This window comes from Rhodococcus sp. MH15, from assembly GCF_019266045.1.
Classification (GTDB): Bacteria; Actinomycetota; Actinomycetes; order Mycobacteriales; family Mycobacteriaceae; genus Rhodococcus_F; species Rhodococcus_F qingshengii.
In genome coordinates this window covers 115689-173359 of record NZ_LPNP01000069.1, presented here as the reverse complement: position 1 = coordinate 173359, position 57671 = coordinate 115689, and the positions used below count along the sequence as shown (strand labels likewise).

General features: G+C 63.5%; 52 protein-coding genes and 1 pseudogene (2 of these 53 cut by a window edge). 16 read left to right on the top strand and 37 right to left on the bottom strand.

Going from position 1 to position 57671, the window contains the following annotated elements:
* Positions 1–342, top strand: the 3' portion of a protein-coding gene (locus ATN37_RS19030) for a universal stress protein (protein WP_064689230.1). It extends 555 nt beyond the left edge of the window; the window shows 342 of its 897 coding nt (coding positions 556–897); the start codon falls outside the window, past its left edge; its stop codon occupies positions 340–342.
* A gap of 125 nt (positions 343–467) precedes the next feature.
* On the opposite strand, the gene ATN37_RS19025 is transcribed toward ATN37_RS19030, so the two are convergent.
* The 6 genes from ATN37_RS19025 to ATN37_RS19005 all read right to left on the bottom strand — a co-directional run bounded on the left by ATN37_RS19025 (position 468) and on the right by ATN37_RS19005 (position 4820).
* Positions 468–1517 carry a sulfate/molybdate ABC transporter ATP-binding protein gene (locus tag ATN37_RS19025; RefSeq protein ID WP_165638855.1) on the bottom strand — a complete coding sequence of 350 codons (1050 nt, stop codon included), beginning with the start codon at positions 1515–1517 and terminating at the stop codon, positions 468–470.
* Positions 1514–2320, bottom strand: coding sequence for a sulfate ABC transporter permease subunit CysW (gene cysW / locus ATN37_RS19020; protein ID WP_003944503.1), 807 nt, complete (start codon positions 2318–2320; stop codon positions 1514–1516). The genes ATN37_RS19025 and cysW overlap by 4 nt, the downstream gene beginning before the upstream one ends.
* Entirely contained in the window at positions 2317–3165 is an 849-nt protein-coding gene (cysT, locus tag ATN37_RS19015; RefSeq protein ID WP_003944556.1) for a sulfate ABC transporter permease subunit CysT, read from the bottom strand. Before cysT ends, cysW begins: the two co-directional genes overlap by 4 nt.
* Before the next feature lie 7 nt (positions 3166–3172).
* A complete protein-coding gene (locus tag ATN37_RS19010; RefSeq protein WP_003944569.1) occupies positions 3173–4204 on the bottom strand; it encodes a sulfate ABC transporter substrate-binding protein in 1032 nt (343 codons plus the stop codon).
* Between the two features lie 196 nt (positions 4205–4400).
* Positions 4401–4490 carry an Ms4533A family Cys-rich leader peptide gene (locus tag ATN37_RS33165; protein ID WP_309599318.1) on the bottom strand — a complete coding sequence of 30 codons (90 nt, stop codon included), beginning with the start codon at positions 4488–4490 and terminating at the stop codon, positions 4401–4403.
* A gap of 123 nt (positions 4491–4613) precedes the next feature.
* Positions 4614–4820, bottom strand: a complete 207-nt coding sequence (locus ATN37_RS19005; RefSeq protein WP_003944489.1) for a hypothetical protein — start codon at positions 4818–4820, stop codon at positions 4614–4616.
* Between the two features lie 82 nt (positions 4821–4902).
* On the opposite strand from ATN37_RS19005, the gene ATN37_RS19000 reads away from it, so the two are divergent.
* A complete protein-coding gene (locus ATN37_RS19000) occupies positions 4903–6861 on the top strand; it encodes a glycoside hydrolase family 15 protein (protein WP_218695497.1) in 1959 nt (652 codons plus the stop codon).
* A gap of 57 nt (positions 6862–6918) precedes the next feature.
* On the opposite strand, the gene ATN37_RS18995 is transcribed toward ATN37_RS19000, so the two are convergent.
* The 3 genes from ATN37_RS18995 to lepA all read right to left on the bottom strand — a co-directional run bounded on the left by ATN37_RS18995 (position 6919) and on the right by lepA (position 10808).
* Positions 6919–7899, bottom strand: a complete 981-nt coding sequence (locus ATN37_RS18995) for an ABC transporter substrate-binding protein (protein WP_207624322.1) — start codon at positions 7897–7899, stop codon at positions 6919–6921.
* 80 nt (positions 7900–7979) lie between these two features.
* Positions 7980–8909, bottom strand: coding sequence for a nitronate monooxygenase family protein (locus ATN37_RS18990; protein ID WP_030536619.1), 930 nt, complete (start codon positions 8907–8909; stop codon positions 7980–7982).
* Positions 8910–8915: 6 nt separating this feature from the next.
* A complete protein-coding gene (lepA, locus tag ATN37_RS18985; RefSeq protein ID WP_003944564.1) occupies positions 8916–10808 on the bottom strand; it encodes a translation elongation factor 4 in 1893 nt (630 codons plus the stop codon).
* 72 nt (positions 10809–10880) lie between these two features.
* On the opposite strand from lepA, the gene ATN37_RS18980 reads away from it, so the two are divergent.
* Positions 10881–11414, top strand: coding sequence for a type II toxin-antitoxin system PemK/MazF family toxin (locus tag ATN37_RS18980; RefSeq protein ID WP_064689233.1), 534 nt, complete (start codon positions 10881–10883; stop codon positions 11412–11414).
* A gap of 30 nt (positions 11415–11444) precedes the next feature.
* Here the strand turns inward: ATN37_RS18980 and ATN37_RS18975 are convergent, their stop codons facing one another.
* From ATN37_RS18975 to ATN37_RS18960, 4 genes are read right to left on the bottom strand one after another with little or no spacing between them, the layout of a single operon-like run.
* On the bottom strand, positions 11445–12218 hold the full coding sequence (locus tag ATN37_RS18975) for an aquaporin (protein ID WP_019749045.1): 774 nt from the start codon (positions 12216–12218) through the stop codon (positions 11445–11447).
* Positions 12219–12277: 59 nt separating this feature from the next.
* Positions 12278–13108 (bottom strand): transglutaminase family protein, encoded by an 831-nt coding sequence (locus tag ATN37_RS18970; RefSeq protein WP_007731033.1) that lies wholly within the window; start codon positions 13106–13108, stop codon positions 12278–12280.
* 8 nt (positions 13109–13116) lie between these two features.
* On the bottom strand, positions 13117–14088 hold the full coding sequence (locus tag ATN37_RS18965; protein ID WP_003944483.1) for an alpha-E domain-containing protein: 972 nt from the start codon (positions 14086–14088) through the stop codon (positions 13117–13119).
* A 56-nt stretch (positions 14089–14144) separates the two neighbouring features.
* Positions 14145–15770 carry a circularly permuted type 2 ATP-grasp protein gene (locus ATN37_RS18960; protein WP_047270788.1) on the bottom strand — a complete coding sequence of 542 codons (1626 nt, stop codon included), beginning with the start codon at positions 15768–15770 and terminating at the stop codon, positions 14145–14147.
* Positions 15771–15967: 197 nt separating this feature from the next.
* Between ATN37_RS18960 and rpsT the strand changes: the two genes are divergently transcribed.
* Positions 15968–16228 carry a 30S ribosomal protein S20 gene (gene rpsT, locus ATN37_RS18955; protein WP_003944567.1) on the top strand — a complete coding sequence of 87 codons (261 nt, stop codon included), beginning with the start codon at positions 15968–15970 and terminating at the stop codon, positions 16226–16228.
* Positions 16229–16900: 672 nt separating this feature from the next.
* On the opposite strand, the gene holA is transcribed toward rpsT, so the two are convergent.
* The 11 genes from holA to ATN37_RS18900 form a co-directional block, all read right to left on the bottom strand.
* Positions 16901–17878 (bottom strand): DNA polymerase III subunit delta, encoded by a 978-nt coding sequence (holA, locus tag ATN37_RS18950; protein ID WP_003944476.1) that lies wholly within the window; start codon positions 17876–17878, stop codon positions 16901–16903.
* Positions 17875–20235, bottom strand: coding sequence for a ComEC/Rec2 family competence protein (locus ATN37_RS18945; RefSeq protein WP_218695496.1), 2361 nt, complete (start codon positions 20233–20235; stop codon positions 17875–17877). The genes holA and ATN37_RS18945 overlap by 4 nt, the downstream gene beginning before the upstream one ends.
* A complete protein-coding gene (locus ATN37_RS18940) occupies positions 20232–21113 on the bottom strand; it encodes a ComEA family DNA-binding protein (RefSeq protein ID WP_116056537.1) in 882 nt (293 codons plus the stop codon). The genes ATN37_RS18945 and ATN37_RS18940 overlap by 4 nt, the downstream gene beginning before the upstream one ends.
* An 81-nt stretch (positions 21114–21194) precedes the next feature.
* Positions 21195–22037, bottom strand: coding sequence for a DegV family protein (locus ATN37_RS18935; protein WP_003944515.1), 843 nt, complete (start codon positions 22035–22037; stop codon positions 21195–21197).
* Positions 22038–22041: 4 nt separating this feature from the next.
* Positions 22042–22824: a diglucosylglycerate octanoyltransferase gene (octT, locus tag ATN37_RS18930; RefSeq protein WP_019749052.1), complete on the bottom strand. Its 783-nt coding sequence runs from the start codon at positions 22822–22824 to the stop codon at positions 22042–22044.
* Positions 22811–23485, bottom strand: coding sequence for a histidine phosphatase family protein (locus tag ATN37_RS18925; protein WP_058039398.1), 675 nt, complete (start codon positions 23483–23485; stop codon positions 22811–22813). Before ATN37_RS18925 ends, octT begins: the two co-directional genes overlap by 14 nt.
* Entirely contained in the window at positions 23482–23928 is a 447-nt protein-coding gene (rsfS, locus tag ATN37_RS18920) for a ribosome silencing factor (protein WP_003944502.1), read from the bottom strand. The genes ATN37_RS18925 and rsfS overlap by 4 nt, the downstream gene beginning before the upstream one ends.
* A 46-nt stretch (positions 23929–23974) precedes the next feature.
* Positions 23975–24691, bottom strand: a complete 717-nt coding sequence (gene nadD / locus ATN37_RS18915) for a nicotinate-nucleotide adenylyltransferase (protein ID WP_003944462.1) — start codon at positions 24689–24691, stop codon at positions 23975–23977.
* A gap of 18 nt (positions 24692–24709) precedes the next feature.
* The gene (locus tag ATN37_RS18910) at positions 24710–26173 is read right to left on the bottom strand and encodes a VWA domain-containing protein (protein ID WP_007731020.1); all 1464 of its coding nucleotides are present in this window, start codon (positions 26171–26173) and stop codon (positions 24710–24712) included.
* A gap of 8 nt (positions 26174–26181) precedes the next feature.
* Positions 26182–27093, bottom strand: a complete 912-nt coding sequence (locus tag ATN37_RS18905; RefSeq protein ID WP_003944506.1) for a MoxR family ATPase — start codon at positions 27091–27093, stop codon at positions 26182–26184.
* Between the two features lie 40 nt (positions 27094–27133).
* A complete protein-coding gene (locus tag ATN37_RS18900) occupies positions 27134–28420 on the bottom strand; it encodes a glutamate-5-semialdehyde dehydrogenase (protein ID WP_063316232.1) in 1287 nt (428 codons plus the stop codon).
* Between the two features lie 149 nt (positions 28421–28569).
* Between ATN37_RS18900 and ATN37_RS18895 the strand changes: the two genes are divergently transcribed.
* The 9 genes from ATN37_RS18895 (at position 28570) to ATN37_RS18855 (ending at position 38597) form a co-directional block, all read left to right on the top strand.
* Positions 28570–29673, top strand: coding sequence for an NADH:flavin oxidoreductase/NADH oxidase (locus tag ATN37_RS18895; protein WP_042924054.1), 1104 nt, complete (start codon positions 28570–28572; stop codon positions 29671–29673).
* Between the two features lie 243 nt (positions 29674–29916).
* The gene (locus ATN37_RS18890) at positions 29917–31359 is read left to right on the top strand and encodes an MFS transporter (RefSeq protein WP_003944479.1); all 1443 of its coding nucleotides are present in this window, start codon (positions 29917–29919) and stop codon (positions 31357–31359) included.
* Positions 31356–32240, top strand: coding sequence for a ribokinase (locus tag ATN37_RS18885; RefSeq protein WP_218695495.1), 885 nt, complete (start codon positions 31356–31358; stop codon positions 32238–32240). The genes ATN37_RS18890 and ATN37_RS18885 overlap by 4 nt, the downstream gene beginning before the upstream one ends.
* A 53-nt stretch (positions 32241–32293) precedes the next feature.
* On the top strand, positions 32294–33115 hold the full coding sequence (locus ATN37_RS18880; RefSeq protein WP_218695494.1) for a MerR family transcriptional regulator: 822 nt from the start codon (positions 32294–32296) through the stop codon (positions 33113–33115).
* Between the two features lie 39 nt (positions 33116–33154).
* Complete coding sequence (locus tag ATN37_RS18875) at positions 33155–35254, top strand: DEAD/DEAH box helicase (protein WP_218695493.1); 2100 nt, start codon at positions 33155–33157, stop codon at positions 35252–35254.
* A 160-nt stretch (positions 35255–35414) separates the two neighbouring features.
* Positions 35415–35930, top strand: coding sequence for a diaminobutyrate acetyltransferase (ectA, locus tag ATN37_RS18870; protein ID WP_003944572.1), 516 nt, complete (start codon positions 35415–35417; stop codon positions 35928–35930).
* 48 nt (positions 35931–35978) lie between these two features.
* Positions 35979–37241, top strand: coding sequence for a diaminobutyrate--2-oxoglutarate transaminase (gene ectB / locus ATN37_RS18865; RefSeq protein WP_007731008.1), 1263 nt, complete (start codon positions 35979–35981; stop codon positions 37239–37241).
* 15 nt (positions 37242–37256) lie between these two features.
* Positions 37257–37655, top strand: coding sequence for an ectoine synthase (locus tag ATN37_RS18860; RefSeq protein ID WP_003944463.1), 399 nt, complete (start codon positions 37257–37259; stop codon positions 37653–37655).
* 9 nt (positions 37656–37664) lie between these two features.
* Positions 37665–38597, top strand: a complete 933-nt coding sequence (locus ATN37_RS18855) for a D-isomer specific 2-hydroxyacid dehydrogenase family protein (RefSeq protein WP_030536631.1) — start codon at positions 37665–37667, stop codon at positions 38595–38597.
* Positions 38598–38641: 44 nt separating this feature from the next.
* On the opposite strand, the pseudogene ATN37_RS33160 reads toward ATN37_RS18855, so the two are convergent.
* Positions 38642–39121, bottom strand: a pseudogene (locus tag ATN37_RS33160) (VOC family protein).
* A gap of 92 nt (positions 39122–39213) precedes the next feature.
* Here ATN37_RS33160 and ATN37_RS18845 point away from each other — a divergent pair.
* Positions 39214–40071, top strand: a complete 858-nt coding sequence (locus ATN37_RS18845; protein WP_218695492.1) for an NAD-dependent protein deacetylase — start codon at positions 39214–39216, stop codon at positions 40069–40071.
* On the opposite strand, the gene proB is transcribed toward ATN37_RS18845, so the two are convergent.
* The 9 genes from proB to ATN37_RS18800 all read right to left on the bottom strand — a co-directional run bounded on the left by proB (position 40044) and on the right by ATN37_RS18800 (position 52504).
* Positions 40044–41147 (bottom strand): glutamate 5-kinase, encoded by a 1104-nt coding sequence (gene proB, locus ATN37_RS18840; protein WP_003944552.1) that lies wholly within the window; start codon positions 41145–41147, stop codon positions 40044–40046. The two genes, ATN37_RS18845 and proB, sit on opposite strands and share 28 nt — an antisense overlap.
* A gap of 44 nt (positions 41148–41191) precedes the next feature.
* The gene (gene obgE / locus ATN37_RS18835; RefSeq protein ID WP_003944579.1) at positions 41192–42643 is read right to left on the bottom strand and encodes a GTPase ObgE; all 1452 of its coding nucleotides are present in this window, start codon (positions 42641–42643) and stop codon (positions 41192–41194) included.
* A gap of 231 nt (positions 42644–42874) precedes the next feature.
* Positions 42875–43144 (bottom strand): 50S ribosomal protein L27, encoded by a 270-nt coding sequence (gene rpmA, locus ATN37_RS18830; protein ID WP_003944532.1) that lies wholly within the window; start codon positions 43142–43144, stop codon positions 42875–42877.
* Positions 43145–43186: 42 nt separating this feature from the next.
* Positions 43187–43498, bottom strand: coding sequence for a 50S ribosomal protein L21 (rplU, locus tag ATN37_RS18825; RefSeq protein WP_003944533.1), 312 nt, complete (start codon positions 43496–43498; stop codon positions 43187–43189).
* Positions 43499–43817: 319 nt separating this feature from the next.
* Entirely contained in the window at positions 43818–47063 is a 3246-nt protein-coding gene (locus ATN37_RS18820; protein WP_218695491.1) for a translation initiation factor IF-2 N-terminal domain-containing protein, read from the bottom strand.
* A gap of 448 nt (positions 47064–47511) precedes the next feature.
* Entirely contained in the window at positions 47512–47931 is a 420-nt protein-coding gene (ndk, locus tag ATN37_RS18815) for a nucleoside-diphosphate kinase (protein WP_003944527.1), read from the bottom strand.
* Positions 47932–47949: 18 nt separating this feature from the next.
* The gene (locus ATN37_RS18810) at positions 47950–48390 is read right to left on the bottom strand and encodes a DUF4233 domain-containing protein (RefSeq protein ID WP_003944448.1); all 441 of its coding nucleotides are present in this window, start codon (positions 48388–48390) and stop codon (positions 47950–47952) included.
* A complete protein-coding gene (locus ATN37_RS18805) occupies positions 48387–49826 on the bottom strand; it encodes a folylpolyglutamate synthase/dihydrofolate synthase family protein (protein ID WP_007730993.1) in 1440 nt (479 codons plus the stop codon). The genes ATN37_RS18810 and ATN37_RS18805 overlap by 4 nt, the downstream gene beginning before the upstream one ends.
* Positions 49823–52504 carry a valine--tRNA ligase gene (locus ATN37_RS18800; RefSeq protein ID WP_218695490.1) on the bottom strand — a complete coding sequence of 894 codons (2682 nt, stop codon included), beginning with the start codon at positions 52502–52504 and terminating at the stop codon, positions 49823–49825. Before ATN37_RS18800 ends, ATN37_RS18805 begins: the two co-directional genes overlap by 4 nt.
* Positions 52505–52676: 172 nt before the next feature.
* On the opposite strand from ATN37_RS18800, the gene ATN37_RS18795 reads away from it, so the two are divergent.
* Positions 52677–53378: a hypothetical protein gene (locus ATN37_RS18795; RefSeq protein WP_019749074.1), complete on the top strand. Its 702-nt coding sequence runs from the start codon at positions 52677–52679 to the stop codon at positions 53376–53378.
* Positions 53379–53449: 71 nt separating this feature from the next.
* Here ATN37_RS18795 and ATN37_RS18790 read toward each other — a convergent pair whose 3' ends face one another.
* The 3 genes from ATN37_RS18790 to ATN37_RS18780 all read right to left on the bottom strand — a co-directional run bounded on the left by ATN37_RS18790 (position 53450) and on the right by ATN37_RS18780 (position 57181).
* The gene (locus tag ATN37_RS18790; RefSeq protein ID WP_030536637.1) at positions 53450–55483 is read right to left on the bottom strand and encodes a S9 family peptidase; all 2034 of its coding nucleotides are present in this window, start codon (positions 55481–55483) and stop codon (positions 53450–53452) included.
* A gap of 12 nt (positions 55484–55495) precedes the next feature.
* The gene (locus ATN37_RS18785) at positions 55496–56110 is read right to left on the bottom strand and encodes a GNAT family N-acetyltransferase (protein ID WP_081558047.1); all 615 of its coding nucleotides are present in this window, start codon (positions 56108–56110) and stop codon (positions 55496–55498) included.
* Positions 56111–56173: 63 nt separating this feature from the next.
* Positions 56174–57181, bottom strand: coding sequence for an iron-siderophore ABC transporter substrate-binding protein (locus ATN37_RS18780; RefSeq protein ID WP_030536639.1), 1008 nt, complete (start codon positions 57179–57181; stop codon positions 56174–56176).
* Positions 57182–57302: 121 nt separating this feature from the next.
* Between ATN37_RS18780 and ATN37_RS18775 the strand changes: the two genes are divergently transcribed.
* A protein-coding gene (locus ATN37_RS18775; RefSeq protein WP_030536640.1) for an FdhF/YdeP family oxidoreductase crosses the window boundary here: on the top strand, positions 57303–57671 show its start. It continues 1941 nt past the right edge of the window; 369 of the gene's 2310 nt are visible here — the first part of the coding sequence; it begins with the start codon at positions 57303–57305; the stop codon falls past the right edge of the window.

Genomic DNA, 57671 nt, shown 5'->3' with positions numbered 1-57671 from the left:
GCACCTTTAGTTGCGGTCCACACGTGGAACGAGCACGCCTCGCTGGGCGGGTACTCCGAAGCCAGGCGCTTCGTCGACTGGGGACCGTACGAACAGCATGAGCATGCACTGCTGTCCGAGTGCCTCGCCGGCTGGACGGAGAAGTACCCCGATGTCGAAGTCACCCGCAGTGTCCAGCGCAGCGGACCGATGAAGGCACTGCTCGAGCACTCGGCGGAAGCGCAACTCGTAGTCGTCGGTAGCCACGGCCGCAGCCCGTTCATGGCGTCGATAGTCGGATCGACCAGTCAGAGCCTCATCCACCACGCCCAGTGCCCGGTCCTCGTCTGCCGAGAGGGCTGAACTCGTCTCGCTGTTGCCCGACCACCTGCTCTGAGCGAACGGCACTTTCGGCGCCATCAGGAGGCCGAAAGTGCCGTTCGCTCAAACAGGAGTGGGGGTACAACAGGTCAAACAGGGCGAGCGGGTCACACCTGGCCGACCACGCTCACCGTGACCGGCTCCTGCACCGGCGTCGACACCGGGGTCTCCGGCAGATCCGGCACCCGGGTAGCACGCGCGTACACCGTCTCCCCCGCCTCGAGGTGCAGCGCTGCACTGTCACCGCGCGTGACCTGAGCCGAGAAGAGCTCGCCGGTTGCCTCGTTGCGCAGGTCCACTCGAACCTCGAAGCCGAGGTACACGACGCGCTCGACTGTTGCGCGTGTGACGCCGAGCGACTCGGCCGTTCCGGATTCCTGCGCGAGAGCCATGCTCGGATCGCGGCCGAGACGGATGTCATGCGGACGGACCAACTGCCCGTTGAGGTTCGCGACGGATCCGAGGAAGGACATCACGAAGTCGTTGGACGGGCGGTCGTACAGGTCGGCAGGTTCACCGATCTGCTCGATCCGCCCCTTGTTCAGCACCGCGATGCGGTCGGCGACGTCGAGAGCCTCTTCCTGGTCGTGGGTGACCAGGACGGTGGTGACGTGCACCTCGTCGTGCAGGCGACGCAACCACGTGCGCAGGTCGGCACGCACCTTCGCGTCGAGCGCGCCGAAGGGCTCGTCGAGCAGGAGCACCTGCGGATCCACAGCCAGAGCGCGTGCCAACGCCATGCGCTGACGTTGACCGCCGGAGAGCTGCGCGGGGTACCGATGCTGAAAGCCGTCGAGACCGACGATCCCCAGTAGTTCGTTGACCTTCTTCTCGATCTCCGGCTTCGGGCGCTTGCGGATCTTGAGCCCGAACGCCACGTTGTCGCGCACGGTCATGTGCTTGAACGCCGCGTAGTGCTGGAACACGAAACCGATGTCACGCTTCTGCGGCGACACGCCGGTGACGTCCTTGCCTGCGATGGTGATGGTTCCCGAATCGAGTTCTTCGAGCCCTGCGATCGAACGCAGCAACGTCGACTTTCCCGAGCCACTGGGCCCGAGCAATGCCGTCAACGAACCCGAGGGAATGTTGACCGTCACGTCGTCGAGCGCCGCGAAATCACCGTAGTTCTTGCGGGCCCCGGTCACTGTGATCATGTGGTGCTCCTCTTACGGTCCAGCAGCGTCATCAGCAACAGGACAATGATGGCGATGCCCATCAGCAGCGTTGCCGCCGAATACGCACCAAAGGTGTTGTGGTCGTCGATGTATCGCGAGTGCACCAGCAACGTCAGTGTCTGGGATACCCCCGGGAAGCCGGAAGAGACCATGATGACTGCGCCGAATTCACCGAGCGAACGCGCCACCGTCAACACGATTCCGTATGTCAAGCCCCAACGGATCGCGGGCAAGGTGATCCGCCAGAACGTCTGCCAACCAGAGGCACCGAGCGTCGCGGCTGCTTGTTCCTGCTCGTCGCCGATCTCGTGAAGTACGGGTTCGACTTCCCGGACGACAAAGGGGAGCGTCACGAAAATCGTCGCGATCACCATGCCTGGCAAACCGAAGATGACCTTGAACCCCAACGATTCGATTCCGCCGAACCAACCGTTGGCACCCCACAGAAGAATCAAGGACACACCGACGACGACGGGCGAGACTGCGAAGGGCAGGTCGACCACCGACTGCAGAACTCCGCGGCCCGGGAACCGACCACGGACAAGAGCGAGTGCGGTGACCACACCGAACACGACGTTGATCGGGACCACGATCGCCACGATGATCAGCGAAAGATTCAGCGCGGAGATCGCTGCCGGTGTCGTGATCGATTCGAGAAACGGGCCGATTCCGTTCTCGAACGTTCGAGTCAGGATCACACCGATCGGCACGACCAACAACACGAACAGGTAGACGAGAGCGATGGTCCGTAGACCGATTTTCGATCCTCTGGACACGTTCATCGGGAACTCTCCTCACGTCGCTGTCCCCGCGAGGCGAAGATTCGCAGGACGAACAGCGTCACGAATGCGATAGCCAGCAACGCTACCGAGACGGCAGCGGCGTTGGTCGGACGATCGATCTCGATCTGCTGCTGAATGTACTGCGACGTCATCTGTGTCACGCGTGGGATGTTGCCGCCGATCAGAACGACCGAGCCGTATTCACCGATCGCTCTGGCGAACGCGAGGCCCGCACCGGAGATGACGGCAGGCGCCAACGTCGGGAGAACAACCGAGCGAAAGATCGTCCAGTTGGAAGCTCCCAACGACGCAGCGGCTTCCTCGACTTCGCGGTCGACCTCCATCAGCACCGGCTGCACGGAACGGACGACGAACGGCAAGGTCACGAAGGCCAATGCCACGATCAGTCCGGGCTGAGTTGCATTGAGGTGGATGTCGATCGGTGACTGCGGGCCGTAGAGAGACAGCAGCACGATCGACGCCACGATGGTCGGCAGTGCGAACGGCAGATCGATCATCGAGTTGACGATGCGCTTGCCCGGGAAGTCGTCCCGGACCAGCACCCACGCGATGATCGTGCCCATCACGACGTTGATCAGTGCCACGATCACCGAGACCAACAACGTCACGCGCAACGACGCCAAGGCGACGGGTGCGGTGATGGCGTCCCAGAATCCGGAGATCCCCTCGTCGAACGCGGTGGCGGTCAACGCGGCGAGCGGAAGCAGAACGATCACGGAGAGCCACAGAGTGGCCACTCCGATTCCGAGCGGCCCCACACTCCCCGTGACCCGCGCGAGTTTTCGCCGACGAGCCACGGGGGTGGGGTCAATAGTGTCAGTCACGTCAGTCTTACTTGGTCGCGTTGTCGTAGATCACTGCGATCGAACCGGTGTCCTTGGTGAACAGAGCACTGTCCACGGCCTTCCAGCCGCCGAGGTCTGCAATGGTCCACAACTTGGTCGGCTCGGGGAACTTGTCGGTGAACTTGGCAGCGACGGCGGGATCCACGGGACGGAATCCTGCTTCGGCCCAGAGCGTCTGCCCCTCGGTCGTGTACAGGTAGTCCTTGAACGCGGTCGCCTTGTCGAGGACCTTGCTGTTCGAGATCACGGCAACGGGGTTCTCGATCTTGAAGGTCGTGGGCGGGGTGACGTGCTCGACCGGGTCGCCGTTGCCTTCGATGAACAGTGCCTCGTTCTCGTAACTGATCAGAACGTCACCGCTACCCTGCAGGAAGGCTTCCGAAGCCTCGCGTCCCGACTTGGGCTGGATCTTGACGTGGTCGTTGACCAAGGCGGTGACGTAGTCGAGACCCGCCTGCGGGTTCTTGCCACCGTCGCTCTTGGCGGCGTACGGCGCCAAGAGGTTCCACTTGGCCGAGCCGGAGCTGAACGGGTTCGGCGTGACGACCTCGAGGCCGGGCTGAAGCAGGTCGTCCCAGTCTTTGATGCCCTTCGGGTTGCCCGGACGCGTCACGATGGTGACTACCGATCCGAACGGAATTCCGTTGTAGGCGTCCTGGTTCCAGTTCTGATCTACCAGACCGGCATCGACCAGGCGGGTGATGTCGGGCTCGACGGAGAAGTTGACGAAGTCTGCCTCGGCGCCGTCCTTCACCTTGCGCGACTGGTCGCCCGAGGCGCCGTAGGAAGGATTGAAGTTGACGTTCTTGCCCTCGTCGGTCGCCTGGAAGGCTGCGGTGAGCTTGTCGAAGCCAGGCTTCGGCACGGCGTAGGCGAACAAGTTGATCGTGCCGGCGCTACCGTCGCTGGCGGCGCTGTCACCACCCACGGTGTCGCTCGAGCCACCACTGCACGCTGTGAGTACCACGGCCCCCATGGTCGCGATAGCAGTGAGAAGTGTGCGGGAACGGCGTTTCATTGCAGATACCTTCCTGAAAGGACTGACAAACGAGGGTTGGTCAAACGACAAGTCCGAGACCTCTGGGGCTGATTCCATCGGGATGTTCAGACATGGAGAGCCGACGGGCGATGAGCCCTGAATCGGGGGCGCGAGTTACGCGCAGAGAAGTTCGAGTGGGGTGCGCAGCACCACCGGAGAGGTCGAACTCAGGAAATCAACAACAGGCGACGTCAGCGACGTCGAGCATGCCGACAGCAATCAACGCCAACTGGTGGCGGATTACGGGAGCTGTTGCTTCGGACACGCGGTGGACTTTAGCAGAGCACCGGCGCCCGCTCTAATCGGGAGAACTAACGGGTGAGAAGCCACGCGACGATCACGAGGAGAATCAGGGCTATCAGGGCGAGAGTGACCCGTGAGCGGGGCATCAGCTTTCCTCTACTTCTCGAGAATTCCTACGCAACCAGCCGAAGAGCGGCAGAGCGAGAACGGCGGCCAACGCGCGATCCAGACCGATGGCCACCAGGCGGCACAGCGGAACGACGACGATCAGGACCAACGCGACCTGCGGGATGAACGGGAGCCCCGCCATCCACAGCTCGAAGCTGTCCCACCAATCCGCTATCCGATCCACGCCAACACCCTATCCTTCGGACGATACGGTCCCGACAGCGTGTGGATTGGACGTGTGCCGATTCTGGCCGGATGATGGCCGAATGAGTGCTGACGACGAAGTGGTGCAGACGATTCCTCCCGCCTCCACGGGTCACCATCGAAGCAACTTTCCCCCGATCGACGACTATGCGTTTCTTTCCGATTGCGAAACCTCGTGCCTGATTGCCCGTAACGGATCTGTCGAGTGGATGTGCGTTCCCCGCCCGGACTCCCCCAGCGTGTTCGGTGCCATCCTCGACCGCAGTGCGGGCCATTTCCGTATCGGCCCCTACGGCCAGAACGTGCCGGCCGCTCGGCGCTATCTGCCGGGTGGACTCATTCTCGAAACGACCTGGCAGACCGAGACCGGCTGGCTCGTCGTACGCGACGCCCTGGTTCTCGGCCCCTGGCACAACGTCGACAAGCGATCGAACACGCACAAGCGCACACCGACCGACTGGGATGCCGAACACACCCTTCTCCGTACGGTCAAATGCGTCAGCGGCACCGTCGAACTCGAGATGAGCTGTGAGCCCGCGTTCGACTATCACCGTGGCACGGCGAATTGGGAGTACACCGGAAAGGTCTACGAGGAAGCAACGGCAACGTGTCGCTCCGCCAAGCCCGGAGACCATCCCACTCTGCGCTTGACCACCGACCTACGACTGGGTCTGGAAGGTCGTGAAGCACGAGCGCGGACGCGACTGGTCGAAGGCGACAACGTGTACGTCGCGCTCTCGTGGTCGGATCTTCCCGCGCCGCAGACGTTCGACGAGGCCGCCGACAAGATGTGGCAGACGTCCAAGTCCTGGCGTGAGTGGGTGACGATCGGCAAGTTCCCCGATCACCCGTGGCGCGGATACCTACAGCGCAGTGCGCTCACACTCAAGGGGCTCACCTACGCACCGACCGGAGCCCTACTCGCGGCTTCGACGACCTCGCTACCGGAAACACCAGGCGGAGAACGCAACTGGGACTATCGCTACGCGTGGGTTCGCGATTCCACCTTCGCACTGTGGGGCCTCTACACGCTCGGGTTGGACCGTGAGGCCAACGACTTCTTCAACTTCATCTACGACGTGTCGAGTTCGGACAACGGTCAGCCACATCCCTTGCAGGTGATGTACGGCATCGGCGGCGAGCGCACGCTCGAGGAATCCGAACTCAACCATCTGTCCGGCTACGACGGCGCCCGTCCGGTGCGTATCGGCAACGGGGCGTTCGATCAACAGCAGCACGACATCTGGGGCACCATGCTCGACTCGGTGTACCTCCACATCCGTACCCGCGAGCGCGTCCCCGAGGCGTTGTGGCCGCTACTCAAGAAGCAGGTCGAGGAAGCGATCAAGCACTGGCGTCAACCCGACCGCGGGATCTGGGAGGTGCGCGGTGAACCGCAGCATTTCACGTCGTCGAAGATCATGTGCTGGGTCGCTCTCGATCGCGGCGCCAAGCTGGCAGAGATGCAGGGCGAGAAGAGCTTTGCACAGCAATGGACGGCCATCGCGGACGAGATCAAGGCCGACATCCTCGCGCACGGTGTCGACTCGCGCGGAGTTCTGACACAGCGGTACGGCCACAATTCACTCGACGCGTCGCTCTTGTTGGCACCGCTGCTGCGCTTCCTGCCGGCCGACGATCCGCGCATCCGGGCGACGGTGCTGGCAATCGCCGACGAGCTCACCGAAGAGGGGTTGGTCCTGCGCTATCGCGTCGACACCACCGACGACGGATTGAGCGGAGAAGAGGGCACGTTCACCATCTGCTCCTTCTGGCTCGTCTCCGCCCTCGTCGAGATCGGCGAACTGGATCGGGCAAAGCATCTCTGCGAGCGTCTGCTCGGGTTCGCGAGCCCGCTCAAGCTGTACGCGGAGGAGATCGACGCGCACACCGGTCGCCATCTGGGTAACTTCCCGCAGGCGTTCACACACCTGGCGCTGATCAACGCCGTGGTCCACGTGATCCGCGCCGAGGAAGCTGCCGAAGCCGGAGCTTTCCAGCCCGCGCACAACGCAACCTAGACCCCCTGCTGTGCGCCTTTATTAACCGCCCGCGGTTAATAAAGGCGCACAGCAGGTCTAGCCGGCCACCGCTTCGAGCTGCGGCGTGATCGATTCGAGCGAGTACTTCAGCGACAGCGACGACGGAGTGTTCAGGCCGGCAACAGTCGGATAGTCGACGATGGCCAATCCGCCACCCTTGACTGCAGGCAGGTCGGCAAACCCCGGCAGCTTCATCATGTCGTCGAGCGACCCGCCGTTGGGCAGCAGCACCACGACGTCGGCGCTGAGAGCGTCGACCCGTTCCGGGCTGAGTATCAGCCGGCCACCGGTCACACCGGCCTCGTCGACCAGCTTGGGCGGCAACGACATTCCCAGACGCGTGAACAGTCCCGAAGCACCGTCCTTGGGATCAGCGACGATCACCAACTGCGACGTCGGGAAGACGTACTGCGACAAAAGAGCGGTCTTACCCTTCAGCCCCGGCAACCGCTGTGCGAGCGCATCGATCTGCCCGTTTGTCGCCTCGACGATCTCGTCGGCTCGCGACTCCTTGTCGAGAACCCGGCCGAGAATCTCCACCTGGTCCTGCCACGGATCGACCTGGACGTCGGACAGACCGGCAATGGTCGGAGCGATCTTGCTCAACTGGTCGAAATCGTCCTGATCGGCGACGGAGAACCCGCCGAGAATCAGATCGGGATCCAAGGCTGCAATTTCTTCAGCTTTGAGCGGGACACCGAACTGCTGGATCGCCGAGCGATCGAGTTCCTTCGCCGACGCGTCCACGCCACTCTCCCACGGGAACAGACCACGCTCGTCGCCCATCGGGCCGGCAGCCAGGTACCCCACCGGCTGGATTCCGAGTTCGAGCAGAGCGTCGAGCCACTGGGTGTCGGCCGCGACGATGCGCGTCGGCGTCCCGGTGATCGTGGTGGCGCCGAACTTGTGGTCGATCGTGGTGACCCGACCGCCCGCGATCTCGTCGGCGTCCGAGGACGAACATCCGCTGATACCTACGACCAGCGCTCCCAAGAGAGCCACCGCCGAAAACTTCATCGCACGCACGAAAATACTCCTCCACTAGTTAGCAGAGGCTTACCTTCTCATATGGGACCCGGTTGTGTCCGACCTTGCTTTCAGGCGAAACGAGAGAGCAGACGCTCCGCATCGGCGCCGATGCGTCGAACCACGTCGCCGGCCGGATGGGTTCCGTGTACGAGTCCGACAGCTTCTCCGGCGTAGACGACTCCGCTGTGGGGATCCGACGGGTCGTACGCCTTCGCCAGCATTTCCTCATCGGCGTCGACTCCGTGCCAGGCGGCAGTGAACTCGTTGGCCACCGCGCGGCCACCCCACCGCTGCGGCCACGGTTGACTGCGCGCTCGGTCGAACACCGAGGTGTAAATCGTGTCGGCACTTCCGGCTTCGACGACGCGGTCGCGGGCATAGTCCGGCCCGACCGTCTCCGGGCTGGCGAGCAGCGCCGTTCCGATCATCACGCCTTCCCCGCCGGCTGCCAGGACTGCGGCCAAACCGCGGCCGGTCCCGATTCCGCCGGCCGCCAGTACTGGAAGTGATGTCGTTTCGAGGATCTCCTGCAGCAGCGGCAAGGTTCCGATTCGGCCCGTGTGACCGCCTGCCTCACCGCCTTGCGCGATCACGCCGTCGACACCCGCGGCCTCGACAATGCGAAGGTCTTCGAGCGTATTGATCTGTGACACAACGGGAATGCCCGCATCGTGGATTCGTCCGACATACGAGGCGGGATCACCGAACGACAAGGTGATCATGGTCGGCTCGACGGCAATCGCGGCGTCGAGCATCAACTCGTTCTCGGGCAGCGACCACGTCATCAGGCCGACGCCGAATTTTCCGCCGATCGACCGGGCCACCTCGGCTTCGGCCTCGATCCACTCCGGTGTGTTGTACCGAGCCGCGCCGAGCAGACCCAACCCGCCGGCCGCCGATACAGCTCCGGCGAGCGCGCCGCCCGCGCGCCCACCCATGGGCGCCCCGAGAACCGGGATTTCGATTCCGAACTCTCGGGACAACCAGGTGGTGACCATGCGCTCCTACTTCTTGGGCTTCTCGCCGACCGATTCCGACGTCAGGGCCGCCACGAATGCTTCCTGCGGCACCTCGACGCGACCGATGGTCTTCATGCGCTTCTTGCCTTCCTTCTGCTTCTCGAGCAGCTTGCGCTTACGGCTGATGTCGCCGCCGTAGCACTTGGCGAGAACGTCCTTGCGGATTGCGCGAATGTTCTCGCGCGAGATGATCTTCGCGCCGATCGCGGCCTGGATCGGAACCTCGAACTGCTGGCGAGGAATCAGCTCACGAAGCTTCGACGTCATGCGTCCGCCGTAAGCGCCGGCGTTGGAACGGTGCACGATCGAGGAGAACGCGTCGACGGCCTCGCCCTGCAGCAGGATGTCGACCTTCACCAGATCGGCCTGCTGCTCACCGGCCTCCTCGTAATCGAGGCTGGCATAACCCTTGGTGCGGGACTTGAGGGCGTCGAAGAAGTCGAACATGATCTCGCCCATGGGCAGTTCGTAGCGCAGTTCGACGCGAGTCTCGGAGAGGTAGTCCATGCCGCCGAGCTCACCGCGACGGGACTGGCACAGCTCCATGATGGCGCCGACGTACTCACTCGGGGCGATGACGGTGCATTTGGCGACGGGCTCGTAGACCTCGCGAACCTTGCCTTCCGGCCAGTACGACGGGTTGGTGACGATGACCTCGGCCCCGTCCTCCATCACGACGCGGTAGACGACGTTGGGCGCGGTGGAAATCAGTTCGAGGCCGAACTCACGCTCGAGGCGGTCGCGGGTGATCTCCATGTGGAGCAGGCCGAGGAAGCCGCAGCGGAAGCCGAATCCGAGGGCAACCGACGTCTCGGGTTCATACGCCAGCGCCGCGTCGTTGAGACGGAGCTTGTCGAGGGCATCGCGCAGCACGGGGTAGTCCGAGCCGTCCATCGGGTAGAGGCCCGAGTAGACCATCGGCTTGGGATCGCGGTAGCCGACCAGCGGTTCGGTCGCGCCGTTGCGGGTGGTGGTGACGGTGTCACCGACGCGCGACTGGCGGACATCCTTCACACCCGTGATGAGGTAGCCCACCTCGCCGACGCCCAGACCGATACTGGCCTTCGGCTCGGGCGAGATGATGCCGACCTCGAGCAGTTCGTGTGTGGTGCCCGTGGACATCATCGTGATCTTCTCGCGGGGACGGATCCGACCGTCGACCACACGCACGTAGGTGACCACGCCGCGGTAGGCGTCGTAGACAGAGTCGAAGATCATCGCGCGGGCGGGACCGTCAGCATCGCCGACAGGCGCAGGTACCTGCTTGATCACCTCGTCGAGCAGTTCCTTGACACCCATACCGGTCTTACCCGAGACGCGCAGGACATCACCGGGCTCGCAGCCCGTGATGTGCGCGATCTCTTCGGCATAGCGGTCGGGATCCGCGGCCGGGAGGTCGATCTTGTTGAGGACGGGAATGATCTTGAGATCCTTCTCCATCGCCAGGTAGAGGTTCGCCAGCGTCTGAGCTTCGATGCCCTGAGCTGCGTCGACCAGCAGAATTGCACCCTCACATGCTTCGAGCGCGCGGGAGACCTCGTACGTGAAGTCGACGTGGCCGGGTGTGTCGATGAGGTGGAGGACGAACTCTTCGCCGTCGACGGTCCAGGGCAGACGAACGTTCTGGGCCTTGATGGTGATGCCGCGTTCACGCTCGATGTCCATGCGGTCCAGGTACTGCGCACGCATCGCCCGCTCTTCGACCACACCGGTGAGCTGAAGCATGCGATCTGCCAGCGTCGACTTACCGTGGTCGATGTGCGCGATGATGCAGAAGTTCCGGATCTGCGCAGGATCCGTGAACGTCTTGTCGGCGAAGCTGCTGATGGGAGACCCCTTAGTCGGACCGGCACCGGCCCGGATCCGGGCCACTGTCAACCCTCAGGATATCCAAGTCTCGGCGCCGCCGTACCAGGGGTTCCCACGGGTGGGTGATTATGCTCGAACGCTATGGCAAGCATGTGGAAGCAGATCGGCAGAACCCTCGGCGCCCTCGCGGTGGAGAAGGGCCCTGCGTTGCTGCGCCAGCTGCAGTCGTCCACGTCTCAGTCGTCTGCCTCGAAGCCGGGTCCGACCGGCCGCCCGATCGCCGCGCGAACGTCTCCGACCGCACATCGCGCCCGCAAGGTCGAGTACTCCCCCGACCTCGACGGCAAGGCCGATCCGGGCGAGATCGTCTGGACCTGGGTTGCCTACGAGGAGGATCCGACCCAGGGCAAAGACCGCCCGGTGCTGGTTGTCGGCCGCGACGGCGACACGCTGCTCGGCCTGATGTTGTCTTCGCAGAGTAAACGCCAGGGTGAGCGCGATTGGCTCGCAATCGGTTCGGGCCCGTGGGACGGCGAGGGAAGGCCCAGCTGGGTCCGGCTCGACCGGGTGCTCGACGTTCCCGAGAGCGGGATTCGGCGCGAGGGCGCCGTCATGGATCACAAGAAGTTCGACGCGGTCGCGGCAAAACTTCGGGCCGACTTCAGCTGGAGCTGAAGCCGACCCGAACGATGGAAACAGTATCGATCAGCTGTCCAGACGGTTGAACCGTCCGAAGAGTGCTCGATAGATGAGTGCACCGAGCGCACCGCCGATGAGCGGGAACACGATGAACAACCACACCTGACCGAGTGCACCGTCCTGGAACGGCGCGACAGCGAGGCTTCGAGCAGGGTTGACGGAGGTGTTGTCGATCGGGATCGAGATCAGGTGAATGACGGCCAGGGTGAAGCCGATGGACACCCCGGCGAGCGGCACGTCGGAGATCTGGTCGGTCGACGCGAGAACGACGAACACGAGCAGAGCGGTCAGGAGAATCTCGATGATCATCGCGGCACCGATGCCGTAACCGTCGGAAACCACCTGTCCGAGAAGATTCTTCTCGGCCGACGGACTGTGCGCGCCCCAACCGTTTGCACCCAAACCGTCAGCAGCACGGTTGTACGCCGGGAGACTGTTGGCCACCGTGTAGATCACGACGCCTGCGACCAAGCCGCCGATCACTTGCGCGACAACGTAAATCGCCGCATTGACGGCTGAGATTCGCCCGATCACGAATTGGCCGAGAGTCACTGCTGGGTTGACGTGGCAACCGGAAATCGGGCCGATCGCATATACGAGGAACAGCAGGGTCAGGCCGAATGCGAAGGCAACTCCGAGGTTGCCGACTTTCGCACCTGCAAAGACGGCAGTTCCGACTGCGGAGAACACGAGCACAAATGTTCCCACCGCTTCGGCCGCATACTTCTTCACATCCGAGATCGGTTCGATCTCAGTCAATTCCTGTGCAGTTGGAGACATATTCCCACCTTCTTCTCATCGAACGGTAGTAATGCTCACGCGCCTAGATTTGCCGGACTTTACGCAAGCCTGGTGATCTCCACAACAACTTCGAGATCTGTGGAGCGTCCACCGGAAAAGATTCCCTTCAAAGGCGGCACATCCGAATAGTCCCTTCCTATTCCGACCGAGACATGCTGTTCATTCACAGCTATCGCATTGGTCGGGTCGTATCCCCACCACGCGCCGGTCCACGCTTCGATCCATGCGTGCGATTCCCCGACCACCGTGTCCCCGACTGCCGCATCACGTTTGGGGTGGAGATAGCCGGAAACGTATCGACACGGTATCCCCATCGTTCGAAGCAACACCAAGGTCAGATGCGCATAGTCCTGGCAGACGCCTTTCCTGGCCGACCAGGCCTCCACCGCCGACGTATGCACTCCGGTCGTGCCGGGAACATATGACATTTCGCCGTAAACCCATTGCGACGCAGCCACTACTGCATCTTCAGGTGATTTATCTTTGCGCAATTCCTTGGCAATTGTCGCCAGCTTACGATCACGCGGAACATATCTCGTGAAACTCAGTTGTTCGTTGAATCGATCTTTAATCGCGTTTCCCGACAATTCATCCCAGTCGACGGTTTCCTCGGGCTGAACGAACGGTTCCGTCTCCACCACCGACAGCCCGGTCACTTCGAGTTCCGTATGCGGGGCGTGCAAGTCGAAGGCGGTCACCGCGGTGCCCCAGTAATCGGTGTATCGGTAGGAACGCGTTGCCGGCTGGGTTTCGACGCGCGTGAGTATCACCGTCTGCCTGGTGTCGCCGCGAGGTGTCAATCGCGCTTCGTTGTACGACGACGTCACCGGGGCGTCGTACGCATATCCCGTGGTGTGCACGACCCTCATTCGCCAGCTCACAGCTCTCCCTCCACCGTCGACTCCGCATACGCGGCGCCGGCATCCGTCCACGCGACCCACGGCGCAGCGTGGAAGTACTGCAATGCAATTGCCTCACCCAGTTCGCGGCAGGTCTCCTGCCAACCGAGCAACCGTCCCTGCAGATCCTCGAGCAACACGCCCTGCGGCAGGAACTCGAGTTCGCTGCGTGCGCGGCCCAGAAGCCGCGGCGCCTCCGCCCGGATTCCGACGCGACTGCCCGGCTGCGGGTCGAGCTCCTGCAGGCACTTCTCGGCCTGCCTGATCGAGTGGAACACCGAGCGCGGAAAGAGCCTGTCCAACAAGATGAACTCGACGACGCGATTGGCGTCGAGTGCTCCGCGATACGTACGCAGATACGTGTCATGTGCGCCCGCCGAGCGAAGAACGCTGACCCATGCCGGCGACGACGGGCGGTCACCGGCGCGCGCCAGAAGCATCCGCACGATCATGTCGACACGTTCGATCGACCTGCCCAGCAGAAGGAACCGATAGCCGTCGTCGCGACTGAGCGTGGAATCCGCCAGGCCCGCGAACATCGCTGCGCGTTCCTCCACATAGCGGAAGAACTCGTGTGGCCCCAGCCTGCGTGAGGCACGTTCACGCTCGGCCAGTCCGTTGTACGTGGTGTTCAGGCACTCCCACATCTCACTCGACGTGACCTCACGCGCCCCGCGAGCATTCTCACGAGCACTTGCCAGCGAGTCCACGATCGAACCAACCTGGTTGCGGCTGAACGCAACCAGATCGGTGAGCGAGCGCACGTCGAGCTTGCCCTCCGGCGCCTCGATGCCGAGGACACGCAGGAGCAGACGCGACGTGCGGTCCGGGTCGACGGTGGCGTCGTCGAGCAATTGATGGACTGCGACGTCGAGGATCCGAGCAGTGTCGTCGGCGCGCTCGACGTAGCGGCCGATCCAGTAGAGGGACTCTGCGTTGCGAGCAAGCATCGGTCACCACGCTCCGTTCACTGATAGTTCTTGGTAGCTGGGCACTTCCGAGGTGTTCACTGTTGCTGCTGCTGTTGTTGCTGCGAGGTGCTCAGTTCGGGACCCTGCACCGGCTCCGCGGATTCCGGGGGCTCGGACACTAGTTCCTCGCCTGACAACTCTGGGTCTTCGTCAGAGGTGCGACTCGCAAGCACCCACGTGTCCTTGCTTCCGCCGCCCTGGCTGGAGTTGACCACCAGCGAACCTTCCGGAAGTGCCACCCGGGTCAGGCCGCCGGGCAACACCCACACGTCCTCACCGTCGTTGACGGCAAAGGGCCGCAAGTCCACGTGGCGCGGCGAGAGAACATCGTCGATCTTGGTCGGCACCGTGGACAACTGCACGAGTGGCTGCGCAATCCACCCGCGCGGGTCTGCCTTGATCTTGCGGGTGATCGCGGCCAGTTCCTTGGGGCTCGCGTCGGGTCCGAAGACGATTCCGTAGCCGCCGGACCCTTCCACCGGCTTGATGACCAGTTCGGCGACGCGGTCGAGGACTTGCTCGCACTCCTCGTCCAACCAACAGCGGAACGTGTCGACGTTCTGCAAGAGCGGCTTCTCACCGAGGTAGTAGTCGATGATCTGCGGAACGTAGGTATAGACGAGTTTGTCGTCACCGACTCCGTTGCCGACGGCGCTCGAGATCACCACGTTGCCCGCCCGCGCCGCATTCAGTAGGCCTGCGACGCCGAGAATCGAATCCGGACGGAAGTGCATCGGGTCGAGATACTCGTCGTCGATGCGGCGATAGATGACGTCGACCTGGCGCTCGCCTTCCGTAGTGCGCATGTACACCATGTTGTCGCGGCAGAACAGGTCGCGACCTTCGACGAGTTCCACACCCATCTGACGAGCGAGCAACGAATGCTCGAAATAGGCGGAATTGGCGATACCCGGTGTGAGAACAACCACTGTCGGGTCCGCTTCGTTGAGTGCAGCACCCGCACGCAGCGCCCTCAGCAGGTGTGTTGCGTAATCACCGACCGCCCGCACCTTGTGGGACATGAACAGATCCGGGAACACCCGAGTCATGGTGCGACGGTTTTCCATCACATAGGAGACACCGGACGGAGATCGCAGATTGTCCTCGAGAACTCGGAACTCTCCCGCCTCGTCTCGGACCAGGTCGATACCCGCGACGTGAATTCGCACACCGTTGGGCGGCACGATGCCTGCCGCTTCACGGTGGAAGTGCTCACACGAGGTGACCAGGCGGCGCGGCAACACGTGATCGCGCAGGATTCGCTGCTCGCCGTAGATGTCCGCGAGAAACAACTCGAGCGCCTTCACCCGCTGTTTGATGCCCTTTTCCAGCCGCGACCACTCCTGGGCGGCGATGACGCGTGGCACCAGATCCAACGGGAAGGGTCGTTCCTGCCCGGACAGCGAAAACGTCACACCCTGGTCGATGAATGCGCGTCCGAGTGCGTCGGCACGCGCGGCGAGGTCGGCGCTGCTCGTCGGCGCCAGGGCTTTGTACACACCCTTGTACGGACCACGCACCGAGCCGTCGGGCTCGAACATCTCGTCGAAAGCCAACTCGTAGCGACCGATGTCTGAATATCCGTCGAACACTGCGGCAGGACGCGCTCGGGTGGTGGTCGAACCTGTTTTACTCGAACTTTTCGAAGGCGACGGCGTCATAGGGCAACATGCTGCTACAAGTGGGGCTATTCGGCAGCGCGGCGAGCAATCGGGCGCTCGGTGTACCCTTCTCGACAGACGCAACGTGCGACGGTTTGGGTTCTTGGGCCCTCGGCTGGTAATCTTGCCAGTCGGTGCATCAGTGCGCCCACAGCTTTCTCGACCGTAACCAGCTAAAGACGACAAGGATTTTACGCGTGGCCAACATCAAGTCCCAGGTGAAGCGAATCCGTACCAACGAGGCGGCCCGACTCCGTAACCAGTCGGTGAAGTCCTCGCTGCGTACCGCGATCCGTTCGTTCCGCGAGGCTGCGGCAGCCGGTGACAAGGACAAGGCCAACGAGCTCCTCGTCTCCACCAGCCGCAAGCTCGACAAGGCAGCCAGCAAGGGCGTCATTCACGCCAACCAGGCTGCCAACAAGAAGTCTGCACTCTCGCAGGCTGCCAACAAGCTCTGACGTTTCCACTGTGACGGTTCGCCGTCACACTGGTTCGTCTCGATAGCCGCCAGGTCGAAAGACCAGGCGGCTATTTTGCGTATTCAATCGGGTCAGTGCGAAGACCCGCCATCCATGTCTTGCAGCGAATATGTGGAGCGGGCTGCAACCATCTGATGATGGCGATCAACGGGCACGGGAAGCGCCCTCGCAGCTGGTTGTTCACGACTGTCTTCTGGGCGGTCGTCGCTTTCGGCGTAGTGGCCGCCCTGGGAATCCCTCGTTGGTGGGAATCATTGACGGTTGCAGTCGTCGGAGGTGCCGCAAGCTACGGATGGTGTAAGCGCAGGCAACGTAGCGAATTCCGGATCTTCTTCGGCGTGATGTGTTCACTCGTTGCGATTCTGGCGTTTCTCGCCGTTGGACGAGCGCTACTCACCACCGTGAAGGTGCCGGTGGACAGCATCGGCCAAGAAACCATTGTCTGCGGCAGTGTGGTGAATCCGGTGTCGCACGACTCACTACGGGTGACCGACATCAGAACAGGTGAACCAACGACACGGCCTCAGGCCATTCCGCATACTCAGTTGGAGCAAGCCTGCGTGAAACGCCTCGACTACCGGGCGGGCGAGGCCACGGCCGCCACTGTCGTCGGACTACTTCTGGCCGGACGCGCAGTAGGCCACGTTGTACTCAGTTCTTCCGCAACGCGCACACTTTCCGCACTGCCATCTCCAGGGCGAAGGACGAGTCGACTGCGGCACCCTTCACGTCGGCGTTGAGGGCAGCGACGATCTGCATCGCAGCGCCGATCGACGTGGGATCCCAGCCGCCGACCTCCTTGATCGCCTTCTTGACCTTCCACGGCGGCATTCCGAGATCCGACGCCAACCGGAACGGGTCACCGCCCCGTGCAAACGGGCCGACCTTCGCGATGGTGTGGACTGCGTCGGCGAGGGCATCCGCGAGCAGAACATGGGCTGTTCCGATCTGATCTGCCCATCGGAGCGCCTCGAGCGCACCCCGGGTATCGCCGACGATGACTTTGTCGGCCACGTCGAATCCGGAAACCTCGGCCTTGCCCGAGTAATACTTGTGGACCGCATCGACGTCGATCTTGCCGCCCGTATCTGCCGCCAATTGCGAGCAGGCCGACGCGAGTTCGCGGAGGTTGGAGCCGACGCTTTCGATCATCGCGGCGATCGCATCTGGCGCAACCCTGACGTCTGCGGTCCGAAACTCACCCCGGACGAAGTCGACAAGCTGACTCTTGTTCAGTTTTCCGCAGTTGTGAACCGTCGCGCCGAGCTTCTCGAGGGCCGGAGCCAACGCTTTCGCGCGACCGCCGCCCGAGTGCACGACGATCAGAACCACACCTTCTGCCGGCTCGCGTGCAGCCTCCAGGACAAGCGCTACGGCATCTTTGCCTGCTTCTGCAGCCGATTCCAGGACGATCACACGGTCTTCGGCAAAAAGAGAAGGGCTGAGCAACTCGGCCAACTCGGGAGCATTGGTGTCGCCCGCACGCATCTTGGTCACCGGGAGATCCGAAATACCCTGGCCGCGGTCACCGCGGACGGCTCTGATGAGCTGCGATACCGTGCGGTCGATCAGGAACTCGTCGTCCCCGAGAACAAGATGCAGCGGATCGACTCCAGACGGATTACTCACCCGAAGATGGTCCCACGAGGAACCGACACGATCGACACAGACCCGCCGCCCCCGCCGTACACAGCGACGGTGCCGTCGACGTCGGTCCGAACCACCGCCCCGCCCAATAAATCCAGTTCATCGAGAACCTCCGCATTCGGGTGCCCGAAACTGTTGCCGACGCCGACGCTGATCATCGTCAACCTCGGACGCACCGCTTCCAGAAATGCCGACGACGTGGTCCGAGAACCGTGATGGGGCAGCTTCAACACATCGGCCTTCACGTCCGCTCCCGATCGGAGGATCGCCTCCTCCCCCGCAACTTCGGCGTCGCCCGTCAACAGAATTCGACCCGCGCCCGTGTGCGCCATCACCACCAGCGACTGATCGTTGGCTGCATCTGCGGCACCGACGGAATCGCGGGGAGCCGGAAGCAACGGACCGAGAACCTCCACGTTCACCGATCCCAACGTCAACTCCATACCTGCGAGCAACGAGACAACCGGAACGGCCTGCGAGTCGGCGGCATCCTTCACCGCCCGAAAACCTGACTCCGGCAACAACATCGACCCGACTCCGATCGTAGCGACCGAACGCCCACTCAGGACTGCTTCCAATCCACCGATGTGATCGGCATGAAAATGACTGATCACCAGCAACGCGATGTCGTTGACGTCCAACATGTTCAGGCAACGATCCATCGACGTGGGATCAGGACCGACATCGATCACGATCACCCTGCCGTCTCCAGTCGAGAGCACAAGACCGTCCCCCTGACCGACGTCGCACATCACCAGCGCCCACCCCGGAGCAAAACGGCCACCCCCGAACACGTGTTGAAAGATCAGGGCCAGAACAACTCCCAGAACGAGAACGCCGAGCACCCATCTCGAAATCCGATTCCACAGCGTCAGGGCCGCGGCCAGTAGGACTCCCACGACGACGAGAGCACCGATGAGTCCTGACGGCACTACCACCGACGCTCCGGGAAGCGCCGCCGCCCGCTCGGACACGCACAGCAGCCACCCCATCGGCGGCCGCACCAATGGCGCGACGAACACCGCGATCGGTGGACAGATCAGCGCACACAAGGCAATCACCGCACCGAACACCGTGATGATTCCGATCACGGGCGCCACCGCCATGTTCGCGGCAATCGTGACTACGCTGAAGGTTCCCGCCATGGCGCCCACCAACGGTGCAGTCACGACAAACGCAGCACCCGAGACAGCTGTCATCTCCGAAAACCAACGGGGCCAGCCTCTTCGGCGAAGCACGTCCACCCACACCGGCGCAATGATCACCAGCGCGCCCGTCGCAGTAGTCGACAGCGCAAACCCCCAGTCGACGGCCAGCTCGGGCATCACGACAACCAGAACGATGACGGCGGCAGCAAGAGCAGGCAGCGCCTGTTTGCGCCGACCAGTGACCAGACTGAGCAGGCCTACCAAGCCCATCACCGAGGCGCGCAGAACACTCGGCGACGGCCTCGCGACGACAACAAAGGCAACGAGGGCTACCGCCGCCAAAGCGGCGCCGACCCGCGGACTGAGCGCCGCGGCTCTGACCAACAGCAGAACGGCCCCGAGCAGAATGCTGATGTTGGCGCCGGACACCGCGGTGAGATGGGAAAGTCCGGCAACGGTGAAGTTGTCCTTCACCACCGGCGACAGCGCCGACGTGTCTCCGACGACGAGGCCAGGCAGCAGACCCGCCTGATCCGGCGGGAGTGCAGCCGAGCACGCAGCCGCGAAACGAATGCGCACCACACTCGCCCATCGCTGATACCAGGGCACTTCTCCCACCGCGACGGGAGGCCCTTCGGACGTGATCACGGCGAGCGTGGAATCGCTACGCCATGGCTGACTCGCCCGGCCACGAACCGTGAGGCTCTGCCCTGGAACAACTTCGAGCCACGACGAACTGGGCGCCCGGATGGTGACCAAGCCGCCTCCGGAGTACCTGCGGTTCTGGGCAGTCACCGAATTGACGGTTGCCCTGAAGACGACCTGCCCTTGACCCACCGCGCCGGAGACCACGTGCGGATCCTCCGAGGGTTCCACTTCGACACTCACCCAAGCTCCCTCGAGAGAAGCTCGGGTCAGTGGGTGCCTCTCCGCCTCGGACGCCCGCCACCCGCCGACGGCACTACACCCGGCACCGAACAGCAATGCAACCAACATGATTCGTACCCACCCCGCTGATGTCCGGCGCACAACCACGTAAATGAGGAGTGCCGCTGGAACCGCACACGCCACCGCCAGTACCCACGCGGCGACCGGGCCGAACAGGATCCCCACCGCACTGCTCCCCCACACCGCGACCGCCGACAGAAGCAGTCGAGCGTCGAGGACCGGCGAGGCTTCCGGTTCGTTCACACCGACACCAGCACTCGCAATTTGGCCAACCTTGCCGGGCCGATCCCGTCGACTTCCCCCAATTGTTCTATGTCCGTGAATTTTCCGTTGGATGTGCGCCAGGAGATGATCGCCGCAGCCGTTACCGGCCCTACCCCGGGAAGCTCGTCCAGTTCGGCCTCGGTGGCGATATTGAGGTTCACCAGCCCAGCCCCGCCGGATTCCCCCGTAGCTGCGGGGCTGGTCCCTCCTGCAGTGGTACTCGAAGAAACACCACCGGACTGATCGGCCGCACCAACCACGATCTGATCGCCGTCGACAAGTTTCTGAGCCAGATTCAGGCCCACCGTCTCCGCACCGTCGAGCACGCCACCTGCCGCAGCAAGAGCGTCGGCGATGCGCGAGCCCGAATGAAGATTGACAAGCCCAGGCGTGCGCACGAGCCCGACGACACTGACCACCACAGCCTCGGGCGGCTGCTCTGCCACGACGCCGGTCGGTACAGGACTGGCTGATTCACCATCGCCGGCAGTCACATTCTTCGCCGTGACATTCTGGGGTGAGGGCAACGGTGGGACCGCCTGCATGCTCGGAGAATCCCACCACACGGCGAACAAGCCGATTCCCGTGGCCAGAACTGCAACGATCGCCAACACCCAGGTCGCCGACCGACTCGGGCGCCAACGTGTACCGCGCCAGTGTTCGGGCAATCGGTCGAACCGTGACGAGTCGGGCTGAGCGTCGTAGTCGTCCTCGTCGAAGTCCCGAAGCCACTCGGGGGACCTCTCGAAAGACCCTGAATCCTCGAATTCGTCGACGTCCTCGTGTCGCCGCCGGTAGTTGCCGTCCATCGCCGCGAGGCGATCACGCGCCCGCTCGCGCTCCTCGCTGATCCTCATGACTGGACGCTAACGAGAGACCTCGCCGCCAACGACGAACAATTTATATCTGTGGAGAACTCGCGGATTGTGGAGAAGCGATCAGGCGCTCGTGTCGATCTCCGGCAACGGGCACACCACAACACCGATCGCGCCGACACCGACGTGCGCTCCGATAACCGCACTGAAGTCGGTGACGACGGATTCCGCTACATCGGGAATGCGCTCGGCCAACTGTTCGGCTATCCCGTCCGCACGCTCTCGCGCGCGCATGTGATGCACGGCTATCGCCACACGACCGAGACCGGCGCGTTCGACTGCCGAATCCACCAACCTTGCAAGAGCTTTGGTGGTGGTACGTGTCTTCTCGCCGAGCACGAGCTTGCCGTCCACCAGATGCAGAATCGGTTTCATCGCCAATGCAGTGCCCAGCAGTGCGGCCGCGGTTCCGATTCGTCCGCCCCTACGCAATTGATCAAGTTTGTCGACGACGATGTAGCAGCGCCCACGGCTCGCTACGTCGACCGCCCGGCCGTACGCCTCTTCGAGTGAAGCGCCCTTCTCGGCCAAGCGTGCAGCTTCGAGAGCCGGATAGCCCAAACCCATACCGGCGGACTGTGAATCGACGATCCGGACGGCGCCACCGAATTCCTGGGCTGCGACTCGTCCGGCTTCCCACGTTCCCGAGAGTTGCCGTGAAATGTGCACGGCGAGAACGCCGTCACCGTCGCTCATGTCCAGGGCGCGTGCATACGCTTCGGACAACTCGGCGGGCGACGCTCCGGCCGTTGTCACTCCTGACAGGTCGCTCGGCATTGCGTCGACACCCTCACGCAAGTCGCAGCCGTCACGGAGCACATGGAGCGGAACCACCTGAATCCCACATGCGTCGGCCGACTCCTGCGGGATGCAGGCGGAGGAATCCGTGACGACGACGACCGGCATTCTGCTACCCGACTTCGCTCGGCGGTGATACCAGTTGCGGCGAAACCACTTTCTTCGACTCCACCCCGCGAATCGCAGCGATCATCGCGCGGGCTACACCGACATGACCGTCCCAACCCCAGTGAATACCGTCGGGGTTGCCGTTCTCGGAAAAGACGTTGTCACGCACTGCATCCGCGAGATCGACTACGGGAACGTCTTTCTCCGTAGCCCACTCGGTGATCGCGGACACCGCGGCAGGCCGGCCGGCGTGCACGCTCGCGTAGGCATCGCTGCGGTGCACTGACGGCAGGGTCGCGATCATCGGCAGTTCCGGCCGCATGTACTCCAACGCATTTCGCGAGCTTTCCAGATACTCGACGCTCAGCTTGGGCGGAAGTGCGACCGGGCGGCCCAGAGGTGCAAGCCGCGGCTGCAGCCACTGATAACCCTCGCGCACCACGCGTCGAAGCGCGGGTGGCCGAACGTAGCGGATGGTCTCGCGGAGCGCGGTAGGCAATGGGGACGGCAGCGAGTCCATCCCGCCGACCGCGAACACGACGGCGCCGGCCCGCGGCACCGCCGCCCACACACGAGGATCCTGAGTCAGTGCCCACCACGCGTCGCGACACGTCCATCCGATACGGGCGACCAACTCGACGTCCCAGCCGAGTTCGTCGGCCACGATGTTGGGCCAGATGCGTGGATGATCTGCCGCGAGGCCGCCTTTGGGGCCGAAATACGACAGCGAATCCGCGAGTACGAGGAGGACGGGGCGCTGCCCGTCGGCACTTTCAGAGGACGTCATTTGCGACACTCGCAGAAGCATTCCATACGTCGAGTCGCCACTCGATCGACTTGACGTCACCATGTCCACTGAGTTGCACCCAACTGGTGTTTCCCAATCCGCCGAGGACGGCCCAGCGATCGATGGGTAGGTCGAGCAATGCCGCTGTCAGTGCCGCGATCAAGCCTCCGTGCGCCACCAGAACCACGGGCCGCTCGGCCCAGTCCGGGTGCGTGTCGAGCAATTCGTGAACTACGGGGAGGCTGCGATTCGCGACGTCGATTCGGCTTTCGCCGCCGGGCGGCGCCAACGTGGCATCCGCTCGCCACGCAGATCGCACACCGGGAGTGCGCTCGTCGACGTCATGATGAGTCAGGCCCTGCCATTCCCCCAGGTGTGTCTCACGCAGACGCGTGTCGGTGAGGACCGGAAGTCCGGCGGCATCACCGACAGCGACGGCCGTGAAGTACGCCCGACGCAGATCCGAGGACACGATCGTCAACGGCCTGCGATCGGCGATCACCGGACCTGCACTCTTGGCCTGCGTGCGTCCCAACTCCGACAGGTCGGTGTCGAGTTGCCCCTGCATCCGAGAGTCGGCGTTGTATTCGGTCTGTCCGTGACGCAGCAGGATGAGCCGGCGGACAGGGTTCGACGCCGCACTGGGCGCCGACGAAGTCACAGCGAGGGATCCTGCGCGTCCGGCTCGGAAACCGTGTCGGTCTCGAACACCGTGTTGGCGTCGGCGGGGCCGGGACGGTTCTGTCCGAGGCCTTCGACCTCGACCGTCGGGCAGTCCTTCCACAGTCGATCGAGAGCGTAGAAGTTGCGCTCCTCGTCATGCTGGACGTGGACGACGATGTCGGCGTAGTCGAGCAGTGCCCAGCGGCCCTCGCGGGTGCCTTCCCGGCGGACCGGCTTGTGTCCCGCTTCGCGGAGACGGTCTTCGATGTTCTCGACAATCGAGTTGACCTGACGCTCGTTCGTCGCAGATGCGATGACGAAGCAGTCCGTGATGACCAGCTGTTCGGACACATCGAGCACCACCACTTCGGTGGCCAGCTTCTCGTCGGCTGCCAAGGCCGCGATGCGTGCCATGTCGATGGCTTCGGTGTTTGCGCTCACTCGATGTTCTCCAGTTTCGTCTTCAGAAAGTACTTGTTGTGCTCGGCTAGCTCGATTCGGCGCCCGGGACGGCTTCCGACTTCCCCGGTGCGGGCTCCGACATCGTTGTAGCTCCGTCGCGGCGCTCCGCGTCGACAGGTCGATACAGGTTCCGCTTCGAGATGTACTGCACCACTCCGTCCGGCACCAGGTACCAGACGGGGCGGTCTTCACTTGCCCGACGCCGACATTCGGTCGACGAAATGGCAAGTGCCGGAATCTCTATCAACGTGACCGCGTCGGCGGGCATGGTGTCGAGGTGACCGGCCAGGTGCTCTGCATTGAGATCGAAACCCGGTCGCGATACCCCGACGAACTTCGCCAATGCGAACAACTCTTCCCAATCTTGCCAGGAAAGGATGCTGGCCAGCGCATCGGCACCGGTGATGAAGAAGAGTTCGGCGTCAGGGTGGTAGGCCCGGAGGTCTCGCAGCGTGTCCACGGTGTACGTCACTTTTTCACGGTCGACGTCGACCCGAGAGACGGAAAACCGCGGGTTGGAGGCGGTGGCGATGACCGTCATGAGGTACCGGTCCTCGGCAGGACTGACGCCCTTCCCCTGCTTCTGCCAGGGCCGCCCGGTGGGGACGAAGATCACTTCGTCGAGTCCGAACCGGTCGGCGACCTCACTGGCCGCAACGAGGTGGCCATGGTGAATGGGGTCGAAGGTGCCACCCATCACTCCTAGGCGTCGAGCACGTTCCACCGATAGTCCCTTCTGCACGAGTGTCGAGCTTACGGGTCAGACCGGCAGCAGACGGGACACGACGTCGGCAAGCTGCTGGGCCGAGCGGCACTCGTGCATGCTGATGACCTCGTTGTAGACCTTCGCCGCGGAGTCACCCGTTCCCCATTGCCCCTTCGGCTCGGGGTTGAGCCAGTGCGCGTGCTTGGCTACTGCCACCATCTGCGACAGCGACTGAAGGTTGGGATCGCGGTAGTTGTTGCGACCGTCGCCGAGTACCAGTAGCGACGTGCGACTGGTGATCGACTGCGCGAACTTCTCCTGGAACACTCCGAAGGCGTGTCCGTAGTCTGAGTGGCCGTCGTAGGTGATCAGTTCGGCCTCACGCACCATCCGTGACATCGCTGATCCGAGGTCTGCGTTCGAGTCGAAGAACCGCGTGACCTCGTCGGTCGTGTCGATGAACGCGAACACCCGCACGCGCGAGAACTGCTCACGCAAAGCGTTCACGAGCAGCAGAGTGAAATGGCTGAACCCCGCCACCGAGCCGGATACGTCACACATCACCACAAGTTCGGGCCGCGCCCGCTTCGGCTTGCGCTGTACCAGATCGATCGGCACTCCGCCCGTCGACATGGACTTGCGCAACGTACGACGTAGGTCGATCGAACCCGCGCGAGAGCGGCTGCGACGCACGGCGAGACGACTGGCCAACAAGCGAGCCAGGGGTGCGACGTTCTTCTTCAGCGTGGTGAGTTCGGCATCGGACGCTCGCAAGAAGTCGACTTCCTCGGCGAGTTTCGGAACGCCGTACGTGGCGACCCGCTCCTTGCCCAAATTCTCGGCTGTGCGTCGACGCGTTTCCTTCTCGACCATCTTGCGGAAGTCCGCGATGCGCTGCGCTGCCGTGCGCTTGGCGACCTCGGACTGATAGTCGGAGTTGTCCTTGCCCTCTGACCCGGAACCCTCCTGGTTGCCGAGCAGGCCCTGCAGGATCTTGTTGAGCAACGTCTCCGGGGCGACGTCACGCAGCGCCTGATAGGCGGAGAACGACGGGCCGTTACTCGACTGGTACTGCCCGAGTTCCTCGACCATCGCGGCGGTCAGGAGTTCGGTCATCTCCATCGCCTCGTCACTGCCGTCTGTCAGCAGTTCGGCAATGAGCTCACGCAAGGCCTGCAGGTCGATCGAGCCGTCTGGCTTGCGCGGCAGTGTGACGTCGACGTCGCCGACCGCACGGTCACCGATCGCCTTGGGGAACCACAGGTCGAAGACGGCGTCGAACGTCGCCCGGTGGGTCGGCCTGCGCAGGAGCGAGCATGCCAGCCCTTCACGAAGCGCTTCACGATCGAGCAGGTCGAGAACAGACATGACCTGACCGGCGTCGACTGTCTCGGACGGGCCGACCATGATTCCGCGTCGTCGCAAAGCCTCGACAAAATCGACGAGGTGACCGGGAATCCCGTGCGGCGCTGCCAGGCCGCCAGGTGAGAGCGGCGACGTCGATGCTGCGGGAGCCATGTCAGATCTCAGTTCAGCCGAAGTTCAGCGGCGGCACGCACCTGGTCCGACTGGTGCTTGAGGATCACGCCGAGCGTGGCGCGAACGGCATCGTCGTCGAGAGTGTCCATGCCCAGAGCAAGAAGGGTGCGTCCCCAGTCGATGGTCTCGGATACCGAAGGGACCTTCTTGAGCTGCATTCCGCGAAGAACACGAATGGTGTTGACCAGCTGCTCGGCAATCGCTTCAGGAAGCTCCGGCACACGGCTTGCGAGGATGCGACGCTCGAGGTCGGCGTCCGGGAAGTCGAGATGCAGGAAGAGGCAACGACGCTTCAGAGCCTCCGAGAGTTCGCGAGTGGCATTCGAGGTCAACACCGTGAACGGCTTGCGGGTGGCGGTAATGGTTCCGAGCTCGGGGATCGTGACCGCGAAGTCGCTGAGCACTTCGAGGAGCAGACCTTCGATCTCGACGTCTGCCTTGTCCGTCTCGTCGATCAACAGCACCGTCGGGTCCTCGCGGCGAATGGCCTTGAGCAGTGGACGTGCGAGCAGGAACTCCTCCGAGAAGACATCCGCCTTCGTCGAATCCCAGCTGTGGTCGACCGCGACATCACCCCTCGCTCCGCTCGCCCCGCCCGACTGAATCCGAAGAATCTGCTTCGCGTGGTTCCACTCGTAGAGTGCACGAGCCTCGTCGACGCCCTCGTAGCACTGCAGACGCACCAGTTCTGCGCCCGTGGTCTGGGCGACTGCGCGGGCGAGTTCCGTCTTTCCGACACCGGCCGGGCCCTCGATGAGCAGCGGCTTGCCCAGACGATCGGCCAGGAAGACTGCCGTCGCGGTGGCCTTGTCGGACAGATAGCCGGTTTCGGCCAGCCGTTCGATCACGTCGTCGACGGTCGAGAAGAACGGCGTCGTGTCGGGAAGTGCTCGGTCCACGGTTAACTCCTTGAGAGGTGGGGCAAGTCTGGTGAACTTTTCAGGCGGGTCGGGTGTGCCCGTCGCCCCAGACGATCCACTTGGTGGACGTCAGTTCCGGCAACCCCATTGGGCCACGCGCATGCAGTTTCTGGGTGGAGATGCCGATCTCGGCGCCGAACCCGAACTGCTCACCGTCGGTGAAGGCAGTCGACGCATTGACCATCACTGCCGCAGCGTCGACTCGAGCGGTGAACTCGCGGGCAGCCGAGAGATCGGACGTCACGATGGCTTCGGTGTGGCCGGTCCCGTACTGGTCGATGTGCTCGACGGCAGCGTCCAGGTCCTTGACGACCTTGAGGGCGACGTCGAGGGTGAGGTATTCCTTCGACCAGTCGTCCTCGGTCGCGGGAACCAGTCCCGGCAGATCACCGTGCACGACGACGTCGTGCATCTGGAGCGCTTGGAGCAGCTTCGGCACGGCCGTCTCGGCAATAGCGGCGTCGACCAGCACCGTCTCTGCCGTGTTGCACACACTGGGCCGACGGGTTTTGGAGTTGAGAAGAATCTTCTCGGCCATCAGTAGATCGGCGGCCGAGTGAACATAGACGTGGCAGTTACCGACACCGGTCTCGATGGTGGGCACGGTGGCATCACGCACGACGGCGCTGATCAAGCCGGCACCGCCGCGCGGGATGACGACGTCGACGAGGCCGCGGGCCTGGATGAGGTGCGTGACCGTCGACCGATCCGCACTCGGCAGAAGTTGAACGGAATCCTCGGGCAGTCCCTGGTCAATCAACGACGCGCGCAGAGCCGCCACTAACGCTTCGTTGGACTTGACCGCCGAGGACGAACCACGAAGCAGCGCAGCATTTCCCGACTTGAGAGTGAGCCCGAAAGCGTCGACGGTAACGTTGGGGCGAGCCTCGTACACCATGCCGACGACACCGAGCGGAACGCGCTGCTGGCGTAGCTCCAAACCGTTCGGCAAAGTAGATCCACGAAGCACTTCACCGATCGGATCGGGTAGTCCGGCAACCTGACGCAAACCCGACGCGATGCCCTCGATCCGCTCAGCGGTCAGACGAAGACGGTCGAGCAGCGATTCCTCGGTGCCGCCCGCCTTCGCGGTGTCGATATCGAGAGCGTTGGCCGCGAGAATCCGATCACTTGCCGCGAGTACCGCGTCGGCTGCGGCGTTGAGCGCAGCATCCTTCTGCGCGGTGGTCAGCAGAGCCAGGACGCGCGAAGCCTTACGGGCTCGGCGTGCGGCGTCGTGCACGACGGACTTGGTGTCGGACGCGTTCGAGTCGACGGTTTCTGCGTTGGAAGTCACAGCGGTCATGAATACACATTAACCACCCACCGTGACGGCCTGCTCGGCGGAACGAGGCTGTGACCACCCGGGACCATTCCGGCGGACCGCCGGGGAACAATTCCGATGCGGGGCGCTGTTGCACCCACCGACCTTCTTCTTCGAGTCAGGAGCCATCCGTGAGTGTGTTGTTCGAGCCTTTGACCCTGCGCGGCGTCACCATCCCGAACCGCGTCTGGATGGCACCGATGTGCCAGTACTCCGCTGACGTCATCGGCGACCAGGTCGGAGTGCCCAACGAGTGGCATCGCACGCATCTGGTGAGCCGTGCAATCGGCGGCACCGGCCTGATTCTCACCGAGGCGACGGCCGTCAATCCCGAAGGCCGCATATCGGCAGCTGATCTGGGGATCTGGAACGACACGCAGGCGCAAGCCTTCGCCGAGATCAACGCGCAACTCGCGTACTTCGGCGCAGTGCCCGGAATTCAGCTGGCCCACGCCGGACGCAAAGCGTCGACGCAGGTTCCGTGGCGCGGCGGCAAGAGTCTGCCCGCCGACGACCGACTCTCGTGGCAGACGGTTGCCCCGAGCGCGGTTCCGTTCGGTCACCTTGCCGATCCGGTCGAGCTCACCACGGAGGGCATCGAGAAGGTCGTCGCGGACTTCGCAGCGGCGGCTACCCGCGCATTGAAGGCCGAATTCAAGGTCGTGGAAATTCACGCGGCCCACGGATACCTGATCCATCAGTTCCTCTCCCCCGAGAGCAACAAGCGAACGGACCGCTACGGAGGCAGCTTCGAGAACCGCATCCGATTGCTCCTCGAAATCCTGAGCGCAGTCCGCGAGGTGTGGCCGGCCGAGCTACCGCTCTTCGTCCGGGTCTCGGCGACCGATTGGCTCACGGAAGAACGTGGGCTCGAGGTCGACAGCTGGACCGCGGATCAGACCGTTGCCCTCGCCAACATCCTCTCCGACTACGGCGTCGATCTCGTCGACGTGTCCACCGGCGGTAATTCACCGGCAGCCAAGATTCCGGTGGAGCCGGGATACCAGGTTCCGTTCGCCCGTCGCCTGCAGAACGAGAGCCTGCTACCGGCCGCCGCCGTCGGCCTCATCACCGAACCCGAGCAGGCCGAGAAGATCGTCGAAGACGGAAGCGCAGTGGCGGTGCTCCTCGGCCGCGAACTGTTGCGAGATCCCTACTGGGCGCGCCGGGCGGCCCGTGAACTGAACGCCGAGGTAGGACCGCATATCCCGTCGCAGTACGCCCGCGCCTTCTAGCCCGAAAATCGGCTCCCGCGCACAACTTTGATAGCGTAAGCGTCTTACTTGCCGGTAGTCCGGAGCCCTGAGGGCTCCGGACACTGCCGCGGGCCAGAGCCGTGCGACGGGGGTCGCAACGAGCCACAGGGCACGCGGACGCTCGATTTCCCGACCGGCTCATCGGCGAGTGGGCAACGAAAAGATGCGTGCATCAGGTACGTGCCCCGCTCGGTTCGATGATTGCGCTGGGGAGCGCATGTCATGACTACACCAGAGAACTCGATCAGCGCTCTCGAAGTGGCCGAATCACCCGATGTCTGCGTCACCGACAATGCGTCCGTCAAGCGCGCTGTCAAGGCAACGATGCTCGGAAATGCCATGGAGTGGTTCGATTTCGGCGTTTACGCATATCTAGCTACCACTATAGGAAAAGTGTTCTTCCCGGACGCGAGCGGCAGCGCTCAACTCCTCTCTACCTTTGCAATTTTTGCGGCAGCCTTCATCGTCCGCCCACTCGGCGGATTGTTCTTCGGTCCACTCGGTGACCGCATCGGACGCAAGAAAGTCCTGGCCACCACCATCATTCTGATGGCCGGCAGCACCTTCGCCATCGGCCTCATCCCGAGCTACGAATCCATCGGTATCGCCGCCCCGATCCTGCTGGTACTCCTACGCCTACTGCAGGGCTTTTCCACCGGCGGCGAATACGGCGGGGCCAGTACCTTCGTCGCCGAATACGCACCGGACAAGCGCCGCGGTTTCTTCGCCAGCTTCCTCGAATTCGGGACTCTGGCAGGATATGTGGCGGCAGCGGGCATCGTGACGATCATCCAGACCGTCGTCAGTGCCGAGGACCTCCTCCAGTGGGGCTGGCGCATCCCCTTCCTCATTGCCGGACCTCTGGGTCTCATCGGCCTGTACCTCCGTCTGCGTTTGGAGGAAACTCCCGCATTCCAGATGATGGAGCAGGCCGAAGAGCGCTCCCTCGCAGATGAATCCACAGGCAAGAAACTACGCGAAACTCTCGTCGACAACTGGCGTCCGCTTGTTCTGTGCATCGTCCTGGTGGCCACGTACAACATCGCTCACTACGGCCTGCTCAGCTACATGCCGACGTATCTGACCAACACGTTGGGTTACGACGAATCCCACGGACTCGTTCTGATGATCATCGTCATGATCGTGATGATGATGGGAATCAGCTACGTCGGAAAGTTCTCGGACCGCGTCGGGCGTAAACCCTTGCTGCTCAGCGGTTTCATCGGATTCTTCGTCCTGTCCCTACCTGCCTACCTTCTGATCGGCGTCGGCAACTACGTGACGGTCTTCCTGGGACTCGCAATTCTCGGCGGTTTGCTCCTGCTGTTCGTCGGAGTGTTCCCGTCCGTGCTTCCCGCACTCTTTCCGACCGGAATCAGGTACGGCGGCTTGGCAATCGGATACAACCTCGCGGTCTCCATCTTCGGCGGGACCACTCCCCTGGTGCTCACCGCCCTCGAAAGTGCAACGGGCAGCAACTTGGTCGCACCGATGTACATGATGATCGCCGCCGTGATCGGCGGTATCGCAGTCCTGATGATCCCCGAGACCGCACGCAAGCCACTCGACGGCTCTCCGCCCTCCGTCGCCACCGACGAGGAAGCACGTCGGATCATCCGCAAGGTTCGTCGAAAGAGAATGAAGGCCGATAACCTCGAGGTATGAGCACGCCTCGAATCGTCGTCGTCGGCAGTATCAACATGGATCTGACCACGTCAGTGTCCAGATTCCCCGCTCCGGGAGAAACGCTGCTCGGCACTGCCTTTGCCACCGCGGCGGGAGGCAAAGGCAGCAACCAGGCCATCGCCGCCGCGAAAGCCGGTGGGGACGTGTCGTTCGTCGGTGCGGTCGGCGACGACGACGGTTTCGGCACCCAATTGCGCGAGACCCTGCAAGACGCCGGGGTCGACACCGCGTTGCTTCGTAGTGTCGACGGCCCGAGCGGCGTTGCCGCCATCACCGTGAGCGCGGACGCGGAGAACAACATCATCGTCGTCCCGGGCGCCAATTCCTCGGTCACCTCGTTGTCCGAAGTAGACCTCGACGCGATCGCACACGCCGACGTTCTCCTGTGCCAACTCGAAATACCCCTCGACACGGTCACCACAGCGGCCCGGCACGCGCGTGCCAACGGAACAACTGTCATCCTCAATCCTTCACCGGTACAAGACCTTCCGGGCGCCCTGATCGAGTCTGTCGACATCCTGATCGTCAACCAGACCGAGTCGGAGCAGTTGGCCGCGGTCACCGGTCGCGTCCGATACCTCGTCACGACGCTCGGGGCCGGCGGCGCGGATCTGCGGTCGGGCGAGGAGACAATCCACGCCGACTCCCCGGCCGTGACACCCGTGGATACAACTGGCGCAGGCGATGCTTTCACCGGCGCCTTCGCCGTGGAGTGGGTGCAGGGCCAGGACCGCGCCCTGCAGTTCGCTGCCACGGCGGGAAGTCTGGCGACGACGGTCCGCGGCGCGTCGGTGTCGTCACCCACTCGCGCTGCGATCGAAAAAGTCCTGAACCGACAGCTTGACTCTGACACCGTGTGAGGTCGTAAACCTGTAGGTATCGGGTTTGTGAGAGAGAAACGGGGCGAGCAAGGATGTTGAGCATCGGAGACTTCGCGAGAGCAGGTCGTGTGTCGGTGCGCATGCTCCGCCACTACGACGCCATCGGTCTGCTCAGACCCGCGAGGGTCGACGCATCCACCGGGTATCGCTCGTACACCGCGGGCCAGTTGGCGCTGCTCAACCGCATCGTCGCTCTCAAGGAGTTGGGCCTGACTCTGGCCCAGGTCCAGCAGGTGGTGGAGTCGGCGGTCACCGTCGACGAGATCCGCGGGATGCTCACGCTTCGCCGAGCAGAACTCGAAACCCGAATCCAGGAAGACACCGCGCGACTGGCGCATGTACAGGCGCGCCTACGGATCATCGAAAGTGAGGGACAGATGTCCGCATACGAGGTTGTGATCAAGTCAGTTCCGGCGCTGCGGGTCGCGGAGTTGACCGGTACCGCCAAGACGATGGATCCGTCGTCGATCGGCCCGGTGGTTCGCGGGTTGTACGAGCGCCTTTGTACCGGTTTGGATCGTGCCGGTATCGCCGCGATCGGACCCGCTGTCGCTTACTACGAGGATGCCGGTGACGACGAGAACGTCGTCGTCCATGCGGCGCTACCGGTAGACGCGAATCCCGATGGCGACTACGAGTTCGCTGTGGTGGACCTGCGGGCCGAAGAGCACGTGGCCTCGCTGCTGCACAAGGGTTCGATGGACAACTGCCTGCCCGCTTATCAGGCGTTGGCCCAATGGATCGACGCAGCGGGATACCGCAATGCCGGCCCCAGCCGTGAGGTGACGCTGGCGTGCCCGGAGGATGTCGACGGCTGGGTCATCGAACTGCAGGAACCTGTTGCCAAGGCCTGAAGCCCGCACGTGTCGGCAGGGTCGTGCACCATGGGGTCCATGACCACCGCCACCGCCCCAGCCATGCGCGACGAAGCCGAGCGGCTGCTCCGCGAACTCGCGGGGCCGGATGCCCGCCTACGCGAGGACCAGTGGACGGCCATCGAGGCGCTGGTGGTGCAGCGCAAACGCGCGCTCGTCGTACAGCGGACCGGCTGGGGCAAATCTGCGGTCTACTTCATCTCGGCGAAGCTGCTCCGGGCAACGGGCCACGGCCCCACCGTCATCGTCTCTCCGTTGTTGGCCCTGATGCGAAACCAGGTCAGTTCTGCCGAACGTGCCGGAGTGCGCGCCGCAACCATCAATTCGGGCAACGTCACCGAATGGGACGACATCCATGCCCGCGTCGCAGCCAATGATCTCGACGTCCTTCTGGTCAGCCCCGAGCGCCTGAACAACCCTGACTTCCGCGATCAGGTGCTCCCGGCCCTGGCAGCTGATGCCGGCCTGGTCGTAGTCGACGAGGCTCACTGCGTTTCCGACTGGGGCCACGACTTCCGTCCCGACTACCGCCGCATCAGGACCTTGATCGCCGAACTCGGCGAGGGCATTCCCGTCCTCGCAACCACGGCGACGGCCAACAACCGCGTCGTCGAGGACGTGTCCGCCCAACTCGGCGTCGGCGGTGAGGAAACCCTCGTCCTTCGCGGCGGGCTCGAACGCGAGTCGCTTCACCTCTCTGTAGTCCACATTCCGGAGACGACGGCGCGCGCTGCCTGGCTTGCCGACATGCTCGAGACGCTGCCGGGTTCGGGCATCATCTACACGCTGACGGTTTCGGCCGCGCGCGACCTCGCAAGCCTGCTCTCCGAGCGCGGCCATACCGTCGCCGCCTACACGGGCCAGACCGATCCCACTGAACGTGAATCTCTCGAGCAGGACTTGTTGGGTAATCGCGTCAAGGCTCTGGTGGCCACCTCGGCACTCGGGATGGGCTTCGACAAGCCTGATCTCGGGTTCGTCGTCCACCTCGGCGCACCGTCGTCGCCGATCTCGTACTACCAGCAGGTGGGCCGCGCCGGTCGTTCCACCGACAGGGCAGACGTGATCCTCCTGCCGGGGGCCGAGGACAAGCAGATCTGGAGTTACTTCGCCTCGGTCGCCTTCCCCCGCGAGCACCTGGTCCGCAGCGTCATCGAACACCTCGACACCGAAAAGGCCACGTCGACACCGGCACTCGAACCTCTGGTGGAGCTCAATCGCACGCGTCTCGAGATGGTCCTCAAAGTCCTCGACGTCGACGGCGCGGTCAAACGCGTCAAGGGCGGGTGGATCAGCACCGGCGAACCCTGGGTGTACGACGCCGAGCGCTACGGGCGACTCGACGACGCTCGCCAGGCCGAGCAGGCCGCAATGGTCGAGTACCAGAGCATCACGACGTGTCGAATGACCTTCCTGCGTGAACAACTCGACGATCCTGGTCTGACCTCGGAGAACTCACAGTGCGGTCGCTGTGACAACTGCACAGGCAATCGCTACGACACCACTGTCGACACCGCCGCCCTCGACGAGACTCGGGCGCGCTTGCAGCGCCCCGGATTCGACCTGGAGCCGCGCAAGATGTGGCCGACCGGCCTGAGCAAGCTGGGCGTCAAGCTGTCCGGGAAGATCACCGAGGGGCCCGAAACCGGGCGCATTCTCGGACGGATGTCGGACCTGGGCTGGGGTCAACGTCTCCGCGCGCTTTTCGACGGTCCCGACGCCGAGGTACCCGATGCGGTGGTCAGCGCGTGTATCAGCGTTCTGGCCGCCTGGAATTGGGCCGAGCGACCCACCGGTGTCATGGCCCTCGAATCCACGACGCATCCTTTGTTGGTGTCGAGCCTGGCTGCCAAGTTGGCCGAGGTCGGGCGATTGACCGACCTGGGCACTCTTCGCTTGCGCCCCGACCACCCTCCGGTGTCGGCAGCAAACTCCGCCTACCGCGTGTCCGGACTGGTCGATGTTTGGGAAGTCCCGGACATGAGCATCCACCAGGGACCGATACTTCTTGTCGACGCAATCGCCGATACCGGTTGGACTTTCACGATGGCCGCGCGCGCACTTCGACAGGCTGGTGCTCACTCTGTACTTCCGTTGGCGCTCGCAAGCCCGAAATAGCGAGTTTTTGCCCGAAATAGTCGCTCCGACAACGGCAAAAGTTACATAATGTGAGCACCATCACATTCATGTCCTCACCTGGGGCGCAACGGGTTCCACACGGCCCGAAACGGACATCTGCATGACTTCGACAGCAATGATTGTTACGTTCAGATGACCGATGAAGCCTGTTGATACGAGAGCTATCCCGACCACCGCGCCGGACGCGGTGTTGTTCAGAAGCCCACAGATCGATGACGGAGTCCGGCTCTGGGAGATCGCACGTGATTCGAAGGTGCTCGACCTCAATTCGAGTTATGCATACCTGTTGTGGTGCAGGGATTTCAGCGCGACGTCCATCGTCGCGGAGGTAGACGGCCGCGTAGTCGGATTCGTTTCCGGTTATACCCGTCCCAGCGCGCAGGAAACCCTTTTCGTGTGGCAAGTTGCGGTCGACGAAGACCAGCGCGGCAAGGCAATTGCTGCCCGCATGCTGTCCGACTTGATGGATCGCACTGCCCCACTGGGTGTTACACATCTGGAGACCACGATCAGCCCCGACAACGAGGCTTCGATCGCACTCTTCACCGCGCTCGCACGTCGGCGCGAAGTACCGATAACCAGGCAGACCTTGTTCTCGCCCAACGATTTTCCCGATGGACACGAAGCCGAAGATCTTTACACGATCGGCGCCTAGCGCACTTCGCGCTCGGCATACAGCATGCCCCGGAGGAACAAAGAAGATATGAATATCAACGAAGCAAGCATTTTTGAAACCCTCGAGTCCGAGGTTCGCAGCTACTGCCGTGACTGGCCCGCAGTGTTCACCAGCGCATCCGGATCCTGGATTCGTGACGAGAACGGGCGCGACTACCTCGATTTCTTCGCCGGTGCCGGCGCCCTCAACTACGGCCACAACAACCCGGTGCTCAAGTCCGCACTGGTCGACTACATCATGAGCGACGGCATCACGCACGGTCTCGACATGTCGACAGTCGCCAAGCGTGAGTTCCTCGAGACCTTTCAGCGCAACATCCTCGAGCCGCGCGGCCTGGACTACAAGGTCCAGTTCCCCGGCCCGACCGGATCGAACACCGTCGAGGCTGCACTGAAGCTGGCCCGCAAGGTCACCGGACGTTCGGCAGTCATCAACTTCACCAACGCATTTCACGGAATGACACTTGGTGCACTCTCCGTGACCGGCAACTCGATGAAGCGCGCGGGCGCCGGTGTCCCCCTCGTGCACACGACACCGATGCCCTTCGACAACTACTTCGACGGCGTCACCGAGGACTTCCAGTGGTTCTCCCGCGTTCTCGATGATTCCGGCAGTGGAATCAACCGCCCCGCGGCAGTGATCGTCGAAACCGTGCAGGGTGAAGGTGGCGTCAATGTCGCTCGCCCCGAATGGCTTCGGGCGCTGGCAACACTGTGCTCGGATCGCGGAATCCTGTTGATCGTCGACGACGTCCAGATGGGTTGCGGCCGTACCGGCCCGTTCTTCTCCTTCGAAGAGGCCGGAATCGTTCCCGACATCGTCACGTTGTCCAAGTCGATCAGCGGCTACGGAATGCCGATGGCGCTCACGCTGTTCAAGCGTGAACTCGACGTCTGGGGACCGGGCGAGCACAACGGCACCTTCCGCGGCAACAACCCGGCGTTCGTCACCTCCAAGGTGGCACTCGACCACTACTGGTCCGACGACGCACTCACCAAGACGACGTTGAAGAAGGGCGCACGCATCAGCGAATGCTTCGCCAACCTCTCCGATCAGTTCCCCGGCGAGGTCTCGCACCGCGGGCGTGGCTTGGTTCAGGGCCTCGTGTTCGAACAGCCCGAGCGCGCCGGCAAGGTCTGCCAGTTGGCATTCGACGAGGGATTGCTCGCCGAGACCTCCGGACCCTCCGACCAGGTTGTGAAACTGCTTCCCGCACTGACGATTACCGACGACGAGCTCGAGCACGGCCTCTCCATTCTGGCCGAGGCGACACTCAAGGTCTGCAGCTAGAGGAAGGACTCTCCCATGATCGTTCGCACCACCACCGAGATCACCGACACCGACCGCGACATCACGAGTGAGGACGGAAACTGGCGCAGCAAGCGCATCGTCCTCGGCGGCGACCGCGTCGGGTTCTCGTTCCACGAGACCACCATCAAGGCGGGTTCGGTCAACGAGTTCCATTACGCCAACCACGTCGAGGCTGTCTGGCTCGTCGAGGGCACAGGCAAGCTGATCGACCTCGACAACAACAAGGAATACGATCTCGCACCGGGGTCGATGTACCTGCTCAACGGCCACGAGCGTCACCGCGTCGAGCCGGACACGCAGATGCGCATGCTGTGCGTGTTCAATCCGCCGGTCACCGGGCGTGAGGTGCACGACGAGAACGGTGTCTACCCACTGGTGGAGGTCCCCGCGTAGCGTCTAGTCATGGCGACTGACACCTCTCCACGCGTAGCGATCGGCCCCGTCCCCGATGCACTGCTCGACAGCGCGGTGCTTCGGGGCGGTGGTCTGATCAGTCCGATCGACACTGCGGACGCCCTGATCTGGGCGGGCTCACCCGAGACCTTTCCGTCGGAGTTACCGGCGTCGGTCAGGTGGGTGCAGCTTCCGTCGGCGGGAATCGAGGATTGGTTCGACTCCGGTGTGATTCCGAGGGACACAGAAATCACGTGGACCTCGGCGGCCGGTGCATTTTCGGCGTCGGTGGCCGAGCATGCACTCATGCTTCTCTTGGCCGGAGTTCGCCACTTGCCTGCACACATCGAGGCTCGAACGTGGCGTCAGTTCGAGTTCTTTCCCAAGATCGGCACCCTCCGTGGCTCGACGGTTGCGATCATCGGCGCAGGCGGTATCGGCCGCGCGCTGATTCCGATGCTGGCCGCGCAGGGGGCGGACAGCATCGCAGTCAATCGTTCCGGTAGCCCGGTCCCCGGGGCGATCTCCACGTACCCCGCATCCAGAATGGATGAAATCTATTCTCGCGCAGATCACTTCGTGATTGCTGCGCCCGCCACCCCGGCCACCCGTCACCTCGTGGGCCGTGCGCAGTTGGCGGCGATGCAACCCCATTCCTGGGTAATCAATGTCGCGCGCGGATCACTGGTCGACACCGACGCACTGGTCGAGGCCATCGAGTCGGAACAGATCGGCGGCGCCGGTCTCGACGTCACCGATCCCGAACCCCTCCCGGACGGTCACCCACTGTGGGATCTGACGAATGCGATCATCACACCCCACGATTCCAATCCGCCAGGCGTTCGCCCCGCCGCCTTCGCGGATCACGTCTCCAAGAACGTGACCCGCTTCGCGAAGGGTGAGGCGCTGGCTGCCCTCGTGGACCCAGTAGCCGGATACTGAGCACGCCGCCGAAGCTCGAATGCTCGGACCACGGTTGCCACAAATTACTGTGGCGACTGCGTCTCCGGAAAGAAGAGCGCCCACGCCCGGCGAGCGACCTCTTCGGCAGGTACATCCTCGACCTTCGTGCATACTGCCCACCTGTGGCCGAACGGATCGAGAAACACTCCATGCCGGTCGCCCGAAAATGTATCGGCCACAGCCGTGACCAGCGTGCCTCCCTCGGTGACTGCCCGAGCGACAAACTCGTCCGTGTCCTCGGTGTAGACGACGATTGACGAATGCACCCAGCCGTCCTGCGGTGATTTGAGACCGAAGTCCGGCATCTCCTACGAAAGCTGCAGCATCGAATCGCCGATCCGGATCTCCGCATGCATGAGGGAGCCGTCAGGTGCGTTCATCGCATCGACTATCTCAGCTCCAAGTGCTCGTTTGTAGTAGTCGAGTGCGGCATGGCCGTCCTGCACCGCAAGGTAGGGAGTGATCGTGCGGTAACCAGCAGGGATCGGGTTCACTGTGTTCATGTGTACGAGTATTGGCGATCGCACACGTGTTCTATTGAACATTTCGGACTTCCTCCGCGCCTCCGTCTCGCACACGCGCCTATCCTGGAACGGTGCCTACCGACAACAGCCGCCTCGACGCCCTCCCCGAGCTCCTGGCCGGCCGTCGCCTGGCAGTTCTGACAGGCGCCGGCATCTCCACCGACTCCGGAATCCCGGACTACCGCGGACCTGATTCACCCCCGCGCAATCCGATGACGTTCCAGCAGTTCATCGGCGATCCGGCGTTTCGGCGGCACTACTGGGCGCGCAACCACATCGGCTGGCGATACATGGACAGCTCCCGCCCCAACCAGGGCCACCGGGCCGTCGCGGCACTGGAACGAACAGGGCGAGCCGTCGGCGTGATCACCCAGAACGTCGACCTCCTGCACACCAAGGCCGGCGCGCGAAACGTCATCGACCTCCACGGCACCTACGCGCAGGTTCGATGCCTGAGCTGCCAGCGGCTGATCTCCCGCACCACTCTCGCGGAGAGGCTGGAAGAAGCCAATCCCGGATTCGCCGAAACAGTCGCTGCTGCAACAGGAGTCGAAATCGCACCCGACGCAGATGCCGTGATCGAATCCACCGCACACTTTCGCGTCGTGGATTGCGCCGTGTGCGGTGGCTTACTCAAACCGGACATCGTCTACTTCGGCGAATCCGTCCCCAAGGAACGCGTCGCCCGTGCATACAGCCTTGTCGACCAATCCGACGCACTGTTGGTAGCCGGGTCGTCGTTGACCGTGATGTCCGGCCTACGTTTCGTCCGGCATACCGCCAAGGCCGGGAAGCCGATCGCCATCGTCAATCGAGGCACGACTCGCGGCGACGAATTCGCCGACCTCAAGCTCGAAGTCGGTTGCGCTGAAGCACTTTCCGCCCTCGTTGAGCACGAAAGCTACAGCGCCACCAAGTCGTCCGCGTGAACCACAGGACGCTGCATGTCGGCCGGCAGATCGGTGGTGGAGCGCCCCAGGATCTCCTCGATCTCCGCAGCGTCGAACGCAACGACACCCCGGGCGACGGGCTTCTCCCCCGGCCCCATCAGGGACACGACGTCGCCGGCGTGGAAGTCACCGGATACACCGACGATGCCAGCGGACAGAAGGCTTCGACGCTTGGACACGACCGCGCGGACGGCGCCTTCGTCGAGGTGGAGGTCACCCGATGTGTCAGCGGCGTGACGAACCCAGAATCGGCGTGCCGACAATCGCGTCGGCCGCGGCGCAAATGCCGTTCCGACATCGGCACCACTGAGTGCCTGCGCAGCGTCCGATGCTGCCGCGAGCAGAACCGGCACGCCGGAATCAGCGGCCAGGCGTGCTGCTGAGAGCTTCGACGCCATGCCTCCGGTACCGAGGGCGCCACCCGAACCGGCAACCACACCGTCGAGATCCTCGGGACTGTTGACCTCGGGAATCAGTGTGGCATCGCCCTTTCGGGGATCCCCGTCGTACAGTCCGTCCACATCCGACAACAGGATCAACGCGTCGGCGCCGACCAGATGAGCAACCAGTGCAGCCAGCCGATCGTTGTCACCGAATCGAAGTTCGGTGGTGGCAACGGTGTCGTTCTCGTTCACGATCGCCACCGCGTGCAATGCCCGTAGACGATCGAGTGTCCGTTGGGCGTTGCGGTGCTGCGTCCGTCGAGCGATGTCGTCAGCCGTGAGTAGAACCTGCCCGACGGTACGCCCGTAACGGGCGAACGACGTACCCCAGGCGTGAGCCAGAGCCAACTGACCGACGCTGGCCGCAGCCTGCTTGGTCGCGAGATCCCGCGGTCGCTTGGTCAGTCCCAGCGGCGCCAGTCCGGCGCCGACGGCACCGGACGAGACGACGACGACATCGGAACCCGCACGCATGCGAGCCTCGATGGCATCGGCCAACAGATCGAGTCGGTGAGTATCGAGTCCCGCCACCAGACTGGTGAGCGCAGACGACCCGATCTTCACGACGATACTGTGAGCCGACGCTATCGACTCCCTGGTGGACCCGAGCACAGTCCCGTTCCCTCTCTTCGGTTTTCGTCCTGAAATCGCGTGGGTCAGGCGTCTTCGTCGAGCAAGCCGCGGCGGACACGACGCGCGTGCTTGCGCTCGTCCGCGCCGATGCGCTCCACCTGATCGAGACGCGGGTCGGTTCCACGGCCCGTGCGGGTCAGATCGATACCGGCCGGCGTCATCGGCTCCCACTCGAAGCTGACGTCACCGATGGTGACGGAAGCTCCTGGCTGAGCGCCCTTCTTGACCAATGCGTCCTCGACGCCCAATCGAGCAAGACGGTCGGCGAGGTAACCAACGGCCTCGTCGTTGTCGAAGGCGGTCTGACGAATCCACCGCTCCGGGCGGGTGCCTCGGACGACGAACCCACCGGGAATATCGGGATCCTTCTCGATGGTGAAGCTGGAATCCTTGACCTTGACCGGGCGAATGACCTGGCGCTTCGGCTCGGGCTTCGGATGAGCTTCGCGGTAGTCGCGGACCATCTTCGCCAGCGCGAATGTCAACGGTCGCAATCCTTCTCGGCTCACCGCCGAGATGGTGAAGACCGGCCATCCGCGAGCTTCGATCTCAGGCGTGACCATTTCGGCCAATTCGGCGGCCTCGGGAACGTCGGTCTTGTTGAGGATGACGACGCGCGGGCGCTTGTCGAGGTCACCGAGTCCCGAATCGCCGGAGAGCGCAGGCGTGTACGCAGCCAGCTCTGCTTCCAGGGCGTCGATGTCGGAGATCGGGTCACGTCCCGGATCGAGGGTGGCGCAGTCGATCACGTGCGCCAATACGGCGCAGCGTTCGATGTGGCGCAGGAAGTCCAGGCCCAAACCGCGGCCTTCGCTGGCACCGGGGATCAGCCCGGGCACGTCGGCGACGGTGAAGGTGGTGTCGCCGCTCGAGACGACGCCGAGGTTGGGGACCAGAGTGGTGAAGGGGTAGTCGGCGATCTTCGGCTTGGCCGCAGAGAGAACGGACACAAGCGAAGACTTACCGGCGGAGGGGAATCCGAGCAGACCGACGTCGGCTACCGACTTGAGTTCGAGAACCAGGTCACGCTCGACACCGTCCTCACCGAGGAGTGCGAAACCGGGAGCTTTGCGGGCTTTCGAGGCGAGTGCTGCGTTGCCGAGTCCGCCGCGGCCGCCCTGAGCGGCGTCGAAGCGTGAACCGACTCCCACGAGGTCGGCAAGCACGTTGCCGTCGGTATCGAGAACCACAGTTCCATCCGGAACCTTGAGGATGAGGTCTTCACCGTTTGCACCCTCGCGGTTACTGCCGGCGCCCTGCTTGCCGTTGGTCGCCTTCGCGTTGGGATGGAAGTGAAAGTCGAGGAGGGTGTGGATGTTCTCGTCGACCACGAGGATGACGTCGCCACCGCGACCTCCGTTGGCACCGTCCGGACCGCCGAGCGGTTTGAACTTCTCGCGGTGTACGGAGGCGCAACCATTGCCGCCTTTTCCAGCGCTGACGTGCAGCACAACACGGTCAATGAATCGGGACATGACTGCCGGATCCTTCCTCAGTCAATTGCGGGTCTCACGCGATGAGCTGAACTTCTGGTGAGCAGGGTTGCTCGGGGCAAAACGGGTACTGCTTAAACAAACGATAGGGGCGGACCGGGTTATTTCAACCCTGGTCCGCCCCTATCGGGAGCTTGGAACGCGTCACTCTCTTACCGAAAGCAGAACCGGCTTACCGAAGTAGAACCGATGACGCACAACTAGCGAGAAAGACTAGACCTCAGCCGCAACAACGGCCGGAACGATGTTCACGGTCTTGCGTCCACGCTTCTGGCCGAACTCGACTGCGCCGGCAGCGAGAGCGAACAGGGTGTCGTCGCCGCCACGGCCGACGTTGACGCCGGGGTGGAAGTGCGTGCCGCGCTGGCGAACCAGGATTTCGCCTGCGCTGACCGACTGGCCGCCGAAGCGCTTCACGCCGAGGCGCTGGGCGTTTGAATCGCGACCGTTACGGGAGCTGGATGCACCCTTCTTATGTGCCATGCTATTGACCCTCCTCGGGTGAAATTAGCTAGAAAGAACTGGTTACTTGATGCCCGTGACCTTGAGCACCGTGATCGGCTGCCTGTGGCCCTGACGCTTGTGGTAACCGGTCTTGTTCTTGAACTTGTGGATGCGGATCTTCGGGCCCTTGGTGTGCTCGACGATCTCACTGGTGACTGCGACCTTGGCCAGCTTGGCCGCGTCGGTGGTCAGGTCAGATCCGTCGACCACGAGAACGGGAGCAAGCGAGACAGCAGTGCCGGGCTCACCCTCGATCTTCTCGACCTTGACGAGGTCACCAACAGCGACCTTGTACTGCTTTCCGCCGGTCTTGACGATCGCGTACGTTGCCATCGGAGGGCTACCCCTTGCTTCTTCGAACTTGCTCGCGCTGCTGCCTGAGGCTTCAAATGCATCGCGACTGGTCTGGTTTATGTCACCTCGGCTCGGCACTGACGTACCGGGACATTCACGCGCACTCTAGGCACACGGAATCTCTACCGCCGGGTGGCGACCCTCCAAGGTTACGGGAAAGCAACCGTCAGGGTCAAACCGCCCCGCCGAGGGGTGGTGCTTACTACTCTGTACTGCTTCTACCAGCTGAAACTTCGGATAGCGGTTGGATGTCCTCGCTCATCGCGAAGTCATCCAACCGACCGAAAGCCAGTAGTTCTTACTCTCCGTCTACCGGAGGACCTGCGGGACGTGCTGCTGCACGCCTGCGACGGGGTCTCTTGACGACGACAACTTCTTCCTCAGCCGGAACTTCGGTGGCCGGAGCCGGAACGTTTTCCGCGACCGCGTCCACCACGGGTTCCGGAGTCGGAATCACGAAGACCGTGCCCACCTCGGGAGCTGCCTCGGCAACCGGTGCCGACGCTGCCCGCGACGCCCGGCGACTACGCCGACGACCGCGCGGAGCTGCTTCGGTCGAAGCTGCGGCCGACTCGTTGTCCACTGCGGATACTTCTTCCGCAGCAGAGTCCACAACAGGAACGTCATGGTGCTCAGCAGCAGCGGGAGTATGTATCGGCCGATCTTGTTGCCGATCGGCACTTTTGGATGCATCGTCCCCCGAAGACACACCGGCGGAATCAGACTCGGTCGAGTCGGCCGCGACGGTCTCGTCGTCGTCGTGGTGATGCGAGGCCATCGCCAATGCCACCGGATGAGCCCGCTTGACCGTCGCGTCGACGGCCGGAACCTCCGGCGCCGGAGCTTCCTGTCCGTTGGACTCGGTCGAAGCCGACTTGTCTCCGCGGCCACGCTTGTTCTTGCGCGAGGTACCGGAATCACTGCGCTGCGAGCCCGAACGCGATCCTCCGTCGTCCGAGGACTTCACCTCGACGGGCTCGGAATGGACGATGATGCCGCGGCCGTGGCAGTGCTCACAGGTGGTCGAGAAGGCCTCGACCAATCCGGTGCCCAACTTCTTGCGCGTCATCTGCACGAGCCCGAGTGACGTGACCTCCGACACCTGATGGCGCGTGCGATCGCGACCCAGGCATTCGGTGAGCCGACGCAGGACCAGGTCCCGGTTCGATTCGAGAACCATGTCGATGAAGTCGACGACGATCATTCCGCCGATGTCCCGCAGGCGCATCTGGCGAACGATCTCCTCGGCCGCTTCGAGGTTGTTACGGGTGACGGTCTCTTCGAGGTTTCCGCCGGCTCCGGTGAACTTGCCGGTGTTGACGTCGACGACGGTCATGGCCTCGGTGCGGTCGATCACCAGGGTGCCGCCGGACGGCAGCCACACCTTGCGATCGAGTGCCTTGGCCAACTGCTCGTCGATACGGCGAGCCGCGAAGACGTCGATACCGTTGTTCGGCGTGTACTTCTCGAGCCGCGGAAGCAGGTCGGGCGCAACGGAGTTGATGTAGTTCTCGACCGTCGTGTGCGCCTTCTCGCCCTCGATGACCAGCTTGGAGAAGTCCTCGTTGAACAGATCACGAATGACCTTGACCAGCATGTCAGGCTCTTCGTACAGCGCCTGCGGGTTGCCGGACTTACCGGTGTCCGCAGCCGCAGCCTGCTCCTCGATGCCGGCCCACTGAGCCTGCAGACGAGTCACGTCGCGCGCCAACTCTTCTTCGCTGACGCCCTCGGACGCCGTGCGAATGATCACGCCCGCGTCGGCGGGCACGATGTCGCGCAAGATTTCCTTGAGACGCTTGCGCTCGGTGTCCGGAAGCTTGCGGCTGATACCCGTGGACGTACCACCGGGCACGTAGACGAGGAAACGACCGGCAAGCGAAATCTGTGTGGTCAGTCGAGCACCCTTGTGACCGACCGGATCCTTGCTGACCTGAACGAGCACCTGATCGCCCGGCTTGAGGGCCTGCTCGATCTTGCGCGAGTTGCCACCGAGACCGGCGGCCTCCCAGTTCACCTCACCGGCGTAGAGAACACCGTTGCGGCCACGCCCGATGTCGATGAACGCAGCTTCCATGCTGGGGAGCACGTTCTGGACACGTCCGAGGTACACGTTGCCGACCATCGACGCGGACGCCGAGTTGGTGACGAAGTGCTCGACCAGCACTCCGTCTTCGAGGACTGCTACCTGTGTAGTCGCATGCGGCTGACCGCTGTCTGCCCGATCGCGCACGACCATGACGCGATCGACGGCCTCACGACGCGCGAGGAACTCCGACTCGGTCAGGATCGGTGGGCGACGTCGGCCGGCGTCACGACCGTCGCGGCGACGCTGGCGCTTCGCTTCCAGACGTGTCGAACCACTGATGCCCTGGACCTCGTCCTTGACGCGGGTCTTGTTGCGAGGTTCGCGCTCGTGAACGACGGTGTTCGGCGGATCGTCCTCGGACGTCGCAGTCGCGTCGGTGGCGCCGTCGGTGCCGGTCTTGCGACGACGACGACGGCGGCGACGGCGGCTCGATCCGTCGGCATCGAGTTCGGAATCGTCGGCATTCTCGGAATCCGCATCAGCGGTGGACTCGGACTTATCACCGGATTCTTCGCCGGCAGCGTCGTCGGTTTGCTTCTCGACTGCCGCAGGGGCAGATTCCTGCTCCGATTCGGTAGCGGTATCCGACTCTTCGTCCGAACCCTGCTCACCACCCTGTTCACCGCGACCACGTCCACGTCCACGGCGTCCACGACGACGGCGACGCGGCTGATCGTCGTCCTCGTCCTCGGACTCGGCGCTCTCGCCCTCGGTTTGCGGTGCGGTCACAGCCGGCTCTTCGACGGCAGGAACTGCAACCGGCGCTGCCTCGGGAACGACGGTTTCGGCTTCCGCGGTTGTCTGCTTCTCTTCGACGACCGCCGGTGCAGCAGGCTCGCGGCGTGCGCGACGGCGACGCGGAGCTACCTCGGCGGCTTCGAGATCCGGCTGCAGGAACAGCGGGACCTGCGGCGCGGCGGGAGCCACCTCGGGCTGATGGGTCTGCGGCGCCTCGAAGGAAGTGAACAGATCGGACTGCTCGGCTTCCTTGCTCTGCAGCGCAGCAGCGGCGTCGAGTCCAGCGCTGATCTCGGCGACAGCCGGATCCACTGCTTCTTCTGCTGCAGGTTCTTCGACGACGACCTTTTTGCGGGTGCGACGAGCCCTGACAGGCTTCTCGGCCGGAGCCTCTGCAACAGGAGCCTCCACGGGAGCTTCTGCAGCAGGCTCCTCGACAACAGGCGCCTCGACAACCGGGTCGATGAGGGTGTCGAGCTCGGCGACGACGGGCTCGATGGCCTCGGCCGCGGAAGCCAACGAGGCATGAATCCGCTGAGCGACGTCACGGTGGAGACTCGACTGCGCGCTGCGCAATTCGGTACCGAGCGCTGCGGCTTCGGCAAGGACCTGCTTGCTGGTGACGCCGAGCAACTTCGCCAGCGCGTGTACGCGCATCTTGTCGGGAAATTCCGGGGTGGTGCTGGAATCTGATTCGGTTGGGGATTGATCGGCCACGTAAGTCTCCTCAGCCCCCGGGCGCGTCCAACCCAGAAGTCGAGTTGTCACGCGGCCACGCGGGAGCGTGCTGTGTGTACTCGCACTCAGAAGTGAGTACGAGATTGTAAGGTCTCGCTCCGCATGGTCCGCAATGCCCGTTATTCACTGCGAGCACATGAAGTGCCTGGCTGGATGGCCGTTGTCCTGTGCGCGAGCGCCTGATCATCCAGCGTGCAGAGGTCCAGGGATTTCCTGTTGACCTGGAGCAGCGATGAAAGGGCATCGAACCTAGGTGTCATCCGGTTGAACGTGCGTAAAACAAATTGCGGTTCAACTGAAAGCAGTATCCCACACCAACGCGCCTGCAACTGCAAAGGGCGCACCGATGTGGGATACGTGCCGAGAATTCGCTGTGGAGATGTGGGCCGAAGGCCCGTTCATGTGGGCCAGAGGCCTGATCGGAGATTCAGATGGACGACAGCGCGGGGAACCACAGAGCGATTTCACGCTCTGCCGACTCCACGGAGTCGCTGCCGTGAACGAGGTTCTGCTGCGCTTCGAGTCCGAAGTCGCCGCGGATCGTACCCGGAAGAGCCTTGTCGACCGGGTCGGTTCCGCCGGCCAACTGACGGAAAGCAGCGATGGCTCGGGGGCCTTCGAGCACTGCGGCCACCAGCGGACCGGAGGTGATGAACTCCAACAAGCTCGGGTAGAACGGACGCTCGGCGTGTTCTGCGTAGTGGCTACCAGCCACCTCTTCGGAAGCTACGCGGAGGTCGAGTGCTGCAATTGTCAGGCCTTTGCGCTCGATACGGCTGAGGATTTCTCCTACGTATCCACGGGCAACGGCGTCGGGCTTGATCAGTACGAGGGTGCGCTCAGTCACAGCGGACAGCCTAAATGGTCAGTCCCGCTGACCGGGAAGCAGGCCCTTGTCCATCCGGCGCTTGATGTCTCTCTGCAGGTAGACGAGGTATCCCCAGACGATCCCGAAGGTGATCGCCACACCGGCGATCGACGGGTGGACGAAGAAACCGAACAGAAGGATCACCTGCAGCGCGACGTTGAACCCCATCGCCCACGGCTTGCCCTGGATGCCCGCACCCAGAATCATCAGTACCGCCAACCCGATGATGAATCCCGCGGAGGCCGCGGTGAGGCCTCCGCCGACGACCGCGACAACCGGCAAAGCCAGCAGCACGACGATCGCCTCGAGGATCAGGGTTCCGGCCATCACTCCGCGGAAGCTTTTCCACGGGTCCTTGGTCGGCGGCCCGAATTCGCCGGCAGTGTCTCCGGGCTCGTGGTCTCCGGACTCGGGATTGGCATCTGACGGGGTACTCACGCGGGGTCCTTTCCGAACAGCGTGCGGGCGGCGCCTGCGGTCACGACGGATCCCGTCACCACCACACCCGCCCCTGATACGGCCTCACCGGGTTCGGCGACCTGCTCGGCGATTTCGATCGCGACTTCCAAGGCGTCGGCAAGCACCGGCGCAACGACGACGCGCTCGTCGCCGAACTTCGCGACGGCGATGTTCGCCAGTTCTTCGACGTCCATCGCCCGGGGTGACCCGTTGTGGGTGACGACGATCTCGTCGAAGACGGATTCGAATGCAGTCAAGATGGCGTCGACGTCCTTGTCCGCCATGACGCTGACCACTCCCACGAGCTTGCGGAAGTCGAACTCGGCGGCCAGTGCGGCCGCGAGAGCGCGAGCACCGTCTGGATTGTGGGCGGCGTCGAGAAAGACCGTCGGCGCACTCCGAACACGTTCGAGGCGACCGGGATTGACGACCGAGGCGAACCCGTTGCGGATTGCATCCTGATCCAGTTGTCGATCCGGACCGGCACCGAAGAACGCTTCTACGGCAGCGAGCGCGAGCGCGGCGTTGCGCGCCTGATGCTCACCGTGAAGGGGGAGGAAGATGTCGGTGTACACACCGCTCAAGCCTTGAAGTTCGAGCTGCTGTCCGCCCACCGCGATCTGGCGAGCAAGCACCTTGAACTCCGAGCCTTCACGAGCGACCGCGGCCTCCACCTCGACAGCACGCCGCAGCAATACCTCCATGACTTCGGGAGTCTGCTCGGCGATGATCGCGACGGTGTCCACCGGAACCAGGTCCTCGCGGCCCTTCTTGATGATCCCGGCCTTCTCCTCCGCGATCCCGGCCAGGTCGGTGCCCAAGTACTCGGCGTGATCGAGGCTGATCGGGGTGATCACCGCAACCTGCCCGTCGATCACGTTGGTGGCGTCCCAGCGTCCGCCGAGGCCGACCTCGACCACGGCGACGTCGACCGGCGCCTCCGCGAAGGCCGCATAGGCCATGGCGGTGAGCACTTCGAACTTGCTCATCGCCGGTCCCCCGGCTTCCTCCGACTGTGCGTCGATCATCTGCACGTACGGCTCGATCTCGCGGAACGTGTCCACGTAGAGCCGCGGCGAGATCGGATGACCGTCGATGCTGATCCGCTCGGTCGCGATCTGCAGATGAGGGCTGGTGGTTCGCCCGGTGCGACGATGCAGAGCAGTCATCAACGAATCGATCATGCGCGTCACCGACGTCTTACCGTTGGTTCCCGTGACGTGCACCGACGGATAGTTGTGCTGAGGCGAGCCCAGGACATCCATGAGCGCCTCGATGCGAGTCAGTGACGGCTCGATCTTGGTCTCGGGCCAACGCTTGTCGAGTTCTGCTTCCACCAGCGCCAGTTCGGCGATGTCGACCGGAGTCGGAACCGAACTCTGAGCGTCGAATTGGGACGGCTCGTACGAACTCACTTGTCGGCCAACTCCTTCAGACGTCCCGTGATGCGCTCGATCTCTTCGACGGCGATCTGGCGACGTGTCTTGATCTTGTCGACGACGGCGTCGGGCGCCTTCGCCAGGAAGGCCTCGTTCGCCAGCTTGTTGTCAGCGGTGACGAGCTCCTTCTGCGCTGCCGCGAGGTCCTTTTCGAGCCGCTTCTTCTCCGCGCCGAGGTCGATGGTGCCCGAGGTGTCGATGTCGACAGTGACGGTGCCCTGGCTCAGGCGCACCTCGACGGAGATCGACGCGGTGAATCCCTCTTCGGGTTCGGTCAGCTTGGCCAGCGCCGCCACGTAGGCGAACTGGCCGTCCATGCCGGCCTCCGAGAGCCCGGACGCACGAGCCGGGACCTTCTGGGAAGGCTTGAGTCCCTGATCGTTTCGGAATCGTCGCACCTCGGTGATCAGCTTCTGCGTGTCTTCGATCCTGGTTGCGGCCTGGGCGTCGACTGCCTCACCGGACAACACGGGCCATTCGGCGACGACCACGGACTCGCCGCCGGTGAGCACCTTCCACAGGGTTTCGGTCACGAACGGAATGACCGGGTGCAGGAGGCGGAGCAGTGCATCGAGAACGTTGCCGAGCACGGCGCGGGTGTTCACGGCGACGGCCTCGTCGGCGGCGAACTGCACCTTGGCGAGTTCGAGGTACCAGTCACAGACCTCGTCCCACGCGAAGTGGAACAGGCCTTCGCACGCCTTGCTGAACTCGTAGCGATCGAATGCGGCGTCCGCCTCGGCCTGGACCGTGTCGAGACGGTCGAGGATCCAACGATCGGCGTCGGTCAGTTCGCTTCGAGCGGGCAGCGGCGCGGGAGCAGCGCCGTTCATCAGAGCGAACTTGGTCGCGTTGAACAACTTGGTCGCGAAGTTGCGCGAGGACTGCGCCGAATCCTCACCGACGGACAGGTCGCTGCCCGGGTTGGCGCCGCGTGCAAGTGTGAATCGCAGGGCGTCGGCGCCGAAACGATCGACCCAGTCGAGTGGGTCGATACCGTTGCCGCGAGACTTCGACATCTTCTTGCCGTACTGATCGCGGACCAGTCCGTGCAGGAACACGTCCTTGAACGGCATCTGCGCGCCGGACTTACCCGGACCGGCGGTGATCGACTCGTCCTCGGACACGTAGGTGCCGAACATCATCATGCGGGCGACCCAGAAGAACAGGATGTCGTAGCCGGTGACGAGAACACTGGTGGGATAGAACTTTTCGAGTTCGGGCGTGTTGTCCGGCCAGCCCATCGTCGAGAAGGGCCACAGTCCGGAGGAGAACCAGGTATCGAGGACGTCGGGATCCTGGACCCAGCCTTCCGGCGCCGTTTCGTCAGGACCGAAGCACGCAACTTCACCCTCGGGGCCGTACCAGACCGGAATGCGGTGACCCCACCAGAGTTGACGGGAAATGCACCAGTCATGCATGTTGTCGACCCAGTCGAACCAGCGTGGCTCCTGGCTCGCCGGGTGAATGACGGTGTCCCCGTTGCGAACCGCGTCACCCGCAGCCTTGGCGAGCGTCTCGACCTTGACCCACCACTGCAACGAGAGACGAGGCTCGATGGCCTCGCCACTGCGCTCGGAGTGCCCGACGCTGTGCAGGTACGGGCGCTTCTCGGCGACGACGCGTCCCTGCTCGGCGAGAGCTTCGCGAACCTTGACGCGAGCCTCGAAGCGGTCCATTCCGTCGAATTCGGTTCCGGTGTCGGCAATCTTGCCGGTCTTGTCCATGATTGTGGGCATCGGCAGGTTGTGCCGCAGGCCCATCTCGAAGTCGTTGGGATCGTGAGCCGGCGTGATCTTCACAGCGCCGGTTCCGAACTCGGGGTCGACGTAGTCGTCGGCGATGATCGGGATCTGACGCCCGGTGAACGGATGATCGAGAGAGGTGCCGATGAGGTGCTTGTAGCGCTCGTCCTCGGGATGGACCGCTACTGCGGTGTCACCGAGCATCGTCTCGACGCGAGTGGTCGCGACGATGACGTGCGGCTCGTTGTCGTCGAGCGAGCCGTAGCGCAGGGAAACCAGCTCACCCTCGACGTCCTCGAACTTCACCTCGATGTCGGAGATCGCGGTCTGCAGCACCGGCGACCAGTTCACGAGACGCTCGGCGCGGTAGATCAGGCCCTCGTCGAACATGCGCTTGAAGACGGTCTGGACGGCGCGGGAGAGGCCCTCGTCCATCGTGAAACGATCACGACTCCAGTCGACGCCGTCACCGATGCGCCGCATCTGGCCACCGATGGTTCCACCGGATTCGCGCTTCCAGTCCCAGACCTTGTCGATGAACAGCTCGCGGCCGAAATCTTCCTTGGTCTTTCCGTCGGCAGCGAGTTGCTTCTCGACGACGGACTGCGTGGCGATACCGGCGTGGTCCATGCCTGGCAGCCACAGCACCTCGTAGCCCTGCATCCGCTTGCGACGGCTGAGCACGTCCATGAGGGTGTGATCCAGGGCATGGCCCATGTGCAGGCTGCCGGTGACGTTCGGGGGCGGCAGCACGATGGAGTAGCCGGGCTTGTCGCTGGTCGCGTCGGCCTGGAAGTACCCGGCGTCTACCCAGCCTTGATACAGATCGGCCTCTACCGCGCTGGGGTCCCAGCTCTTGGGTAGGGCGTCGGCGGGGGTCTGGGGGTTCTCTGGAGCTGCACTGGTCACCACTTGATCCTAATGACTCCCCCGTCGTGAACGAATTCGCCCGTCGGCCGCCGCAGCGCACACGAACGACTGCCCCGCAGTCCGGGGTCAGCCGAACAAACGATATTCACCGATCCGCTCCGCTGACAGGGTCGCTCTGAAGGACGACCGACCAACGACCTGTGGAGCAAATATGTTGAACAACTGGAGTTCTCGCCGTCCCGGCGTTCGAACCTTGGCGGCGGCCGCGACGATCGGAGCCGCGGTTGCCCTCGTGCTTCCGGCGACTGCGTCTGCTGCCCCCGGCATCGAAGAAAGTGTGCAAGGAAGCATCGACAGTGGCAGCGCCACGATCAACGGAAGCGTCGGCGATATCGGGAACGACATCGCAAACGGCATCGCCAGCGGCAGCGTGGGTGACATCGTCGGCGGGATCGCCACTGGGAACCTCAACGACGTCCTCGGCGGCCTGAACGCCGGCTCGACGAGCGCGACGGACATCGTCAACGGCCTGGCCAGTGGCAACGTCAGGGACATTCTCAGTGGCCTGGCCAGCGGCAGCGGCGGCGGCGGATCGTTTGCGCCCACGCAGCGCTGCGACGCCTCGACCGTCTCGGGCGGCGCAGGAATCACCAGCACCAAGCACGAACTCGGCCGCGGTGGCCCGACCTCGTTCGTGCTCGGCTACGAGACCGAAAACGTCCCGGACCTGATCGAGGTGTACTACGAAGGTCGGTTGATCCACAGCACCGGATACATCGGCGACAACATCAACGAGGGAACTGGTTCAGCTGTCGTCAACGTGCCCGCCGGTGGGGCGTCGTCCGTTCTGGTTCGCGTCACGGGCCCTGACCACACCGAGTGGTCGTACACCGTTCGTTGCCCCGGCGCCTGATTCCGGTCCGGATCCACGCGAAGACGCTCGTGCCTCGTTCGGTGTTTCATCCGAACGAGGCACGCGCGGGTTCAGCCCAGAATCTCCGGTAGCGCGACATCTTCGCCGAGAACGTGCTCGGAGAGGAACGCGGTGACCACCTCGTACCAGATCTTGGTGTGCTGCGGCTTGAGCACCCAATGATTCTCGTCGGGGAAGTAGAGGAAGCGATGGTCCGTTTTCCCGTCGTCGTCGGCGGGCAGACCTGACTCGGCAAGCAGTTCGTACCAGAGTCGCAAGCCCTCACCGATCGGAACCCGGTAGTCCTTGTCGCCATGGATGACCAGCATCGGAGTCGTGATGTCCGCGACGTACAGATGCGGCGAATTCTCGACGGCCATCTCAGGCGACATCTCGCGCTGCCAGTACCAGGCAGCGTCCGTCGTCGGGCCGAATTGATCGAGTGCCCACAGACTCGCGTGGGTGACGATGGCGTCGAAACGGTTGGTATGTCCGGCAATCCAGTTGGCCATGTAACCACCGAACGAACCACCCATCGCGCCTGTTCGCTTGGGGTCGATCTCGGGCTGGGCGACAGCAGCATCGGTGATCGCCATCAGATCGGTGAAGGGCGCCTTGCCCCACTGACCCCACCCCCGCTGGACGAAGTCCTGGCCGTATCCGGTCGAGAGCGCGGGATCTGGTAGCAGTACTGCATAGCCCTTGGCGACGAGCAGCCACGGATTCCACCGCCAGGACCAGGTGTTCCACGAACCGAGTGGGCCGCCGTGGACCCAGAGAAGCAATGGCACCGGTGCATGCGGCGCGGCGCCCGTCGGCAGCGCCAACCAGCTACGCACCGTCGAACCGTCCTCGGCACGCGCGGTGATCTCGGTCAGTGTTCCCGGCAGCTCCGGCAAAGTGTCGGGCCCACGAAGTGCGGTGATCTCACCTGATCGCAGATCGACCCGCACCACGTGCGGGGGCGCTTCGTACGAGGCTCGCAACGCGTAGATCGACTCACCGTCCGGCGCCACTCGAACGTCGGTGTACGCCGCGTCGTCGGCTGTCAGGCGCACTGGTTGGCCCCACAGGTCGATGGTGAAGATCGGACCGCGGCCGCCGTCGTCAGCGGTGACGACCAGCCCGGATCCGTCGGGTAGCCAGGCAAGTGAGGTAGGCCAGCGATCCCAGCCGTCGGCGACGCCGGTCACGGCACCGGATCCGAAGTCGTAGAGCTGCAGAGTCATTCGTGGTGCGGACTCCGGTGTGGTGAGTGTCTCCCGGATGAACGCGAGCTTGGTTCCGTCCGGCGAGAGCACCGGGTTGTAGACGTCCGCGTCGGCCTCGTCGACAAGCGTGACTCGGTCACCGGTCACCGTGTCGATCCGAACCAACGTCGATCGGCGGGCGGCACTCGCATCGCCGACAGTCCACGTGGTCACGACGAAGAGACCGTCGTCGGAAATCGTGGTCGACGTCTCCCGCAGCGCTGCGCCCGCCGTCGGTGTGATGTCCCGCAACTCGACGGATTCCTTCGAATCCGTCTCGGCCACAACCAGATGCGGATGATCGGGGCCCAGGTCGTGGTCCCAGTGGCGCACCGGATAACCGGTGTGCAGCATCGCCGTGACTTTCTTGTCCTTGCGCGCCGATCGCACCTGATCGTCCTGGTCGAGGCTGATCGCCGAAGCCATGACCGACGTCTGGGCCACGAACGTCGGCGCCGCCTTCGCCGCTGATACCGACGAGACACCACCGGGACGCGAGATCAGCAGCTGAGCTTCTCCGCCCGCCGCTGGTAGGCGCCAGAGTGCTGGTTGCGGATCACTCTCGCCCGGCACGGCTCGCGTGGCAGTGAAGAGCACGTCGCCGTCGAACGCGAAGGCAGCACCGGACTCGCTGGTCGAACCCCAGGTCAACCGACGCGCAGGACGCCGGCCTTCCGGGTCGATCTCCCACAAAGAGGACACGTATTCGGCGCTCTTGTCGTCGAGAACGGCGCGCGCGCAGATCAGCAGCGAGCCGTCAGGTGACAACACCAGGCCGGACAACCTGGCCAGAGCGATGTAGTCGTCGAGTTCGTCGAACGGTGTGCCTGCGTGGAGCTCGGGAATCTGGGTCACCACTAGTTCGTATCACGCGCCCCGCGGTTGACGCATCATTGCGTAGATCGTCGGCCCGCCGCCTGGCATGACGATGTCACGGGTCACTTCGAAACCGAAGCGGTTGTAGTACGGGATGTTCGATTCCTTGCTGCTCTCGAGGTAAGCGTCGACATGTTGACGGTCACAACGCTCCAACCGAGAGTTCAGCAGCGCTTTGCCGTATCCCCCACCGCGCGCCGCGCTGCCGGTCCCGACGGTCGCGAGATACCAGTGCGGCGAATTCGGGTGTGCTCCTTCGAGAACGGAGCTGACCTCGGCCGCGTGTCGAAGCCCCCTGCCGAAGACACGCACCATTGCGGGCAGGCTCACGAGCCCGGAAATCCACGACTGCTTCCACCGCCCCGGCGGATCCCACAGAGTTGCCCCGCCGATCAGGCCGTTGTCGTCGGTGGCCACCTCGACGCCGCCCCCGGCGAGGTGGTGGTAACGAGCTTCTGCGGCAAACAGTTTCGTCAGGCGATCAGCCCTGGTGGCCTCGTCCGGCAACATCCACGCCATCAAGGGATCATCTTCGAACGCCTCGGCCAACACTGCCGACAGTGCCGGAATATCGGATCGGACAGCCGACCGTACGTGTACACCCATGAGGCGAGAGTACCGCCGACTGTCCGAATCACTGGACTTTGAACAGCGCTGTCCTTGAACCGATCAGACGAGCAAGCCCGCAATCCGCGGCGGAATCTGTTCGAGCGCGTACGGCAAGCTCAGTACGGTGCTCCACGTCATGGCTTCGGCAGCAGCGTCTTCCAGAATGATCGCGCGGCCGTCCTTCACGACGTCGAGTTCCTGGTAGATCGGGGTCTTGTCCAGCTCCGCGCGAAGCTTGTCGCCGTAGCCGCCACCGGCGTACCAGACGAGTACGTCGACGTCCGCGAGCGAGAGTTGCTCGGTGCTGATCTCGGCGAAGTTACCCGTGATCTGATCGGTGACAGGCGGATTCACGAATCCGAGTTCGGTGAAGAACCGCACCTTCGGGTCTTCCGGTCCGTAGACCCCGAACTGCCCCGGCCCCTTCAACGCGCCGACCAGAACGGTCTTGCCGGCAAACGCCGGATTGGCCGTCTTCACGTCGGCGAACTTCTGGTCGACGCCGGCGATCAGCTCGGTGGCCTTACCCTGCTGCCCCAACGCTTCGCCGATGATGGTCGTCTGGTTCTGCCAGGGGATTCCGTAATCCGCGAACTCCTTGGGCTGCGCCACCGTCGGCGCAATGGCACTGAGTTTGTCGTATTGCGCCTGAGTGAGCCCGGAGTAGGTGCCGACAATGAGGTCGGGTGTCGTGGCAGCGACCTTCTCCATCTGAATGGTGGTGCCCGCAGTTCCGATGATCTCGGGAGTCGCCCCGTTCAGCAGCGGCTGCGCCCAGGGCCACACTCCGTAGGGGTAATCGCCGTACCAGTCGAAGGTTCCGACCAAGGTCCCACCGAGCGCCAGGATCGCATCTTGATCGTTGTATCCGACACTGACGATCCGCTGCGGATCCTTGGGCAACTCCGTAGCCCCGAACTTGTGGGTGATCGATTCCGCAGAGTCACCGCTGGGAGGTGTGTCCTCGTCGTTCGAACTGGAGCAGGCTGCGGCGAATGCCAGCAACGCTCCCGACGTGCCGATCAGAAATCCGCGCCGGGTCAGCCGACCTGCGTCCGTTCGATCCATGTTCCTACCCCTTAAAGTCTGCTGGTTCGGTAGGTAAGGCTAGCCGATGAAAGCTTCATTCCGGCTAGTTCGACCGGCCCATTCGATGGCAGTACCGCGCCGTTCGGGCCACTATGGAGACATGACGCGCCAGGGCCCCTCGAAGGACATCGACGAATCGGATCTCGAAGTCACGCACCCCAAGGACTACGCCGCCGGAGTTCCGGCCGTTCTGGTGTCGCTGCAACGAGGAATCGAGCAGATGGGAGCCTTGCGGACCGCCCGAACGCTCACCAGACTCAACCAGCGACACGGCTTCGACTGCCCGGGGTGTGCGTGGCCGGAGACTCCCGGACATCGCAAGCCCGCCGAATTCTGCGAGAACGGAGCGAAGGCTGTTGCCGAGGAAGCAACGCTTCGCACCGTCACACCCGAATTCTTCGCGGAGCACTCGATCGCCGATCTCGAAGGCAAGACCGACTACTGGCTCGGACAGCAGGGGCGACTGACG

Coding starts and splice junctions, on each gene's coding strand:
- ATN37_RS18785 (WP_081558047.1), bottom strand. CDS start 56,110: ATGGGTGTACACGTACGGTCGGCTGTCCGATCCGATATTCCGGCACTG.
- ATN37_RS19000 (WP_218695497.1), top strand. CDS start 4,903: ATGAGTGCTGACGACGAAGTGGTGCAGACGATTCCTCCCGCCTCCACG.
- ATN37_RS18900 (WP_063316232.1), bottom strand. CDS start 28,420: ATGACCGCTGTGACTTCCAACGCAGAAACCGTCGACTCGAACGCGTCC.
- ATN37_RS18875 (WP_218695493.1), top strand. CDS start 33,155: ATGACCACCGCCACCGCCCCAGCCATGCGCGACGAAGCCGAGCGGCTG.
- ATN37_RS18965 (WP_003944483.1), bottom strand. CDS start 14,088: ATGCTTGCTCGCAACGCAGAGTCCCTCTACTGGATCGGCCGCTACGTC.
- ATN37_RS18995 (WP_207624322.1), bottom strand. CDS start 7,899: ATGAAGTTTTCGGCGGTGGCTCTCTTGGGAGCGCTGGTCGTAGGTATC.
- ATN37_RS18975 (WP_019749045.1), bottom strand. CDS start 12,218: ATGTCTCCAACTGCACAGGAATTGACTGAGATCGAACCGATCTCGGAT.
- ATN37_RS18970 (WP_007731033.1), bottom strand. CDS start 13,108: ATGAGGGTCGTGCACACCACGGGATATGCGTACGACGCCCCGGTGACG.
- ATN37_RS18855 (WP_030536631.1), top strand. CDS start 37,665: ATGGCGACTGACACCTCTCCACGCGTAGCGATCGGCCCCGTCCCCGAT.
- octT (WP_019749052.1), bottom strand. CDS start 22,824: ATGACGTCCTCTGAAAGTGCCGACGGGCAGCGCCCCGTCCTCCTCGTA.
- ATN37_RS19025 (WP_165638855.1), bottom strand. CDS start 1,517: ATGATCACAGTGACCGGGGCCCGCAAGAACTACGGTGATTTCGCGGCG.
- ATN37_RS18885 (WP_218695495.1), top strand. CDS start 31,356: ATGAGCACGCCTCGAATCGTCGTCGTCGGCAGTATCAACATGGATCTG.
- ATN37_RS18935 (WP_003944515.1), bottom strand. CDS start 22,037: ATGCCGGTCGTCGTCGTCACGGATTCCTCCGCCTGCATCCCGCAGGAG.
- ATN37_RS18990 (WP_030536619.1), bottom strand. CDS start 8,909: ATGGTCACCACCTGGTTGTCCCGAGAGTTCGGAATCGAAATCCCGGTT.
- ATN37_RS18960 (WP_047270788.1), bottom strand. CDS start 15,770: ATGACGCCGTCGCCTTCGAAAAGTTCGAGTAAAACAGGTTCGACCACC.
- ATN37_RS18940 (WP_116056537.1), bottom strand. CDS start 21,113: ATGAGGATCAGCGAGGAGCGCGAGCGGGCGCGTGATCGCCTCGCGGCG.
- ATN37_RS19010 (WP_003944569.1), bottom strand. CDS start 4,204: ATGAAACGCCGTTCCCGCACACTTCTCACTGCTATCGCGACCATGGGG.
- obgE (WP_003944579.1), bottom strand. CDS start 42,643: ATGTCCCGATTCATTGACCGTGTTGTGCTGCACGTCAGCGCTGGAAAA.
- ATN37_RS18795 (WP_019749074.1), top strand. CDS start 52,677: ATGTTGAACAACTGGAGTTCTCGCCGTCCCGGCGTTCGAACCTTGGCG.
- ATN37_RS18910 (WP_007731020.1), bottom strand. CDS start 26,173: ATGGCTCCCGCAGCATCGACGTCGCCGCTCTCACCTGGCGGCCTGGCA.
- ATN37_RS18980 (WP_064689233.1), top strand. CDS start 10,881: ATGGCAAGCATGTGGAAGCAGATCGGCAGAACCCTCGGCGCCCTCGCG.
- rplU (WP_003944533.1), bottom strand. CDS start 43,498: ATGGCAACGTACGCGATCGTCAAGACCGGCGGAAAGCAGTACAAGGTC.
- ATN37_RS18780 (WP_030536639.1), bottom strand. CDS start 57,181: ATGGATCGAACGGACGCAGGTCGGCTGACCCGGCGCGGATTTCTGATC.
- ATN37_RS18880 (WP_218695494.1), top strand. CDS start 32,294: ATGTTGAGCATCGGAGACTTCGCGAGAGCAGGTCGTGTGTCGGTGCGC.
- cysW (WP_003944503.1), bottom strand. CDS start 2,320: ATGAACGTGTCCAGAGGATCGAAAATCGGTCTACGGACCATCGCTCTC.
- ATN37_RS18860 (WP_003944463.1), top strand. CDS start 37,257: ATGATCGTTCGCACCACCACCGAGATCACCGACACCGACCGCGACATC.
- ectA (WP_003944572.1), top strand. CDS start 35,415: ATGAAGCCTGTTGATACGAGAGCTATCCCGACCACCGCGCCGGACGCG.
- rpmA (WP_003944532.1), bottom strand. CDS start 43,144: ATGGCACATAAGAAGGGTGCATCCAGCTCCCGTAACGGTCGCGATTCA.
- ATN37_RS18890 (WP_003944479.1), top strand. CDS start 29,917: ATGACTACACCAGAGAACTCGATCAGCGCTCTCGAAGTGGCCGAATCA.
- ectB (WP_007731008.1), top strand. CDS start 35,979: ATGAATATCAACGAAGCAAGCATTTTTGAAACCCTCGAGTCCGAGGTT.